This window comes from Nostoc linckia z4 (assembly GCF_002608075.1).
GTDB lineage: Bacteria > Cyanobacteriota > Cyanobacteriia > Cyanobacteriales > Nostocaceae > Nostoc > Nostoc linckia.
On record NZ_LAHA01000021.1, the window covers coordinates 57,672 to 115,342 of the forward strand.

Annotated in this window: 58 protein-coding genes (2 of these 58 cut by a window edge); 36 read left to right on the plus strand and 22 right to left on the minus strand. The window is 41.6% G+C overall.

The features are described from left to right. The 3 genes from VF06_RS17630 to VF06_RS17640 all read right to left on the minus strand — a co-directional run. A protein-coding gene (locus VF06_RS17630; RefSeq protein WP_099072917.1) for a DHA2 family efflux MFS transporter permease subunit crosses the window boundary here: on the minus strand, nt 1-1,204 show its 5' portion. 392 nt of this gene lie to the left of the window's left edge; 1,204 of the gene's 1,596 nt are visible here — the first part of the coding sequence; it begins with the start codon at nt 1,202-1,204; its stop codon lies beyond the left edge, outside the window. A 238-nt stretch (nt 1,205-1,442) separates the two neighbouring features. Further along, nucleotides 1,443-2,900 carry an HlyD family secretion protein gene (locus VF06_RS17635; RefSeq protein ID WP_099072918.1) on the minus strand — a complete coding sequence of 486 codons (1,458 nt, stop codon included), beginning with the start codon at nt 2,898-2,900 and terminating at the stop codon, nt 1,443-1,445. Between the two features lie 163 nt (nt 2,901-3,063). Further along, complete coding sequence (locus VF06_RS17640; protein ID WP_099072919.1) at nt 3,064-3,531, minus strand: MarR family winged helix-turn-helix transcriptional regulator; 468 nt, start codon at nt 3,529-3,531, stop codon at nt 3,064-3,066. A gap of 103 nt (nt 3,532-3,634) precedes the next feature. On the opposite strand from VF06_RS17640, the gene VF06_RS40920 reads away from it, so the two are divergent. Next, nucleotides 3,635-3,820 carry a hypothetical protein gene (locus tag VF06_RS40920; RefSeq protein ID WP_180267724.1) on the plus strand — a complete coding sequence of 62 codons (186 nt, stop codon included), beginning with the start codon at nt 3,635-3,637 and terminating at the stop codon, nt 3,818-3,820. Here the strand turns inward: VF06_RS40920 and VF06_RS17645 are convergent. Beyond that, the gene (locus VF06_RS17645; protein WP_099068426.1) at nt 3,801-5,462 is read right to left on the minus strand and encodes an ArnT family glycosyltransferase; all 1,662 of its coding nucleotides are present in this window, start codon (nt 5,460-5,462) and stop codon (nt 3,801-3,803) included. The two genes, VF06_RS40920 and VF06_RS17645, sit on opposite strands and share 20 nt — an antisense overlap. 60 nt (nt 5,463-5,522) lie before the next feature. On the opposite strand from VF06_RS17645, the gene VF06_RS17650 reads away from it, so the two are divergent. From VF06_RS17650 to VF06_RS17660, 3 genes are all read left to right on the plus strand, one after another. Beyond that, nucleotides 5,523-6,176 (plus strand): class I SAM-dependent methyltransferase, encoded by a 654-nt coding sequence (locus VF06_RS17650; RefSeq protein ID WP_099068427.1) that lies wholly within the window; start codon nt 5,523-5,525, stop codon nt 6,174-6,176. 273 nt (nt 6,177-6,449) lie between these two features. After that, a complete protein-coding gene (locus VF06_RS17655; protein ID WP_099068428.1) occupies nt 6,450-6,959 on the plus strand; it encodes a hypothetical protein in 510 nt (169 codons plus the stop codon). Between the two features lie 48 nt (nt 6,960-7,007). Beyond that, nucleotides 7,008-7,895, plus strand: a complete 888-nt coding sequence (locus VF06_RS17660; RefSeq protein WP_099068429.1) for a hypothetical protein — start codon at nt 7,008-7,010, stop codon at nt 7,893-7,895. Nucleotides 7,896-8,047: 152 nt separating this feature from the next. Here the strand turns inward: VF06_RS17660 and VF06_RS17665 are convergent, their stop codons facing one another. Together VF06_RS17665 and VF06_RS17670 are read right to left on the minus strand one after the other, a co-directional pair. Continuing rightward, entirely contained in the window at nt 8,048-8,767 is a 720-nt protein-coding gene (locus tag VF06_RS17665; protein WP_099068430.1) for a hypothetical protein, read from the minus strand. A gap of 373 nt (nt 8,768-9,140) precedes the next feature. After that, nucleotides 9,141-11,189 carry a PAS domain-containing hybrid sensor histidine kinase/response regulator gene (locus VF06_RS17670; RefSeq protein ID WP_099068431.1) on the minus strand — a complete coding sequence of 683 codons (2,049 nt, stop codon included), beginning with the start codon at nt 11,187-11,189 and terminating at the stop codon, nt 9,141-9,143. Between the two features lie 1,499 nt (nt 11,190-12,688). Here VF06_RS17670 and VF06_RS17675 point away from each other — a divergent pair. Continuing rightward, nucleotides 12,689-13,420 carry an iron-containing redox enzyme family protein gene (locus VF06_RS17675; protein WP_099068432.1) on the plus strand — a complete coding sequence of 244 codons (732 nt, stop codon included), beginning with the start codon at nt 12,689-12,691 and terminating at the stop codon, nt 13,418-13,420. Nucleotides 13,421-13,477: 57 nt separating this feature from the next. On the opposite strand, the gene VF06_RS40925 is transcribed toward VF06_RS17675, so the two are convergent. Next, entirely contained in the window at nt 13,478-13,639 is a 162-nt protein-coding gene (locus VF06_RS40925; protein ID WP_180267461.1) for a hypothetical protein, read from the minus strand. A gap of 153 nt (nt 13,640-13,792) precedes the next feature. Between VF06_RS40925 and lpxD the strand changes: the two genes are divergently transcribed. Beyond that, on the plus strand, nt 13,793-14,839 hold the full coding sequence (gene lpxD / locus VF06_RS17685) for a UDP-3-O-(3-hydroxymyristoyl)glucosamine N-acyltransferase (RefSeq protein WP_099068434.1): 1,047 nt from the start codon (nt 13,793-13,795) through the stop codon (nt 14,837-14,839). A gap of 282 nt (nt 14,840-15,121) precedes the next feature. On the opposite strand, the gene VF06_RS17690 is transcribed toward lpxD, so the two are convergent. Then, nucleotides 15,122-16,030, minus strand: coding sequence for a CoB--CoM heterodisulfide reductase iron-sulfur subunit B family protein (locus tag VF06_RS17690; protein ID WP_099068435.1), 909 nt, complete (start codon nt 16,028-16,030; stop codon nt 15,122-15,124). 256 nt (nt 16,031-16,286) lie between these two features. Here VF06_RS17690 and acpP point away from each other — a divergent pair, with 256 nt between their 5' ends. The 9 genes from acpP (at nt 16,287) to VF06_RS17730 (ending at nt 23,364) form a co-directional block, all read left to right on the plus strand. Further along, nucleotides 16,287-16,541 carry an acyl carrier protein gene (gene acpP / locus VF06_RS17695; protein WP_099068436.1) on the plus strand — a complete coding sequence of 85 codons (255 nt, stop codon included), beginning with the start codon at nt 16,287-16,289 and terminating at the stop codon, nt 16,539-16,541. A gap of 14 nt (nt 16,542-16,555) precedes the next feature. Continuing rightward, nucleotides 16,556-16,759 carry a hypothetical protein gene (locus VF06_RS39260; RefSeq protein ID WP_143861718.1) on the plus strand — a complete coding sequence of 68 codons (204 nt, stop codon included), beginning with the start codon at nt 16,556-16,558 and terminating at the stop codon, nt 16,757-16,759. Nucleotides 16,760-16,766: 7 nt separating this feature from the next. Beyond that, nucleotides 16,767-18,017, plus strand: coding sequence for a beta-ketoacyl-ACP synthase II (fabF, locus tag VF06_RS17700; RefSeq protein ID WP_099068437.1), 1,251 nt, complete (start codon nt 16,767-16,769; stop codon nt 18,015-18,017). Nucleotides 18,018-18,440: 423 nt separating this feature from the next. After that, nucleotides 18,441-20,453: a transketolase gene (tkt, locus tag VF06_RS17705; RefSeq protein WP_099068438.1), complete on the plus strand. Its 2,013-nt coding sequence runs from the start codon at nt 18,441-18,443 to the stop codon at nt 20,451-20,453. 156 nt (nt 20,454-20,609) lie between these two features. Next, a complete protein-coding gene (locus tag VF06_RS17710) occupies nt 20,610-20,903 on the plus strand; it encodes a hypothetical protein (protein WP_096536298.1) in 294 nt (97 codons plus the stop codon). A gap of 5 nt (nt 20,904-20,908) precedes the next feature. After that, complete coding sequence (locus tag VF06_RS17715; protein WP_099068439.1) at nt 20,909-21,319, plus strand: type II toxin-antitoxin system VapC family toxin; 411 nt, start codon at nt 20,909-20,911, stop codon at nt 21,317-21,319. A gap of 12 nt (nt 21,320-21,331) precedes the next feature. Continuing rightward, on the plus strand, nt 21,332-21,868 hold the full coding sequence (locus tag VF06_RS17720) for a hypothetical protein (protein ID WP_099068440.1): 537 nt from the start codon (nt 21,332-21,334) through the stop codon (nt 21,866-21,868). Nucleotides 21,869-21,932: 64 nt separating this feature from the next. Further along, entirely contained in the window at nt 21,933-22,640 is a 708-nt protein-coding gene (locus VF06_RS17725; protein ID WP_099068441.1) for a Uma2 family endonuclease, read from the plus strand. A gap of 331 nt (nt 22,641-22,971) precedes the next feature. Further along, nucleotides 22,972-23,364, plus strand: coding sequence for a hypothetical protein (locus tag VF06_RS17730; RefSeq protein ID WP_099068442.1), 393 nt, complete (start codon nt 22,972-22,974; stop codon nt 23,362-23,364). Between the two features lie 165 nt (nt 23,365-23,529). On the opposite strand, the gene VF06_RS17735 is transcribed toward VF06_RS17730, so the two are convergent. The 3 genes from VF06_RS17735 to VF06_RS17745 form a co-directional block, all read right to left on the minus strand. Next, nucleotides 23,530-23,718 (minus strand): hypothetical protein, encoded by a 189-nt coding sequence (locus VF06_RS17735; protein ID WP_099068443.1) that lies wholly within the window; start codon nt 23,716-23,718, stop codon nt 23,530-23,532. Between the two features lie 417 nt (nt 23,719-24,135). Then, a complete protein-coding gene (locus VF06_RS17740; protein ID WP_099068444.1) occupies nt 24,136-25,680 on the minus strand; it encodes a hypothetical protein in 1,545 nt (514 codons plus the stop codon). Between the two features lie 247 nt (nt 25,681-25,927). Then, nucleotides 25,928-26,530 (minus strand): DUF3318 domain-containing protein, encoded by a 603-nt coding sequence (locus tag VF06_RS17745; protein WP_099073174.1) that lies wholly within the window; start codon nt 26,528-26,530, stop codon nt 25,928-25,930. A 480-nt stretch (nt 26,531-27,010) separates the two neighbouring features. On the opposite strand from VF06_RS17745, the gene VF06_RS17750 reads away from it, so the two are divergent. Then, a complete protein-coding gene (locus tag VF06_RS17750) occupies nt 27,011-27,271 on the plus strand; it encodes a hypothetical protein (RefSeq protein ID WP_099068446.1) in 261 nt (86 codons plus the stop codon). A gap of 259 nt (nt 27,272-27,530) precedes the next feature. Here VF06_RS17750 and VF06_RS17755 read toward each other — a convergent pair whose 3' ends face one another. From VF06_RS17755 to VF06_RS17775, 5 genes are all read right to left on the minus strand, one after another. Further along, nucleotides 27,531-29,162, minus strand: coding sequence for an iron uptake porin (locus tag VF06_RS17755; protein WP_099068447.1), 1,632 nt, complete (start codon nt 29,160-29,162; stop codon nt 27,531-27,533). Between the two features lie 153 nt (nt 29,163-29,315). Then, nucleotides 29,316-29,918: a Crp/Fnr family transcriptional regulator gene (locus VF06_RS17760; RefSeq protein WP_371411464.1), complete on the minus strand. Its 603-nt coding sequence runs from the start codon at nt 29,916-29,918 to the stop codon at nt 29,316-29,318. A 1,002-nt stretch (nt 29,919-30,920) separates the two neighbouring features. After that, complete coding sequence (gene phoU, locus VF06_RS17765) at nt 30,921-31,589, minus strand: phosphate signaling complex protein PhoU (RefSeq protein WP_099068449.1); 669 nt, start codon at nt 31,587-31,589, stop codon at nt 30,921-30,923. A gap of 28 nt (nt 31,590-31,617) precedes the next feature. Beyond that, nucleotides 31,618-32,943 carry a PAS domain-containing sensor histidine kinase gene (locus VF06_RS17770; protein ID WP_099068450.1) on the minus strand — a complete coding sequence of 442 codons (1,326 nt, stop codon included), beginning with the start codon at nt 32,941-32,943 and terminating at the stop codon, nt 31,618-31,620. 53 nt (nt 32,944-32,996) lie between these two features. After that, nucleotides 32,997-33,749 (minus strand): winged helix-turn-helix domain-containing protein, encoded by a 753-nt coding sequence (locus tag VF06_RS17775; protein ID WP_099068451.1) that lies wholly within the window; start codon nt 33,747-33,749, stop codon nt 32,997-32,999. A 473-nt stretch (nt 33,750-34,222) separates the two neighbouring features. Between VF06_RS17775 and VF06_RS17780 the strand changes: the two genes are divergently transcribed. Both VF06_RS17780 and VF06_RS17785 read left to right on the plus strand, forming a co-directional pair. Further along, nucleotides 34,223-35,206 (plus strand): coiled-coil domain-containing protein, encoded by a 984-nt coding sequence (locus tag VF06_RS17780; RefSeq protein WP_099068452.1) that lies wholly within the window; start codon nt 34,223-34,225, stop codon nt 35,204-35,206. A 54-nt stretch (nt 35,207-35,260) separates the two neighbouring features. Further along, nucleotides 35,261-36,340, plus strand: coding sequence for a coiled-coil domain-containing protein (locus tag VF06_RS17785; RefSeq protein WP_099068453.1), 1,080 nt, complete (start codon nt 35,261-35,263; stop codon nt 36,338-36,340). A 762-nt stretch (nt 36,341-37,102) separates the two neighbouring features. Here the strand turns inward: VF06_RS17785 and hisA are convergent. The 3 genes from hisA to VF06_RS17805 all read right to left on the minus strand — a co-directional run bounded on the left by hisA (nt 37,103) and on the right by VF06_RS17805 (nt 38,692). Beyond that, entirely contained in the window at nt 37,103-37,876 is a 774-nt protein-coding gene (gene hisA / locus VF06_RS17790) for a 1-(5-phosphoribosyl)-5-[(5-phosphoribosylamino)methylideneamino]imidazole-4-carboxamide isomerase (protein WP_099068454.1), read from the minus strand. Between the two features lie 190 nt (nt 37,877-38,066). Further along, nucleotides 38,067-38,360: a DUF3593 domain-containing protein gene (locus tag VF06_RS17800; RefSeq protein ID WP_099068456.1), complete on the minus strand. Its 294-nt coding sequence runs from the start codon at nt 38,358-38,360 to the stop codon at nt 38,067-38,069. Next, the gene (locus VF06_RS17805) at nt 38,357-38,692 is read right to left on the minus strand and encodes a DUF2499 domain-containing protein (RefSeq protein WP_099068457.1); all 336 of its coding nucleotides are present in this window, start codon (nt 38,690-38,692) and stop codon (nt 38,357-38,359) included. Before VF06_RS17805 ends, VF06_RS17800 begins: the two co-directional genes overlap by 4 nt. A 165-nt stretch (nt 38,693-38,857) precedes the next feature. On the opposite strand from VF06_RS17805, the gene csaB reads away from it, so the two are divergent. Continuing rightward, nucleotides 38,858-39,895: a polysaccharide pyruvyl transferase CsaB gene (gene csaB, locus VF06_RS17810; protein ID WP_099068528.1), complete on the plus strand. Its 1,038-nt coding sequence runs from the start codon at nt 38,858-38,860 to the stop codon at nt 39,893-39,895. Nucleotides 39,896-40,051: 156 nt separating this feature from the next. On the opposite strand, the gene VF06_RS17815 is transcribed toward csaB, so the two are convergent. After that, a complete protein-coding gene (locus VF06_RS17815; protein ID WP_099068458.1) occupies nt 40,052-40,879 on the minus strand; it encodes a carbohydrate ABC transporter permease in 828 nt (275 codons plus the stop codon). A 180-nt stretch (nt 40,880-41,059) separates the two neighbouring features. Between VF06_RS17815 and VF06_RS17820 the strand changes: the two genes are divergently transcribed. The 6 genes from VF06_RS17820 to folE all read left to right on the plus strand — a co-directional run bounded on the left by VF06_RS17820 (nt 41,060) and on the right by folE (nt 46,280). Continuing rightward, entirely contained in the window at nt 41,060-41,758 is a 699-nt protein-coding gene (locus tag VF06_RS17820; protein WP_099068459.1) for an aldehyde oxygenase (deformylating), read from the plus strand. A 337-nt stretch (nt 41,759-42,095) separates the two neighbouring features. Next, on the plus strand, nt 42,096-43,115 hold the full coding sequence (locus VF06_RS17825; protein WP_099068460.1) for a long-chain acyl-[acyl-carrier-protein] reductase: 1,020 nt from the start codon (nt 42,096-42,098) through the stop codon (nt 43,113-43,115). Between the two features lie 26 nt (nt 43,116-43,141). Beyond that, entirely contained in the window at nt 43,142-43,288 is a 147-nt protein-coding gene (locus VF06_RS39270; protein ID WP_143861719.1) for a histidine kinase, read from the plus strand. 27 nt (nt 43,289-43,315) lie between these two features. Further along, nucleotides 43,316-44,296: an acetyl-CoA carboxylase carboxyltransferase subunit alpha gene (locus VF06_RS17830; RefSeq protein ID WP_099068461.1), complete on the plus strand. Its 981-nt coding sequence runs from the start codon at nt 43,316-43,318 to the stop codon at nt 44,294-44,296. A gap of 360 nt (nt 44,297-44,656) precedes the next feature. Then, nucleotides 44,657-45,382, plus strand: coding sequence for an SDR family oxidoreductase (locus VF06_RS17835; RefSeq protein WP_099068462.1), 726 nt, complete (start codon nt 44,657-44,659; stop codon nt 45,380-45,382). A gap of 190 nt (nt 45,383-45,572) precedes the next feature. Then, entirely contained in the window at nt 45,573-46,280 is a 708-nt protein-coding gene (folE, locus tag VF06_RS17840; RefSeq protein WP_099068463.1) for a GTP cyclohydrolase I FolE, read from the plus strand. A 98-nt stretch (nt 46,281-46,378) separates the two neighbouring features. Here folE and VF06_RS17845 read toward each other — a convergent pair whose 3' ends face one another. After that, nucleotides 46,379-47,044, minus strand: coding sequence for a phosphoribosylanthranilate isomerase (locus tag VF06_RS17845; protein ID WP_099068464.1), 666 nt, complete (start codon nt 47,042-47,044; stop codon nt 46,379-46,381). Between the two features lie 120 nt (nt 47,045-47,164). Between VF06_RS17845 and psaK the strand changes: the two genes are divergently transcribed. The 6 genes from psaK to VF06_RS17870 all read left to right on the plus strand — a co-directional run bounded on the left by psaK (nt 47,165) and on the right by VF06_RS17870 (nt 53,625). Further along, complete coding sequence (gene psaK, locus VF06_RS17850) at nt 47,165-47,419, plus strand: photosystem I reaction center subunit PsaK (protein ID WP_099068465.1); 255 nt, start codon at nt 47,165-47,167, stop codon at nt 47,417-47,419. Nucleotides 47,420-47,513: 94 nt separating this feature from the next. After that, a complete protein-coding gene (locus tag VF06_RS39275) occupies nt 47,514-47,792 on the plus strand; it encodes a hypothetical protein (RefSeq protein WP_143861720.1) in 279 nt (92 codons plus the stop codon). A 135-nt stretch (nt 47,793-47,927) separates the two neighbouring features. Next, nucleotides 47,928-49,124, plus strand: coding sequence for a site-2 protease family protein (locus VF06_RS17855; protein WP_099068466.1), 1,197 nt, complete (start codon nt 47,928-47,930; stop codon nt 49,122-49,124). A 430-nt stretch (nt 49,125-49,554) separates the two neighbouring features. After that, on the plus strand, nt 49,555-50,916 hold the full coding sequence (der, locus tag VF06_RS17860; RefSeq protein ID WP_099068467.1) for a ribosome biogenesis GTPase Der: 1,362 nt from the start codon (nt 49,555-49,557) through the stop codon (nt 50,914-50,916). Between the two features lie 121 nt (nt 50,917-51,037). Next, nucleotides 51,038-51,958 carry an energy-coupling factor transporter transmembrane component T family protein gene (locus VF06_RS17865; protein WP_099068468.1) on the plus strand — a complete coding sequence of 307 codons (921 nt, stop codon included), beginning with the start codon at nt 51,038-51,040 and terminating at the stop codon, nt 51,956-51,958. A gap of 38 nt (nt 51,959-51,996) precedes the next feature. Next, entirely contained in the window at nt 51,997-53,625 is a 1,629-nt protein-coding gene (locus tag VF06_RS17870) for an anthranilate synthase component I (RefSeq protein WP_099068469.1), read from the plus strand. On the opposite strand, the gene VF06_RS39280 is transcribed toward VF06_RS17870, so the two are convergent. Further along, entirely contained in the window at nt 53,619-53,891 is a 273-nt protein-coding gene (locus tag VF06_RS39280) for a hypothetical protein (protein ID WP_143874523.1), read from the minus strand. The genes VF06_RS17870 and VF06_RS39280 overlap by 7 nt on opposite strands. A gap of 272 nt (nt 53,892-54,163) precedes the next feature. Between VF06_RS39280 and pipX the strand changes: the two genes are divergently transcribed. The 5 genes from pipX to VF06_RS17900 all read left to right on the plus strand — a co-directional run. Further along, a complete protein-coding gene (pipX, locus tag VF06_RS17880; RefSeq protein ID WP_096536564.1) occupies nt 54,164-54,442 on the plus strand; it encodes a transcriptional coactivator PipX in 279 nt (92 codons plus the stop codon). Beyond that, entirely contained in the window at nt 54,439-55,107 is a 669-nt protein-coding gene (locus VF06_RS17885; RefSeq protein WP_099068470.1) for a YggS family pyridoxal phosphate-dependent enzyme, read from the plus strand. The genes pipX and VF06_RS17885 overlap by 4 nt, the downstream gene beginning before the upstream one ends. Before the next feature lie 383 nt (nt 55,108-55,490). Further along, nucleotides 55,491-56,099, plus strand: coding sequence for a cell division protein SepF (locus VF06_RS17890; protein WP_099068471.1), 609 nt, complete (start codon nt 55,491-55,493; stop codon nt 56,097-56,099). A gap of 191 nt (nt 56,100-56,290) precedes the next feature. Further along, nucleotides 56,291-57,109 carry a pyrroline-5-carboxylate reductase gene (gene proC / locus VF06_RS17895; protein ID WP_099068472.1) on the plus strand — a complete coding sequence of 273 codons (819 nt, stop codon included), beginning with the start codon at nt 56,291-56,293 and terminating at the stop codon, nt 57,107-57,109. A 197-nt stretch (nt 57,110-57,306) separates the two neighbouring features. Continuing rightward, on the plus strand, nt 57,307-57,671 hold the beginning of the coding sequence (locus VF06_RS17900; protein ID WP_099068473.1) for a DEAD/DEAH box helicase. It continues 2,308 nt past the right edge of the window; only the first 365 of its 2,673 coding nucleotides appear in the window; it begins with the start codon at nt 57,307-57,309; its stop codon lies off the right edge, out of view.

The window sequence follows — 57,671 nt, forward strand, 5'->3', positions numbered from 1 at the left end:
CACCAGTGGCAATAGAGCTAAGTGGTACCATAATTAAAGGTTGTCCCATTGCCCGCACAAATTGTGACCACCGTAATTGATCTAATCCTGTTTGATTAGTCATACCAGAATTCATAAATGCACTGACAGCAAATAAAGTTACGCCAACAGCCACCATGAAGCGCACATCAAAACGTTGCATTAATTTGGGTATAAAAGGAATAATAAATAATTGGGGAATCCCAGCCCACATCAATACTTCACCAATTTGCAACGCATTGTATTTTTGAATTTGGGCAAGATATAAAGGTAAAATATAAATTGAACCATACAAGCCAACACCCAAAGATACATTTACAATACTCGCTAAACCAAAGTTACGTCTAAACAACAGCCGCAAATTAATAAATGGTTGTTTACGAGTTAATTCTATAAAGAAAAATATTGCTAGAAAAATTACTGCAATTACAGTTAAGCGTACAATTAACGCCGAACCAAACCAATCTTTACGGCTACCTTCTTCTAAAACAACTTGCAGGGAACCCAATCCGATGGCCATTGCAATAATTCCCCACCAATCGCCTTGTTTTAATAAACTAATTTGGGGTGCTTCTTGCTTAATTCCATACCAAACGCCAGCCAGCATTAATATACCTGGAATTAAGTTGATATAAAAGTTATATTCCCAACCAAAGTTTTCCGTTAACCAACCTCCTAATGTCGGGCCGATTGATGGGGCGAAAACTGCACTAAAACCAAAAGCTGCTAATCCTATTGATTGCTTGGATGGTGGTAAGGTAGTTAAAACAATTGTCATAGCGGTAGGAATTAAAACTCCTCCACTAAAACCTTGCAAAGCCCGGAACAGAATCATAGAATTCAAATCCCACGCCCAAGCACAACATATAGAAAATAAAATAAATAATGCAGTATTTACTAATAGATAACGTCTTAAAGAAAAGACCCTTGATAACCATCCTGTTAGAGGAATTACTACAATTTCCGCAACGAGATAAGCAGTAGAAATCCAAGAACCTTCTTCTAAAGTTGCTCCTAAACTTGCTTGAATATCTTGCAGGGAAGCATTAGTAATTTGAATATCTAATACCGCCATGAACGCACCAAGCATACTTGCCAATACACCAATCCAAGTTCTGAACGGCACCCGTTCTGGCGGGACAGCAGGATTGTGCCCTGGCTGACGAATTATACCTGTATTAGCCATAGTGTTGTTTCATTTTTTGATTAAATTCTATACTCATCTCATTGGGCATTGGGCATTGGGCATTGGGCATGGGACATTAAAAAATCACGCATTTAAAAGTTCTTTAATGTTGAATTTTGAATTGATTTGTCCCCCTCATTCCCCATCCTTCGGGTTCGCGCTAGCGTCTATGAAAGAGAAGCTAAAGCTACATCTCCCATGCCCCATGCCCCATGCCCCATGCCCCATAGCCCATACTCTATTTAACTTCCACTGCAACTTCCGCAGACATCCCCGGTGTGATTCGCGATTCGTATCCTTGAATGCTGTTTTGGTCGAAAACTATTTTGACTGGGATGCGCTGTACAATTTTGGTAAAGTTACCTGTGGCGTTATCTGGGGGTAATAAGGCAAATTGAGCGCCGGAAGCTGGGGAAATACTATCAACGTGACCAGTAAAAGTGTGATGAGGGAAACTGTCCAGCTTGATTTCTACTGGTTCTCCTGGGCGCATTTTTTCTAGTTGGGTTTCTTTGAAGTTGGCAACTACCCAATTTTGATTATCCACGATCGCCATTAACGGTGTACCCGCTGCAACTCGGTTACCAATTTCCACGTTTTTCCTGCCTATTCTTCCAGCACTAGGAGCAGTAATATTAACATAGGATAGTTGCAATTGAGCGTCTTTGAGCGATGCTTCTGATTGTGCGATCGCTGCTTTTGCTGCTTCGTATTGACTGCGTTTGACTGCTGTATCTTGTCCGCCAGCTGTGGCTTGTTGCAATCCTCCCTTGGATGCAGCCAATTTTGCTTGGGCGCTAACTACACTTTCTTGGGCTTGTGCTAATTGAGATTGGGCTTTAGCAACGCCAACTTTCGCCGAGGCTAATCTGGCTTGGGCTTGTTCTACTCCCTGGACGGCAGCATTTTTCTGGGCTACAGCCACATCATAGGCCGCCTTGGCTGTGTCTAATTGCTGGCGAGCGATGGCACCCGATTTATACAATTCGTTGTAACGGTTATAATCTGCTTGGGCTTTTTCCAAGTTGGCATTGGCTTGGGCTACCTGGGCTTGGGCGGCAGGAATTCCCGCTTGGGCTAACTTCACTTCGGCTTGTGCTGCTGGTATCCCCGCTTGCGCTTCTTGGACTGCTGCTTGGGCTGTGGAAATTGCCGCTACAGCGTTGCTAACATCTCCTTGCGCCTGAGTTGTTTTACCAGTGGTGGTTTGTGAAGCTAAGGCGATATTTGCTTGGGCGGCTTGGGCCTGACCCCGCGCATTTTCTAATGCTGCTTGTGCTTGTTGGACTTTACTTTCATAGTCCCGCGCATCTAACTTGACTAATAATTGTCCCGGTTGCACCAGTTGATTATCATCCACCAAAACTTGAGTTACAGTTCCGGGAATGCGGCTACTAATTTGGTGAATGTTTCCCACAACGGTGGCGTTATCTGTTTCCTGGTGAGTAGAGGAATATTGCCAGTAGTTATAGCCAAAAGTACCTGCGGCGATCGCACCTACACCCAATCCTGCCAAAATTAAACCAATGGGTTTTTTACGCTTCGGTGGAACTTCTTTTTCTGTCTGGGGAGTTACAACAGGCCCTTGAGTTGTCTCTGTGGTGGTGGCTTCTAAAGTCTCTGAATCTGTAATCAATTCTGGTTCTAAAATTGGGGTTTTGTTATCCTTGCGTCCGTTTAAAGTATTGACACCCATAAGTTTCAACTCCTTGCAGATTGATTTAGTTAACTCTCGTTTATTTAAAGTACGTAATATTGATTTACGAGCCTTTGCGTGGCTTTTATTTAGTATGCGTAATATCTTCTCAAAATAAATCTTAATGTAGCTTCCCCCGCTTGGGTGATTGTGGAAGTATCTTTTAAGAGAGATTAGCGATGCCTTTATTCAAAATCTGGGAAAAAAATTCTCGGTCAGCAAGGGAAATACCGTCCATTGCTTCATCACACACTTGTGCAGCGATGGGAGGTAGGATAGTTTGTAGTTCCCGTCCTGCATCCGTTAACCAGATTCGCCAGATGCGGCGGTCTTGAGTATCGCGTTCTCGACGAACCAAACCGCGTTCTTCCATCCGGTCTAACACCCCAGTTAAAGTACCGCCTACTTGTTTGAGTTTGTCCCCAATACTAGAAGTAGGTAAACCATCTTCTTGCCAAAGACAGCACAACACCAACCAATGAAATGGCGTCAATCCAAAAGGTTCGAGTCTATCAGTAAACCTACGACTTAGTAGTTGCGAAAGTAATTTGATTCTGTACCCCAAATTGTATGGTGCGAGATTTTGCTGCCAGGACTCTAAAGTTGGGGATTGATTGGATGTAGAAATCATTTTTTAAAATACTTAGCATACTTAATATTCATATACTATCTAATTTTGATGATTTTGGCAACAGCTCTTTTTTTGGAACTAGGGAAGTGGGGGAGATGGGGAGATGGGGAGATGGGGAGATAGGGGAGAAAAATTGCTACCTTGTCCCCCTTGTCCCCCTTGTCCCCCTTGTCCCCCTTGTCCCCCTTGTCCCCCTTGTCCCCCTTGTCCCCCTTGTCCCCCTTGTCTCCATGCCCAATGCCCCATGCCCCATGCCCCATGCCCAATAACTAACGAAGTACTTGAATAAACTGATATTCTTTCACAGTACCGAGAATACGGTGAGGTCTGGATAATTTAGGGGATTGATTTTGAGAAGTCCAAGCGTAGCTAAAAGCTGGTACTTCAGAAAATGAGGCTACTCGTTTGTCGTCAATAGCAATATAGAAATCGAGGAGTACTTGGACTTTATCATCTATTTCCACAAAGTATATCGGATTAGTTTTCAAAATAGAAGCGATCGCGCTTTGTTGGAGAAAAACTCTTAAGTCCGGGTTATAGTCACTTAACAAACCTATACTACCCATAGCTGCTAAAGCTAACCAACAGGGAATTAACCAATCTGCTATCCAGTAACGAGTGGTGAGAAACTTTTTACCAAAGCGATAACGACCAATCCACACAACAGGTAAAATTAACCAACCTAATCCCATAGCGAAGCCAATAATTGCATACTTACGGATATCAGAATTAACCCAAGCAAAAATCACAATGCTGGCGATAATGAGTAAAACACCGAATCCACCAAATCCATAACTGAGGTTTCGGGGAAGATTTTCTTTGACAAAAAAATTGAAGATATTTTTTTTCTTTTGTTGAAGAATAGATGGCGAGGAAATTCCTAGCTGATAAATTTTACCTAGCCAGTCTAAACCCACAGCAGCAAACAACGCCACGAAGGGATAAAGGCAAAGACTATAGTGAGAGAAACGAGTTGTAAAAATACTAATTTCAATAAAAAAGACAACAGGAAATCCAACTAATAATAATTGGTAGCGGAAGGGATGACGGATGGCCAAAATTAGTCCGAAAATTGCGAAAAAAGCCCAAGGAAATGCTTTGAGACCAATATTCCAAACATAGAAGAGAAAATTCGTGTGATAATTATCATTTCCCTTACTACTTTGATAGATCACAAATTTGTATAATTCTTCAAAACTTTGGTTTCCATAATGTAACCAACAAAGCCAGAGCCAAACAAAAGTAGGAATCAAACCGACGAAAATCCCTAAATATAAAAAGAGGTTATTCAGATGACGATGACGCTTAGCATCCCAAATTAAATAAGGTAATAAAGCTATGATTGGTACAAAAATCATAAAGCTTCTGATTAAAAAGCCTAAACCTAAACTTAAACCAGCACTAAAACTCCAGAAGTAGCGTTTTGCCGGATTTAATTCTGCTTTGATAAAAGACCAAATCGTTAAAAGTACTAACAAAACTAAAGGTACATCTGGGGTACTTAAACGACAAGATTGCAGCCAGAGAAATTCCACACTTAAAATTGCACCAGCAAGCAAAGCTAGTTTTTTACCCAAGATGATTTTGCCGATTTCATATACCAGCCAGACGCATAAAATTCCTGCAAGCATACTAGGAAGACGCGCACTCGTATCATTAATACCAAACAGCTGATAGAAACTGGCAATTAACCAATAAGGCCCAGGAGTTTTGTGATGCGGCTTTTCCCAAGGTGCAATCCAATTCCCAGAATCAAACATCAAACGTGCCCGTGAAGCATAAAGCGCTTCGTCATGTGCTATGAGGCTATTTTCACCAGAAGTAAATAATAATAAAGGTAGTATCCAAACTAACAAAATAAAATAAGGTGATGCTCCTAAAAGCAAGATTTTGCGCCCAATATACTGCAAAGAACGTAATTTGTATAACATGTAAACTTATATCAAATAGATGCCACAATTTTGGAAAAAAGTTATCTACACGAGAGATTTATGCAGCTAAGACCGAATCAACGCCTAAAATTAGACGACACAGACGATCGCTTATTTTATGCTTATCCGCGCTTCGTCACCCATGTTGATGAGGGATTTATTCAACAGCTAACAGATTTATACCGCGATCGCCTCAAACCCAACACCCGCATCTTTGATATGATGAGCAGCTGGGTTTCCCATCTACCAGAAGAGATTCAATTTTCCCACATCGAGGGACACGGACTCAACACCGAAGAACTAGCACGCAATCCCCGCTTCAATCATTATTTTGTGCAAAATCTCAACGAAAATCCCCAGATTCCTTTGCCAAATGAAGATTTTGACGCAGTTCTCAATTGCGTATCTGTGCAATATATCCAATATCCAGAAGCAATATTTTCTGAAATTCACCGCATCCTCAAACCCGGTGGTATCGCCATTATCAGCTTTTCCAACCGGATGTTCTTTCAAAAAGCAATTCAAGCTTGGCGGGAAGCTTCAAAACCACAACGAGTGGAATTAGTCAAGAATTACTTCGCCTCTGTACCAGGATTTACCACCCCAGAAGTTATCGTTCATAAATCAACATTACCGAATTTTCTACAATGGCTAGGGGCACCTGGAGGAGATCCATTTTATGCCGTCATCGCTTACCGCACTTCTGGCAGTTGAAGCAATTTTTACAATATAAAGACAAGGGAGACAAGGGAGACAAGGGAGACAAGGGAGACAAGGGAGACAAGGGAGACAAGGGAGACAAGGGAGACAAGGGAGACTCTTGAGGCAGAGAGAGAGAGGATAACTAACTCCCAACTCCTAACTCCTAACTCCCAACTCCCAACTCCCAATCCCCCACAATAATTATCAAAAAGTAAATTTTCTGGGTCAAAATCACTAGCACCGCAGATAATTGCCTCAAAGCTTAAGTATCAGGAGAATCAAAACATGAGTTTACACCGTGGGCGTAAAGTTTTAGCTGCGTTGTTGCTTTCAGTAATACTACTGACAACATCTTGTACTGCAAAAACACCGGGACGTTTTGACCAGGCCCAGCAAGAGAGTAGTAAGCAAAAAAGCGGTCAAGCTGTAGCTAAAACGGCAACTCAAGGTAGCGAATTTAACAAATTTTTTCCTAAAGCTAGTGATGGCTACCAAGGCGTTTATACCCAAGAGAAAAAAGGTTTTGCCAATTTGAAGTTAAAAAAAGGTGGTAAAGAAGTTGCATTGTTGTCTATTTCCGATACCAGCAGCACACCAGCAACAGCAGCAAAGTTCTCGAAAAGCACCAAAAAAATTGGTGGATATCCGGCAGTAGAACTAGGTAACACGCAAACAGCAATTTTAGTAGGTAAATACCAAGTAAAAGTACTTTCTCGCGATCCGTCATTTACAGCTAGCGATCGCGCAGATTGGATAGAAAAATTTAATCTCAGCGGTTTAGCGAAACTGAATTGAGCCGCATTGCCAAAATCAACATAATAAATCTGAAATCAGGAGATTTTTGTGAGCAAATCGATTTTTCAGTTGGTTGATGAATTACCAACCAGTGGCTTAACTGTTTCTCTGTTAAATTCCTTAGATTTTGTTGCTCCTGGCCAGTGGCAAAATACCGTCGGCTTTGTGAACACTATTAAAACAGTGACTCTGGAAACCGACGAAGATTTAATTCAACAAATTGGCGAACGAGCAATTTATCTATTCAACGATAAATCTCAAGGTTATCAAACTGCTTTATGGCTATATCAAACCGTTGATAATACAGATAAAGCCCTTGGTGCAGCAGCTTTGGCTAACAAAGTTGGCGAGAAAATTCCTTTGTTGGGTTTTTTAAACTCCATTACTCCAAAACCTGACAAAGCCCAAACCATCGATTTGACACTGAAATTAGTTGCAGAATTAATAGCTTTCTGCCAAATTAACGGCATTCCTGGAGACAGTATTGGAGACTTTGTTGCGTCTTTGGGAGAGTATAGTGGTGAGTCACTGATCCGCATGGTGGCATTGGTTTGTGTTGATGGCTTGATACCTCTAGGCCCAGATTTCATCAGTAAAGCAATATCCGGGCTGAATCAAACAAATCCGCAAGAGTTAGAGCAAAACTCAACTTTCCAAAACATCAAAGATGTAATTCCAGGCAGCAATGCTGGCAGTAAACTCAATTTTATCGGCGAAAGTTTTGACTCAGTTAAAGGTTGGATGAGTGGGTTAGTTAACGCTAATAATTTAACGCCACAAAAAGTTGTCCACAACTTGAAAACTTTTGCTGATATTGCCGATGACAAGTTAGACTACCTGGCGGCCTTCCTAGATGTGGCAACGAATTATTACGAACACACAGGTACGCAAACTTTGGCACGTCGCTTAATTGAACGGGCGGTGGCTGAGATCTAAGGTGATGGGGGAGTGGGGAGATAAGGAGGTAAGGGAGTAGGGGAGGTTCTTGAGGTAGGGGAAAAGGTTAAAGGGAAAAGGGAAAAGGAATAAATTTCATCTTTCCCCTTTTCCCCTCTGCCCCATGCCCCATGCCCCATGCCCCATGCCCATTAGGGCAAACGCAAATCTGCGGCGATCGCGTCTAAATAAGGTTGAAAAATAGCCAAATTTTCTAATTTTTCAAACTTACCTGTTTGCGTACCGGAATCAAAGGCTGTGGTAATTACGTAAAGTCTAGCCCCGTCAAAGACAACATAACCGATATGTTGCTCTTGTACTCCACCTTGTTGGTTAAGTCCAGCAAACCCATAGCGGATTCCCTGAAGCTTACCCACTGGTGCTGGTTGCGTTGGGTAGTCTGAAAAAATAATGTCTCTTCCATATTGAACTTGACGATCTTTGGTAAAAGCAGCATATTTGTCTGCTACCCAACCCTTGAGTGCTGTCAATACTTGAGTTTGATATTGAGAACTTTGGTAGTCAACTTGAGAATTCGTTGGAACACCCGCAGCTACAAGTTTCTTTTGAAAATCTGGAATCTTTTCTAGTGGGTAAACGTTAATCTCAACTGTACCTAAAACTTTTCCCTTAGAGGAAATACATAACAAGGGCGCATTTCCATTACAAGTAGCAACTTGCCAGTTAGTTGGAGCAGCAGTATTTCCAAGAATTTTCTGCCAGATATTTCCCTCACCAAGGTTGGCAAGTTTTGATACAGCAGGAGAATGTGGCGCTTTGGTTCCAGAAAATTGTGGCAGAACAAATTTTACTCCTACCGGGATTAATAACACCAAAATAAAACCTACTAATAAATGATAAAGTCTTAGCATTTTCTGAAAATCCAGAGTCAAGGATGCCTGCTGCAATATCGTGTATTATACAAATTGGCACATAGCAATCCCAAATAATTTGTGAGAAGTTTTTCTTAAAGTGAAAATAAGATTAATGTAGGGTGTGACCGGGCTAAAATAGTGCATTAGTAAACTCTTGTGGGGTGGGCATCCTGCCTCCCCGGACGGGTGAGGACACCCATCCTACAATAAAATTTATTGCAACATTTTAGCTTTGACACGCCACTACTTAAGATTTACTTTATAAATTGTCTCTGAAATATTACATGTTAGGAATGTTGACTGTTAAGCGTTTACAGTCAACACCGATATTTTTCACAACTGAAATAGAATTTAAATTCTAATTTCCAAACTATGGCTTGCTTAAGACATTGTTAATAGCGTGTAATAATTCATGGAAAGTGTAGGGCTTACGCAAGAATACATTCACGCCAACCTCAGTAACTTCTGCAAGCTCACTGTTTGAAGTCATACCACTGATGGCAACAACCTTAACTTGTTTATTCATCTGTTGCAAGATGCGGATAGTAGTTAACCCATCCATTGATGGCATCATCATATCCATCAACACTACGCTAATCGTATTTTTGTGTTCTGCGTACAATGAAATCGCTTCAATGCCATTACTAGCCGTGAAAGTTTTGTAGTTATGGTCTTCTAGAGAAGTTTTTGTGATTTCCAGAATGGCAGTTTCATCATCTACAATCAGAATCAACTCTCCTTTACCATTAAGCAATTCTGATTTATCTACTTCCTGCGTTGTTCTTTCTTTGATAGCTGGCAAATAAACCTGAAATTGAGTACCTTTGCCTACCTCACTCTGGACATTTACAAAACCACCATGTTTTTCAACAATGCCAATCACAGTAGGCAAACCTAATCCTGTACCTTTGCCTAATTCTTTAGTTGTAAAAAAAGGTTCAAAAATTCGATCTAAAATCAGCGACGGAATCCCAATTCCTGTATCTTTGATGGTTATAACTACATATGGGCCGACGCGAGCATCTAAATTCATTCTGACAAAGTTTTCATCGACAAAAAGATTTTCTGCACCAATATATAGTGTGCCCCCCTTGGGCATTGCATCGCGAGCATTGACGCACAGGTTCATTAATACCTGGTGTATTTGAGTCGGATCTGCCAAAATTGTCCAAAGGTTTTCTTTGGGTAAATTCTTGCTAATTTTGATGGATTTGGGAAAGGTGCTATTAATTATTTGTTCAATTTCTAACAGCAGATATTCAATTTGTAAACAAACACCTCTGCCTTCAAATCCTCCGCGTGCAAATGTCAGAATTTGCTTGACTAAATCAGCTGCACGTTTAGAGTTATCTTCCAAAAGCTTCAGCAATTGCTGATTGCGTGGATCGAGATTGGGAAGTCTCAGCGCCAACATTTGAGAAGAGGACATAATTGGCGTCAATATATTGTTGAGGTCATGGGCAATACCACTAGCCAAGGTGCCAAGACTCTCTAAGCGCTGGGCGCGGAGAAATTGAGCTTGGAGTTGTTTTTTCTCAGTAATATCGGTGTCAACAGTGAGGATGGATTTGGGTTGCCCCATTTCATCACGCATCAGTGTCCAGCGGCTTTCTGTGATAATTTCTTTACCAGATTTTGTAACTTTATGTAACTCACCATGCCATGAGCCAAACTCAATCACATTTTTGAGAGCTACTTTTAGCTGTGGTGAAGTTTTTTTATATAAAAGTTTTTCAGGATTTTTACCGATAACTTCACAAGCTTGCCAGCCGTAGAGACGCTCTGCGCCTTGATTCCAAAATAAAATTTGAAATAGGAAATCTTGAACTAAGATTGCGTCAGTAGCAATATCTAGTAAAGCTGCTTGTTCAGAGATTTTCTGTTCCGCCTGCTTGCGTTCAGTGACATCTCTGGCTACTCCTTGAGTTTCAGTCACCTGCTGGCGATCGTCTGTAATTGCAGTCACATTCCATTGAAACCAACGAATACCTTTAACTGTTAATGCACGTTGCTCATAAACCCTCAAGCAATATGGTGGAGATGCTAAACTTGCCATGTTTTCCAGGGATTGAGCTAAATCATCTGGATGGAAAAAATTGTATAACGACTGACCAAGTAACTCATCCAACTTGAAGCCAAATGTTTGACAAGCAACTGCGTTAGCAAAAGTTAGTTTTCCTTGTAAATCTGTCCGCACAATCACGTCAGTTTGACTCTCAACTAACTGACGATAAAGCTTTTCGCTTTGCTGCAATGCTTCTTCAGCACGTTGTCGTTCCCTTAGCGCAGCTTGTCGTTCAAGGATTTCCTGTTGCAAAAGAGCATTAGCACGGGAAAGCTCAGCGGTGCGCTCCTCAACTCGTATTTCTAAATCTTCGTGAGCTTGACGTAGCAACTTATCTATCTGCTGACGTTGCATAACATCATGTTGTAATTCTTGGTTTTGCTTTATTGGACGGTTTGCTTTTCTACATTATTGCTGTAATTACGCCAGACAATTACAAGTCTTGATACAGGAGTAGAAAAGTTGTCTAAATCTACATTAGAGCAGTTCCTTTTTCTGCCTTGCTATAATCAATCCTTGCTGTTTCAATTTTAATACCTAAAAACATTGTTTACCTAGATTATGGAAATACCAAAATCTTCAAAGGTAACCGATTATCGTTTGAAATTATACAGTTGCTCGTGTTGTTAAGCAGGAAAAGGTTGTGGGTAGCAGGGTGTAGCGTATAGAGGGAAAGAAGAATCGTCTGTTTGATACATGTACCTCCGAAACGTAAAAATTAAAAATTAAAAATTAATCACTGAAACAGATTTAATTTTTCATTTGACATTTTTAATTCCCAATTTTTTCCTGCATTCAAGCTTCTACTGATTTTTACTACACCCTATACCCTTTTTCTTTGCTATTGAGGGTTAACTTTCAACGATCAACAAGAGCCAGTAGGTTGAATGGATTCCCTGGTTTAGCTAACGTGTAACCCACTCTCTTCGCAACTGGCTCTCTACAGCCAACACCAAAATATCTATTGCTTTAGATATGCGAAAAGTTATGTTCATTAAATATGTGTTTCACTTATTGCAGCATAAACTATCTTGAGTTACAAGTTGATAAAACTAGAAAAAAATCAAGCTATCTTTATTAAATACTCGGAAATATGCCTAATATAAAATTATTTCGCCTCTTTTATTCTTTAAAAGCCAAAATATTAGTATTTTGTCAATAAAATGACTACACCTCTGAGATTGCACTCATAAATTAACCACCAATGTGAATTATTGAGACAAGTTATGTCCAGGCAATAGAAAAATAGAAAATCACGTATATTTAACTAAGGATAAATCTTATATTCTACATCTTATATCCTTGTATCGTCGGTCTTTCAGACTATCCAAACTTTCTTCAATATATTGACTTTTATGGCAAATTTCAGAGTATTTTGAGACTTAGTAATCCGTTGTAATACAGAAATTAAATTATAATTTTATACAAAATTAATAAATAATTTGAAAAAATAAAGATTTTGTCAATATAAATTTTTATTTTTGCGTATAAAAAAAATACATATTAATATTTTATTCAGGAATAAAACCGAGCTTATACTGAAATTGTCTTACTTAAAGGCGTAGCCAATTGCTCGGTAAAACTAACACTACGGTTTAGTTAGCCAAAAATTTGGATTTTTGGAAAGTATCAAGTTGGAGATTTACGCTCAATTACGATGCAGTGATGTCAATATTAATACTTACCAAAAGTCTCAAGACTCTAGTTTTTTGTGATTATTTGCAAATAAAAGTCTGAAGCATAGTTATAAATATATGCATTTTTTTGCTATGCAAACTGCGTGATTAATTCTTCCTAATTGGCAACAAATTAGACAATTCAGCATCAACAACAACCCACAGTTAAACAAAAAAATGGCCACAATTCTTTCTTCAGATCCTCAAATATCCAAGCAACTCCACCAGATTTTATTAGAAGTAACAACTGCACAGGATTTATCTTTGCATCCCTTTGTACAACGTTTTGGTAAAGGAGAGTTTTCACAAGACGCAATCCGCCAGTTTGCGATGAAAATGCTACCTGGCTCAAATAGATTCAATATGGCTTTTTTGAAAGTTGCGTCAAAAATGGATAGTTACTATGCTAGAACCATTATGCTAGAAAATGCATTTACAGAGCATGGACAGCTGAAGCCAGACCTAGCTCACGTAGCGCTTTTTATGCGCTTTATGAAAGGTATTGATTGTCCTAAAATTGATGTGAATGCAAATGATGGAGCATTTCTCATTCCAGCATTACGCTTTAAGAAATTTGAGTTTTGCGATGATGAACCTGTAGTGCGTTCTTTAGGAAGATTTGCTGCAATAGAGCAAGTTCTACCTGCTATATTCAGCAAATATATCGAAGGACTTCGCAAAATCTTTAAGGGGATTGATGACCATACAATTGAATATTTTCATATCCATTGTCACTTAGATCCAGAACATACCGATGAATTGATTCAAGTTACCCAACTTTACATCAAGTCAGAGAAAGATATTGAACTCTTTCGTGATGGAGTTCAAGATATGGTTAAATCAATTGCTGATATGTTTTCTTGGATGGATGAGAACCTAGAAAAAGAAGCGTTAACTTTGCGAAGCTAAAAAAGAATTGGGGACTGTTGACTGTTGACTGGGGAGTGGGGAGTGAGGAGTGAGGAGTTAAGAATTATTCTGCTTGTCTCCCTTGTCTCCCTTGTCTTCCTCATCTCCCTCATCTCCCATCCTGCGGGTTCGCGCTAGCGTCTCCCAAAGAGAAGCTAAAGCTACATCTCCCGGTTGGTGAGCGTTCGCGTAGCGTCTCGTAGGGAAGTCGAACCACATCTCCCCCATCCCCCCACCTCTCACACCCTAATTCTCATCACAGTGTGTGGTTTTTTGAGATTTTTCCAGTACAATTGCTGATTGACAAACGCAATGGTATCTTAGCGTGTTACTCATGTAATAACCCTAGAACTAGATTTGCGTTTTTTACTAATGAAATTCAGCGAAATCCTACACCAGTTTGGCGATGCAGCTACGGGTCATAGCTTAAGTGTCAATCCAAAGCACGATCCAGAAATTACCGGAGTAGCGGCTATTGATGAGGCTAATAACGGTAATCTCAGCTACGTGGAGGGAGCAAAATTTGGATCTTCCATTGCCAAGACCAATGCTAGCGCTTTAATTTTGCCCCAGGATGAAAAGTTACAGGCCGTGGCCCAAGAGCGTGGTATTGTTTGGCTCAGCACTCCAGAACCACGATTATTGTTTGCTAAAGCGATCGCAATTTTTTACCAGCCATATCGCCCACTCCCAGAAATTCATCAAAGCGCTGTGATTCACTCCACTGCCAAAATTGGTAACGATGTTTATATTGGCCCTCACGTTGTGATTGAACAAGGGGTGGAAGTTGGTAATGGCGCAATTATCCATCCGAATGTGGTGGTTTATCCAGATGTGAAAATAGGCGATCGCACTATCTTACACGCCAATTGCACTATTCACGAACGCACACAAATAGGTGCAGATTGCGTAATTCATAGTGGCGCTGTCATCGGTGCAGAAGGCTTTGGTTTCGTTCCCACCCGCACTGGTTGGTTCAAAATGGAACAATCCGGCTACACAATCTTAGAAGATGGTGTAGTGGTTGGCTGCAACAGCGGCATTGACCGCCCAGCGGTGGGAGAAACACGGGTAGGCCGCAACACAGTAATCGACAACTTAGTGCAAATCGGTCATGGTAGCCAGATTGGTGCTGGTTGTGCCATCGCAGGTCAAGCCGGCATGGCCGGGGGTGTCAAACTGGGGAATCGCGTTATTTTAGCTGGACAAGTGGGAATTGCCAATCAAGTGAAGATCGGAGATGGGGCAATTGCATCCGCTCAAACTGGAATTCACAGCGATGTTCCACCAGGGGAAATCATCTCTGGAACTCCCGCAGTTCCCCATAAGTTATATCTCAAGGTATCTGCTATTTATAGTCGTTTGCCAGATATTTATCAATCATTGAAAGAATTGCAACGTAAATTTAACAATAGCTAGTAGAAGTCATTGGGCATTGGGCATTGGGCATAGGGCATGGGGCATTGGGAGTTAGGAGTTAGGAGTTAAGAGTTATTCTTCCCCTACCTCAAAAGCCTCCCTCATCTCCCACCCTGTGGGTTCGCGCTAGCGTCTCTCAAAGAGAAGCTAAAGCTACATCTCCCCATCTCCCCATCTCCCTAGTCCCCTAGTCTCCCCATCTCCCCATCTCCCCATCTCCCTAGTCCCCAGTCCCCATTTTTAAAGCAGGTCTATTACCAAAGGACTAATGACTATTGACCATCAAAAAAAGCCCAATTTCTCTAACACTGGCTTTGTAGAAACAACGTGACGCTCTAAACCCAGTTCTTTGGGACTGACTCCAACAGCCAAAGCTATTAACTGGGGTAAATGTAACACTGGTAAACCTAGCCGTTGTTCAATTACCTTTTCTACCTCTGGCTGGCGGGAATCTAAATTTAAATGGCACAGAGGACAAGGTGTCACTATACAGTCAGCACCAGCAGCTAAGGCTTCTTGAATATGCATCCCTGCCATTTTGAAAGATTGGGTAGTGGCATAACTAGAAAGCGGCCAACCACAACATTGTGTCCGACCTTGGTAATAAATTGGTGTTGCACCCACCGCCCGAAAAACATTTTCCATTGCTTCTGGTTGGAAAGGGTCATCATAGGGCATGGACTTTTGAGCGCGGAGAAGATAACAGCCATAAAAAGCCGCGCATTTTAAATTAGTTAATTTCCGAGTCACGCGTTTGGTAATTTCCTCTAAACCGTAATCTGTTACCAAGGCGTAGAGGAGATGTTTGACATCAGTGCTACCGCGATAAGGCGAACAGCCTTCTTGGTGCAGCAAGCCATTAACTCGTTCGATGTAGCTAGGATTGCTAGTTTGGCATTCCTTGAGATGTTCGTTGACGTGGCCGATAACACCTTGACAAGTGCTGCAATGGGTAAGTAACGGCAGATTTAATTCTTCTGCTAGGGCAATATTTCTGGCGTTGACTGTATCTTCCAGGAGTTGGGAATCTTCTTTAAAAGTGCCAGAACCACAGCAAGCGGCTTTTTTGAGTTCAACTAGTTGAATGCCCAGTGCTTGAGTCAGGGCTTGAGTTGACTGATAAAGTTCTCGACATGCTCCTTGAGCAACACAGCCAGGAAAGTAAGCGTATTTCAGTGTCTGAGATAGCATATAACTATAGTTTGGATTAGAGCGATCGCTCTAGACAATAATCAATCAGTAAACAAAAGCATTTACATGGTGTTGGTGATGGCGGATCGCACCCTACTGTTGAGCTGTTCAAAGAAAACCGAGGGGGCAGCAGTTTTCTAACAGAAAAACCGTTGGCAGTGTACGGGCGATCGCGCTTGACGATAAGATGTATATGCTCAAAAAAATGTCTCCTATAATGAGCAGATTCTAGCAATTAGTTAAGGACTTGATATCCATGAGCCAAACGGAACTTTTTGAAAAAGTTAAAACAATCGTTGCCGAACAACTTAGCCTTGACGAGAATACCGAAATCAAACCAGAATCCACATTTATGGAAGATTTAGGTGCGGATTCCTTAGATACGGTTGAATTAGTAATGGCTTTGGAAGAAGAATTTGATATTGAAATTCCCGACGAAGCTGCCGAGGGAATTTTAACAGTCCAAGACGCTGTAAATTACATTAGCAACAAAGTTACCACATCAGCTTAACTGACAGTTGGGGATTGGGGATTGGGGATTGGGAAGATTTTTCTCTTGCACCTAGTCACCAGTACCTAGTTGCTAATCTCAAATTATTTGCCTGCTTCGTATTCAAAGTTCTGTTCGCCCTTGGCGTTGCCGCAGACAGACCCTCACAAGCACGGCGAATCGCTACTTCATACGCTGGACGCCGGCGCACCGACTTTTCGCTTTTTCGCCACCTTTAACTGAATCATGACAGATATTACACGTAAACGCGTTGTTGTAACTGGTGTTGGCGCGATTACACCTATTGGTAACACAGCAACAGAATATTGGGATGGATTACTGAGTGGACGCAATGGCATTGACTACATCACATTTTTTGATGCATCTCGCCATGACTGCCGCATCGCTGGTGAAGTGAAAAACTTCGATCCACATGATTACTTGGAGCGCAAAGAGGCCAAGCGCATGGATCGATTTGCCCAATTTGCGGTTGCGGGAGCAAAACAAGCTATATCTGACGCGCAGTTAGTTATCAATGACTTAAACGCGGAACAGGTGGGTGTCATGATCGGTTCTGGCATTGGTGGCATCAAAGTATTAGAAGACCAGCAAACTATCTACCTCAATCGCGGCCCCGATCGCTGTAGTCCATTTATGATACCGATGATGATTGCCAATATGGCAGCAGGACTCACAGCAATTCACACAGGGGCTAAAGGGCCAAATTCCTGTGCTGTTACAGCCTGCGCCGCAGGCTCCAACGCCATCGGAGATGCTTTTCGCTTAATTCAAGGGGGATATGCCCAAGCAATGATTTGTGGCGGTACAGAGGCGGCTGTCACACCATTGTCTGTGGCTGGATTTGCTGCCTGTAAGGCACTTTCTTTCCGCAATGATGACCCAGCACATGCTTGCCGCCCCTTTGACCGCCATCGCGACGGATTTGTTTTGGGTGAAGGTGCAGGGATTTTAATTTTAGAAGAACTGCAACACGCCATCGCTCGTGGCGCTCACATTTATGCCGAAATGATTGGCTATGGTATGACCTGTGACGCTTACCATATAACTTCCCCCGTACCCGGTGGACTAGGTGCAGCAAGAGCCATAGAACTCGCTCTCAAGGATGCAGGAATAACTCCCGAACAAATCAGCTACATCAATGCCCACGGCACTAGCACCCCAGCTAACGATTCAACTGAAACCTCAGCCATTAAAAAAGCTTTGGGAGAACATGCTTATCAAGTGGCAATCAGTTCCACCAAATCAATGACAGGTCATCTATTGGGCGGTTCTGGAGGTATTGAAGCAGTGGCAACGGTACTAGCCATCGCTAACGACCGAATTCCTCCAACAATCAACCTCGAAAATCCCGATCCAGAATGTGACCTAGATTACGTACCAAACTCTAGCCGCACTCAAAAAGTTGAAGTGGCACTATCCAATTCCTTTGGGTTTGGCGGTCATAATGTCACATTAGCCTTTAAGAAATACCTTTAAAACAAGTTAGAAGTTAGGAGTTGGGAGTTAGGAGTTAGGAGTTAGGAGTTAGGAGTTATTCTCTTTCTCATCTCTCCATGCCCTATGCCCCATGCCCCATACCCAGTACCAAAAGTACCATAGATATCATTCTGATGTGGGGCAAGGGTTCAAGATGACCCAATTATCAGCTTGATTTATCACCAGAAACTCAGGACATCCCGCTTGTCCATCGACGATCGAGAATGGGATGATGATGATACTGTGGGAATTTTGATCGGTGTCAGTTATCAATGAACAGTTACCACGTTTATATGGGAAACTCAAATCCTAATTAATAAAACTGTTAACTGTTAACTGTTAACTGTTAGCTAGTGAAAAATCAACCCAACATAGAGTGAGAAGCTCAAAGAGTGCTAACCCGTCGTTAAAAACAATCATATTATGGCTGTTGCAACCCAATCCCTCGAAGAACTTTGTATTAACTCGATCCGCTTCTTGGCTATTGACGCCGTAGAAAAGGCAAAATCGGGACACCCAGGGCTGCCGATGGGCGCGGCTCCCATGGCCTTTGTACTATGGGATCGCTTTTTGCGGTTTAATCCCAAAAATCCCAAATGGTTTAACCGCGATCGCTTTGTCTTGTCCGCCGGCCATGGCTCGATGTTGCAGTATGCCCTGCTATATCTAGCAGGCTTCGACAGCGTAACGATTGAAGATATCAAGCAATTCCGTCAATGGGAATCAAAAACTCCCGGACACCCGGAAAACTTTGTCACTGAGGGCGTGGAAGTCACCACTGGCCCGCTAGGTCAAGGAATTGCCAACGGAGTCGGTTTGGCGATCGCAGAAGCACACCTCGCCGCTAAATACAATAAACCCGATGCCAAAATTGTTGACCATTACACCTACGTAATCTTAGGTGATGGTTGCAACATGGAAGGAATTTCCGGTGAAGCTTGTTCTTTCGCAGGACACTTGGGATTAGGCAAACTCATCGCTCTGTACGACGACAACCACATTTCCATCGACGGTTCCACAGATGTGGCATTTACTGAAGATGTTTCCAAGCGGTTTGAAGCTTACGGTTGGCATATCCAACACGTCAAAGAAGGTAACACTGACCTAGAAGCGATCGCCAAAGCAATTGAAGCAGCCAAAGCTGTCACCGATAAACCTTCTTTTATTAAGGTCACAACCACCATCGGTTACGGTTCCCCCAATAAAGCAAACACCGCCGGCGTTCACGGTGCTGCTTTGGGTGGAGACGAAATAGCACTGACTCGTAAAAACTTGGGTTGGGAATACGAGCCATTTGTAATTCCCCAAGACGTTCTTGACCATACACGCAAAGCAGTGGAACGTGGCGCAGGCTATGAAGACGAGTGGAACAAAGTATTTGCTGACTACAAAGCGAAGTATCCCCAAGAAGCAGCCGAATTTGAACGCTATGTAACCAGTAAACTGCCTGATGGTTGGGATAAAGTCCTACCCACCTACACAGCAGAAGACAAAGCAGCGCCTACCCGCAAACACTCGGAAACCTGCCTCAACAAGCTAGCAGCAGTTTTACCTGAGTTAATCGGTGGTTCTGCTGACTTGACTCACTCCAACCTGACCGAAATCAAGGGTAAAGGTGACTTCCAAAAAGGGCAATACCAAAACCCCAATATCCACTTTGGTGTCCGGGAACACGGTATGGGTGCCATCTGTAATGGTATCGCGTTGCATGGTTCGGGATTAATTCCCTACGGTGCGACCTTCTTGATCTTCACAGACTACATGCGTGCTGCCATCCGCTTATCCGCCCTATCTCAAGCCGGGGTGATTTGGGTGATGACTCACGACTCCATCGGACAAGGTGAAGATGGCCCCACCCACCAACCCATCGAAACCCTAGCTTCTCTACGGGCTATTCCTAACCTGACGGTACTTCGTCCCGCAGACGGAACAGAAACCTCTGGTGCTTATAAAGTAGCAGTTGAAAGAGCAAAGGAAAATGCTCCTACTTTGTTGGCATTCACCCGTCAAAACGTCCCCAATTTGGCAGGTACTTCCATTGAAGGTGTTGCCAAGGGTGGTTACACAGTAGTGGATTCCGACGGTACACCAGAGTTGATTATAATTGCCACTGGTTCAGAATTGAGCCTCGCCGTCACCGCAGCTGAGAAACTCACAGCCGAAGGCAAGAAAGTGCGTGTTGTTTCCCTACCTGCGTGGGATTTGTTTGAAGCACAAGACGCAGCTTACAAAGAGTCTGTATTGCCAAAAGCCGTTACCAAGCGCTTGGCTGTGGAAGCTGGCTCTAGTTTCGGTTGGCATAAGTATGTAGGTACTGAAGGCGATACCGTCACTATTGATCGCTTTGGTGCTTCTGCTCCTGGCGGTGTTTGTTTAGAGAAGTTTGGTTTTAGCGTTGATAATGTGTTAGCTAAAGCTAAGCAATTATTGGGTTAATAGCAACAGAATATTCTTTTAATCTTTTGTGGGGTGGGCCGAAAAGCCCGCCTTTTTTTGTTTTTTAACGCAGAGGAGCGCCAAGGTAAGCGCAGAGGTTCACTGAGGGCAATTGTTTATAATTGGAGTAATTTAGTAAATCATTGGGAGGAAGTTATGCAGGAAATTTCAAGCCAAAGAAATGTCTTAATTGCTCGAATATTACCAATTGTAGAAAAATTGTTTCAAGATAATAATTTATATCAATTGAAATTAGACAAACAAGAAATGGTAGAAATGTTAGTAAATATGTTTGGGCAGTTTACACCAGAAGAAATGAAAGCTATTACTGAACATGAACTGACACGTAGAATTGATAAGATTCTTGTCGTAGAAGCTGTTTCTGGTACGTTAAATGATTTGACGCCGGAGCAAATCAAAATGTACGATGAAGCGGTAAAACGAAAATAGAGCCAGTGACTTATTTATTAGATACAAATATTGTTAGTTACATTTTAAGGAGAAATGTAACTGTTGGTAGTAAACTACGAGATGCTAATCGTTCAGGACAAGAAGTCTTTATCAGCTGCATAACTTATTATGAAGTTAAAAGAGGACTTTTGTATGCAAATGCCACGAAGCAGCTAGCGGATTTTAATGCATTTTCTAGAAAATATGAAATTTTATTTTTGGATGATATAGAAATTATTGAAAAAGCTTGCGAGATTCATGTGGATTTACAACGCAGGGGTTTGACGATACAAGAACAAGATATATTGATTGCGGCTACTGCGATCGCACGCGGTTTAATTCTGGTTTCTAATGATTATGATTTACAGAGAGTACAGGGGATTAATTTAGAAAACTGGTCGCAAACTGATTCTTAAAAAATTTGTATTATGGATAATGCTTCTTTGCCTCAAAAAGATTTACGATTAAACATTACTTTTTTCGGAGGAATTGTAATTGGGGTAATCAATGCAACTCTAGCGATTCATTTAATGAAGGAAATTAGTAATCTAAATTTAGCTATCACAGGAATAAAATTAGGAGCCATACTTGTAATTTTGACTGTACTTATTATTTGGAATATACAGTGGATTTTTAAAAATAATTTTTATATTAATATATTTTCTTGGTTGGTATTAGCCTTGACTAAAGGAACAATAGTAGCGCTAATTCTTGAAGATAGAATTGGAACTATACTTGCAGCAGGCTTAACATTTGGTATTGTGCTAATGACTGTTGCTTTAACTTTAATTGGTTATGTTTCTCTTGGTATTTTATCTATTGGTTTTTTTCCTAGATGTGTGATTTGGGTCAATTCGTTTGACGCTATTAGAGTATTTTTGATTACTCTGGCAGTAAAGCTGGTAGTAATTATTTGTTTTCACGGGATTGATATACAGAGAATAAACTCTTATTTGTTTTGGTAAGCGCCGCAGCCAACTACAAAAAATGCCATATTACTTATTAACCCCCCACATCTAGGAGGTTCCCATGACCTCAGCACAAACACCACTCGGCATTGAATCAACGCTACCAGACCATACTCAGCTACCAGAATCTGACGGCAAATTTGTGAAAAACCTGCAAGAACATCCTCAAAGCATATTGCTGACAGATTCTATTGAACCAATCTTGCAGAAATTACATCCCGATGCACAATATTGCATTGGACAAGATAGTGGTATCTATTGGCGAATTACTGAACCGACAGAAAAAGACGCCGAAGCACCAGACTGGTTTTATGTGCCAAATGTCCCGCCGACTTTAAATGGTGAAGTACGCCGTTCTTATGTATTGTGGCAAGAATACGTTGCACCTTTAATTGTCTTAGAATTTGTCTGTGGTAATGGTGACGAAGAACGAGATAAAACACCAATTACAGGTAAGCTTTGGGTTTATGAGCAAGCAATTAGAGTTCCCTTTTATGGCATTTATGAAGTGAAGAAAGCTAATGTCCAGGTGTATCAATTGCTCAGAGGCGAATATCAACTAGTACCTGCCAACGATCGCGGACATTATCCCATTGAACCAATGGCTGTAGAATTGGGAATCTGGCAAGGTCGCTATCAAAATCTCGAATTACCTTGGTTGCGCTGGTGGGATAATGAAGGTAATTTGCTACAAACAGGGTGGGAGCGTTCAGAACGCTTGGCTGCTAAGCTCAGAGAATTAAACATTAACCCTGATGAGTTAGTTTAAATATTTTGGCATACCTTGAGATAGATACGGTAAACACTACCCGATTTAGCATTACAAATCAAACTTGCATCTCCGAAAACTTTATTACATATTTAGTTGATTTTGTCAATGGGTAGTCCCCAGAATTACCTACTAAATAGCCAAAGCTTTCTCTAGACTGAGGAGAATTTCATGCTTTAAGTAGAAGTAATTATGACTTTGTAAATGTCATGATGTATGTGTTCTCAAACAAGAAATAGTTGCTGTTGTGCAAACGAAAAAATCAGATTTTGTCTGACTCCAGTAACTTTGAACTTTATTCAATTGTTTGATGTTTTGAGAAGGTAACACAATGAACATAATCCTAAAACGCACACTTCTACCCAGCCTCATGGCTGCAAGTTTAGCCGGTGTTACTTTAGTACCTGCTGAACAAGCTGCTGCCGACGATCGAGTACTACGCGATATCGGTATCGGGGCTGCTACCAATGTGGTAACCGGAGCGATTAGAGGAAATGGTGATTTCTTAGGTAATGCTGTTAAGGGTGGTGCCACTGGTGCAGCTGTAAATGGTGCAAACGGCCTCAGAAGGGATCGAAATAACCGCAACGCCGCTCAAGATATCGGTGTTGGCGCAGGTGCTAGCGCATTGACCGGTGTAATTACTGGCGATCGCAAAGATACCCTGGGTAATGCTATTGACGGTGCTGCTGTAGGTGGAGCAATCCATCTCCTTACCAAATAAACATTAAGAACTTATTCCTTCCCTAATTTCTCTCCTTTTAGGATGAGTAGAACCTACCCCCCTTTCCTAGTAGGAAAGGGGGGTTGTAGGTTACATCTTTATTAAGAAATACACTAGATTTCCAAGAAAGTTAAGTAGGGTGTACTGAATTTTGTTTTGTAAAATCTAGCCCTTTAATGCCTTTCTAAAGTTGCGACGATAGGATGAATTAGTAATAAACAAAGCTGGCCACAGTAAAGATAAACCAATACGATTGCTCAAACTTGGATTAAAATTAGTCCGTGCAAACCCTGTCCAAAATTTCCAAACGCCGCCTACATAAACTACTGCTAAGACAAAAAGTATAAAGTTCATTCTCACCAACTCCGTTAGTAACTGACAGAATTTAAATTAAGTTTTACCACACAAGGTAAGTAGTTCATCACCAATACCGAGAAGGTATCACTAAACTCCTCAGTCTCTGAAATCCAGGTCAATTAACCACACACTCTATTATTCCAGTTTAAAGTAGGCTTACCCTTCACAGCTACTTATCAGCAGCAGTAAACTCATCAAAGGATACAAAAGCTTGAATTTTGGGTGTTTTGGGAATACATTTTGCTTGTGGAACAATAGACCTAGCTTGAAAATAGAGGCTGAAACAACGCAAAATCCTTCCAAGATCATTTTCATTGTTCCTTGTAAGCACAGCTCATGGAGTAAGAGTGCAAAAAGCACTTTTGCATTCTTGTGGTCAAAGGGATGCATCTTTATTGTGGAAAGTGAAAATCTCTATACTTTATCTACCCAATAAAGATAATAGCGCTCGCTATCGATCCAGTTCTTTTCAAAATCTTTAATCCAAGTAATTTTCAAATCATTGCGGTTGATATTGAGTTTTTTATTTAAAATTAACAAAATTTTATTTTGGTTTCCTTGATTTTGGAATAAAGAATTAATTTGGTTTAATATTTCAGTTTCTTCAACATCTTGACGATTTTTGTTAAATAAGGTGAAGCTTCCCATTTGTTTAAGCTCAGGATAGTAAAACTTACGATTGAGATAACCCGATAAAGCAGCCATATTGGCATCTCGACTAGCAACAATAAATTCCTTATCTAATCCAGATTTTTTAATATATTGAGCTGTTTGACGGCTTGCAGAAAATGGTACAACTAAATCTCTTGAAAAACTATAAATACCACCCAAAAAGTGGATGTAAAGAATTAACATCAAAACAATATGATGCCATTTATAAACAGATTTAATTAAATTTGGACGAAGAGAAAACTTATTGAATAAACCTAGAGATTCTTGATAATAATTTGCTAGCCATAAACTCGCTATCAGAATTAAATAGAAATGTCCAAAATGCCTTGGCATACCTGGAAATCTCAGGTATGTAAAGGCTAGTATGACAAAATTACCTGTTATGTACAAGAATAAAGAAACTGGCTTTTTAGATAATTTAATCAAGGTTAAAGTTGCAATCAATAAAACAATGATTGAACAAATAATTAAATCTATCCATCTTTTATGTTGAGGAATAATTAATAAGTAACTACCAAAAATTCTACCTATACTTCTCAAAAAATGCCGAAAATCTAATTGCATTATCCAACCATTGTTTAAGCCGCCATAAAGGTAACTATCTGTAGGTGGAGTAATAATATAAATACATAGAATAAAAGAAAATAAGATAATAAAAATACTTAAAAACAAATCATATTTTTGACTTTTGCTAAAATATTGCTTGCGATGTTCGCTATCAAAACACAATTCAGCTAGCAAAGTTAATGACAAAGAAAATGATACCAATAAACCATAGGCACTACTATTTGCTAGTAAGCCCAGTACAATAGCCAAATAAATGTAAGTTATTTTTCTCGATGTAAAAATTGTGCAAAAGACAAAAACAAATAACATACTAAAGGCATAGTTACGAGAAATTAAAAGATATTCGTAAAAAGTAAAATATCCAAAAGAAAACAAAAATTTTTGTTGATAATTAAAAGGGCTATATAACCAGAAAATAGTAACTGAGGCGACAGTAATTCCCCAATGAAAAATTTGCATAATCAAAGGATCATCAATTATTTTTCTCAAAAGCGCCAGAGAAAAATACCATAGAACAGGATGACCTTCATAACGAATATTTGCAATTAAATTTCCAAAAGATTCGCTATCTCTGACAATCAACCAGGGATTTAGTTCATCTCGCCACATGGAATGGTTAATAATACCTATTAAACCAAGTGCAGCAAAAATACTTATAATCAACCAGGGAGAAGAAAAAGTTAACCTGGAAGTATATTGGGTGATTTTGTTGTGGAACATTGTGATTGCAAAATTAAATTTTGTTTCTTTTCCAGTTATGGAAAGAGTTAATTTACATTGGTGAGTAAAGGTTTTTATATTAAATTGGATAAATTTATGGTGTTAAAAGCAATAGACTAGAAAAATTCTTATTATCTGGCTTTGGTGTTTAGCTAATGTTCTCAACTAGGCTGAAAATGTTAACTAGTGAAACTATATAAATGAGCAACTTTTATTTTTTGTCTGGTGACTTCTAAATTCTTTATTTCTACTGATAATTTTCTGGCATACCTACTGTTGATAAACCAGCGATCGCTCGTAAATTTTGGCAACGAATCAATTCGCTAAAATTTAAACTGGAACGTTTTTCAATTTTGGCTACCGCTTCAATTGCAGATAACAGGTGTTGTGCGGCTTCGACTTCTGAATAACCGCGCCGTTGTGCTACCCGAATGGCTGCTACATCAGCGTTTAACTCTGACTCTTGAGATTTATTAGTCCGCCAGATGCGAACAAAAGCGATCGCACTTAATCCTCCAGCCACAGCTACGCCCACCACATCTGATTGTGCAGCTTCCAATAATCCACCCAACAATCCCGCTAGCACTATACCTTGATAAATGTCCGGTTTAAACCACCTCACTCCGGTCAACCAGCTAACCACCTGCAACAGCAGCATGTCTCGTTGTGGCTTTGTTAGGCGACGCCACAAATCGAAATTAATGTATATTGGTCGCGCCTGATTCCAGGGTTGAGGAAAGGAGGCGTCAATCACTTTTGCTTGTTCTGGCTTGCTAACAATTTTTGTCGTCATCCGACCAGAAGCAGGCATCACATCTAATAAACGGCGAATCTCAGCATTTGGCTCCATAACTTTAATTATTAGTCATAATGTCCACACTGACTAGTTGTGAAAATGTCAAGTTTCTCTGATTTGAGAGTAATCTCAGGAACAAGATGCTAATTATCTAAATTTTTTGTACCGTGGGCGTCTCCCACGTCGGCTTTGCATCTCCTTGTCTGGTATGATGTGTTAGGGCAAAATCTTAAAAATACAAGCTCTTTGTGTTAGCCTTTAATTTGTAATATCTTAGGACTTACGCAAAAGTATGAATAAACTAACCGTAAAGGACGCATAGACACGAAGTTATAAGAGTTTGAGAGAGTTCTTGCGTCAGTCCTATATCTTTGAAAAATTGAATATTTGATTGCTACAAATTTCTCTAAATTAAGATTTATCAATAGAATAGACAAACTCTTAGGAAAATTGATTTGCTAATTATGACAGTGTTTTTCAATTAATTGAACTACACTATTTACCACTCTGTACTCCCTACTCACTGTCCTAATCATGGACGCTTTTGCTCCCCTCTCACCTGAATGGACAAATCAGGCGATACACGCTTACGAGTTTTGTTGTCCTAGCTGCTCCTCAAGTAGCCTCGAAGCTGAAAAAGTTTGGTTAAATCGCCGATCGCCTGTAATTACAGAAGACCGTCGTCGCAAATGGCAAGAATTCTATTCTTGTCATTGTGGTTGTGTTTGGTGGGCTTGGAGTAGCGATCGCCGCCCAAAAGATGTATCTAATCAGCCTGATTACAATCCGACATAACTATATTTTCTCACAAAACAAAACCCCACCTTCAGGTGGGATTTTGCTTGTATAAGGGAATTCAAAAAATAAATGTAGCAGTCGAAGCATTGTTTAGGACATCAATTTACCGTAAAACCCAGACACCAAGAGACTATTCTTTCCCTGTTGCCTATTGCTTCTTACCTGCTATAAATTATTTTGCTTCAGTTAGAAGACTGTTTTCTGTGAACCGTCAACAGTCAACACTTAACAGTCTTCTAGTCCCTAATTCTGGATCTTAGAAGCTGAAAGTAGTACGTAGTGTACCTACATAAATGGTATTGTTAGCATCGTTGTTTTCTGGATTGAAGATTACCAACAAACCAGGGGTGATTTGCAAATTATCGGAGACCTTGAACTTGTAAAGACCTTCTAAGTGATAGGAGGTATCGTCGTCTAGGTTCACGTTAGCGGCAACATCTTTGATGCTACCACCACTAATTCTGGGTGGTTGACCAAAAATAACACCTAAGACGTTACCTTCTCCACCAAAGTCTTTTAAAGCAAGGGAGCCAGCCCACCACCAAGAATCTGCATCTGTACCCGCATTCACACCAGTTTTGGCATCAGCTGTTGCATAACCACCCCAACCACTCAAAGCCAATTTAGGACTAAATTGGAAGGTAGCTTGTACGCCGTAGTTGTTAGATTCAACACGACTACCAGCTCCAAAGGGGTTGTTAGCAAAAGTGCTACCTGTACCTTGGAAAAGGTTGTTAGCAACAGTATCAGTTTGATAAGTACGGGCGTAGCTTAGACCAATATTAAACGCTTTGCTGGGTTGGAAAGATAACTGACCAAAGATAACGCTATCACCATTAAACAAACCATTATTAATGGTGGGGTCGTTAGCAGTTCTAGCTAGATAAGCACCACTCAAACTGATGGCACCTTTAGGATTTAAAGTAACAGTCACACCAGCGCCGCCTTGACCTTGGCGATAGATGGGGCTGAAACGTCCATAGCGAGAGAGCGCACCTTTACCAGAGCTAGCAAAGTCAGGGTTAAAGGTATTGACATTCTCGTATAATTCACCGCCAACTGCATCAACTTTCACCCGCACTGCATCACCGAAGTTGAATGCATAGTTAACTTTATCGATGCTAACGCTGTTTGTTGTATTACCGTCAAAGCCCAAGCGACTCATGTTAGTACCGGTTACACCAGCGTTAGAAATGATGTTGCCGGCATTCAAACGGATTTGCAACTGGTCTGTACCGTAGAAGCTGCTGTACAAATTCAAACGAACGCGATCGTCAAAAGTGGTGTTGGCATCTAAGTCTTGAACGGGATCGCCACTTGGAACGGCCCTTGTGTCACCAAAAGCTTGAGATACATTGAAAATTGCTTCCCCAACCAACTTGGTAGTAGTGGAGAATTGATTAGCTTCTAATTCAGCAGTGCGAGCTTCTAAAGCATCTACACGACCGCGCAGAGTTGCTAATTCCGCAGAAAATTCTTCTTGTAAACGCTGTAAGGTAGCCAAGTCTTGTTTGCTTACCAAATCAGCGGTTGCTGTAGCAATTAATTCGTTAACTCTGTCTAAACAAGCATTCAACCCTGCGGCAAATTCGTAACGGGTCAAAGCACGGTTACCGCGATAGGTGCTGTTAGGATAACCTGCAATACAGCCGTAGCGTTCAACTAAAGATTGTAAAGCTTGGAATGCCCAATCTGTAGGTTGGACATCGGAAAACTGAGAAACTGATGTTACCTGATCGATATTATTAGATTCTTGAGCTTCAGATAACTGAGCAACATTTGTTATTTGGCCGTTAACTTCATCAGCCAAAGCTGCATTTGCTGTGCAAAATGTAGCAGCGACAACAATTGGACTAAATTTAATCAGATTCCAGAATTGTTTTGTCATGTTTTTACTTTCACTCACACCTACTAATCCAATAATGGTAAAATGCTTAAAACATTTTACTTTTGAGTTATTTCACACAAAATCACAGCACCGATTATACCTTAAGTCCTCTGATTAATACAAGCAAATTAATATACTACTGAATTAAAACTACTAATTAATGTTTTTCGGTAACCGCAAAATAATGCGGCGTTTGTGACGTAAAATTGTTCCTTCTTCCTCGAATTGCTGTAGTAAACGTGTAATTGTTACTCGCGTAGTATTTAAAACTTCTGCAATATCCTGATGAGTAATATTTAGATCTATCAGTTTCCCTTTGTCTATGTCACGTCCAAATTTTTCGCTTAACCAGACTAAAAACTGCAATAAACGCAAGGAAATAGGTTTGCGATGGACTATGCTTAGTAAATCTTCCGTTTGCTGGATGTGAGACAATAAAGCATCAACGTCTTGATGCCACAGATGAGCGGGAACGACACTAACTTCTACACAAGTTAAACATTCGATTTGATAGGGCTTAATTCTAGACAAAGGATAGCCAATGAGATCTCCTAGTCCCCAATAACCGAGAGTGATGAATGTTCCGTCTTCACTCCAAGTTAGTGTACGAACTGCGCCGTGTTCAATGCGCCAAAGTACATCATTTTGTGGCGGAATTACTTCTCGACGACTAAATAAGTATTGCGATACCTGCCCTTCTACAGCAGAGTTTTTTGATAGCTCAACAGGGTTAGGACTGGAAATTGTGGAATACATCATGAACCGTAACCACACAAACTAGTGGGGAATATTGCTGCTCAATTTTTTAAAAAAATCTAATATTTTTGATATTGAGTATTTATTTATGCTAAAAGTTCAATGAATAGCAGCTAAATCAAGACTTTACCATCACAACAGCTTTTGGTTTGAGCGGTGTACATACTGAGATAGTGAAAAATTCAGGTAGTTGTTTAACTGTTCACCCGTTACTTTAATTGTGCAAGTTTAAGAAAAGGTAAGCTTTTTGTAAAATATTTAGTTAACTTGATTCTTTGGTAATTAATTCAAACTTATATGATTGCAAAAACTTTGTACCAGGGCTGAGTTGGAATTAATCCTAACTTGTTGGTAGGGAGTAGGGAAAAGACCAATTTCATATCTTTCATATAAGGCTTAGCAACTTGCCTGTCTTGAAAATCTATGAAGAAACCTACCCTCACACTTTTCACTGCGTTCTCTGTGGTTTGATTTCCTGTTATACCAGTCCCTATTCCCTATTCCCTGTTAAGAGTTCCCCGTTAATATTTTGGTGAATGATACTGAAGTATACCAATATTTTTGGTGTTGATTTAGGCTTGGGAATCTTGGTACGTTCCTGAAACGCCAGTTTGTATAACAAGGAATCATATCAGGTTCGCCTAAATACTTAGGATAAGAATGACGCAAAGAGGGGGAGACGGGGGGACGCGGAGAATTTTTAATCGTAAGTGATTTTCTGAACTTGATATCAGTGTGGTCTAGGGATTTTCTCTATGAGTAGGGAACCCCAGTAACACACTAGACCTCTTGCAAGAGGGGGGAAAGGGAAAAGGTTAATGGTTCGACAAGCTCACCAACCGGGAAAAGGGTTTTTATTTGCCCTTTCCCCTTTACCCCTTACCCTTTTTCCCACTTCTGTTAGAAGTCTACTGGCTGCTTAGCCTCAGCGTAAATTGCTCAAAGCGTTGATAAATAACAGTTTGAAGTTTTTTATTTAGTGAAAGTGATGAAAAAAGTTTATTAGGAGCGTTGACCAGTGACAATATATGCTACTCTCTGACCAATATTAGTGGCGTGATCTGCCATACGTTCCAGACAACGAATCGCCAGGGCTAACAGTACAATTGGCTCAACGACACCCGGTACATCGCGTTGTTGGGCTAAAGTCTGATAAACGCGATCGTAGGCATCATCTACGGTATCATCTAAGTTTTTTAAACCCCGCCCACCGGCTTCATCAAAATCTGCCAAAGCCACCAAGCTAGTTGCTAGCATCGCCTGAGCGTGACGGGACATAACTTCAATATCTGGTAAAGACGTATGAGGCGCATAAGGAAAGAGTTTAATGGCAATTTCAGCTAAATCCTTAGCATAATCGCCAATGCGCTCTAAGTCTCTCACAAGCTGCATAAAAGCACTCAAGCAACGCAAATCTTGTGCTGTCGGTGATTGCAGCGTCATAATCGCTGTACAATCTGATTCGATTTGTCTGTAAAAGCGATCGATTTTTTTATCTAATCGGGGAAGTTCCTCAGCTGCGGCTAGGTTACGAGCAAATAACGCTTGGTGGCTGAGGCGAAATGATTGTTCCACCAAAGCTCCCATGCGTAATACATCCCGTTCTAAACGCCTAATACCGCGTGCAAGTTGGGGTCTCTGAGGATTGGGACTGTAACGGACAGCTTTCACACTTGTAATCTCAAACGTGAAGATATTCTTAACTATAGTCTTGGCTTAGGGAGTTTGCCATCACTTCTGGGAATAGAATTTGCATCCACGCCCCACCAGTTTCTGGATGGTTCATCGCTTTGATGGAACCACCGTGAGCCAGAAGAATTTGTTGAACGATCGCTAAACCTAAGCCGTTGCCAACAATCGCCCCTATGGAATTATTATCCTGCGGTGAATGGGTTCTAGCTTTATCTCCCCGATAAAATCGCTCAAAAACGTGCGGTAAATCTGCTTGGGAAAAGCCTACACCAGAATCAATAAGATTTATTTCGAGGCACGAAGCATCAGCATTGTCCTGATTATTTTTCTTTGAAAGGATTTTCGCTTGCACGCGAATGGAAGTTGAGGGAAGACTATACTTAATGCTGTTGTCCAGCAAGTTGAGAAAAACTTGGTAAATACGAGCTGGATCTGCCTTAATCCAAAGATTTTCTGGGCCAGAGTAACTCAAAGACAGATGTTGTCGCTGTGCTAAAGGTTCTAAACTTTCCCAAACAGATGCAATTAGCGATCGCAATTCCACAACTTCGGTTTGCAATTGCATGTTGGGGTTTGTTTCCATTTGGGTGAGTTCTAACCAGCTTTGCACCAGGCTAATCAATCGGTCAACTTCTTGCATCAGGCGGTTAACCCAGCGATTTAAAGGTGGTTCCAAACGGTTTTGTAAAGTTTCCACAACCAAGCGAATGGAAGTCAAAGGTGTTCTGAGTTCGTGTGCTAAATCGGAAAAAGAGCGATCGCGTGCCTGATTTATATCTAATAGGGGTTGACGATTTTCTAAAAATACCCCTACTTGTCCCTCAGGTAAAGGCAAACTAGAGGCCCGCAAAGCTAAAGATTTGATTGTCGGCATTTCTGCGGCATTATCACAAGACGGGTGAAATACCCACTCCTTAGTCTGTGGTTTTTGCCAATCACGAGTTTGCTCAATTAAATGATCGAGTTCATAAGACCTGACTAATTCCAGTAACAACCTTACCTGACCTGGTTGCCACCTTTGCAGATATAAAATTTCCTGCGCCTGCTGATTGCACCATAACAGTTGATTTTCCTCGTCCACCTGCAAATATCCCACTGGTGCAAATTCCAGCACATCTTGATAACTTTGTAGCGACTGTTGCAAATCTTGTCGCTGCTGTCTCAAGAGTATAATTTCTTGCCGTAACCCAGGAATCAGTGGCAGTCCCACTTTGTAAGAATGAGGGGTTAACGGTTGGAGTACGCGCTTTAGGTAGCGGTTAAGTTGAACCTGTTGCCAAACCCAAAACCCAATGCCTACCGCTAAACCCAGAAAAAATCCCAATAAAAGCATTTGAGTCGTTAGTTTTTTGGTGATTACTCAAAACTAACAACTATCTAAACTAATTATCCAAATCTATAGCCAAAACCTCTTACAGTCACAATATATTCTGGATGGCTGGGGTCTTGCTCTAATTTTTCCCGCAACCAACGAATGTGAACGTCTACAGTTTTGCTATCCCCCACAAAATCCGGGCCCCAAACCTGGTCTAGTAATTGTTCCCGCGACCACACCCGACGGGCATAACTCATAAATAGCTCCAACAGGCGAAACTCTTTAGGAGAAAGACTCACCTCTTGACCCCGAACTAGCACCCGACATTCTTGAGGATTTAAGGTCACATCCTTGAATTTTAATACTGGTAGCTGTGGCAAAGTACTGAGGCGTTGACGCCGCAGTAAAGCCCGACAACGAGCCACCAATTCCCGCATACTAAAGGGTTTAGTGAGGTAGTCATCTGCCCCCACTTCCAAACCCAAAACTCGGTCAGTTTCGCTACCCTTAGCGCTGAGCATTAAAATCGGTACTGGATTTCCTTGATGACGTAGTAAACGGCAAATATCTAAACCATTGATCTGAGGCAGCATCAAATCAAGGATGATCAAATCAAAGGGAAGTTCCCCTGAATTGGTTTCAAAACTTTTGAGATACTCTACAGCAGACCGCCCATCAGGTGCCGTTATCACCCCGTAACCCTCTTCTTCCAGAGCTACAGCGAGCATTTCCTGGATTAATTCTTCATCTTCTACTACTAGAATTCGGCTGGTTTGCCCAATGTCTGTTCTTGCAGAATACTTGGTCGATTCACTGGTATACATTGATATCACAAAAGTCTAGGACTGTGCTTGTATCAATTAGGATGATTACATCTATTATCTAACCTGAGTGCAACCGCGCTTCCACTAGGGTTAATTCTTTTAGATTTACTTTACAAAAAGTTATATAGGCCACAGCATCTAAATAATAACTATAAAACGCTGAGGCTACAACCTGCCAATAGTCATTAATTAGTCAAATAGCTGCAATTTTTTGCTTGACAAGGGCAAATTGCATTAGGTATAGTTATTAGTACAAAAATACTATTAAGCTTCCAAAGGAAAAATCTACTTAGAAAAACACAAAGAGACTATTGTGGGTAATTCTAAGTATACTTAAGTGTCGAATAGTAATTATTTCAGTGTTTACACTGCGTTAAAAATACGATGTAAAGGCTACTCTGATGTCTGCATAGGGTAGTCATTGGTATGGCTTGCTACCCGATACATTATTGCCTATAGAACGGAGTTGGAATATGACTACAGTTGGAGTCAAGGACAGCAAACAACAACTAATGCAAGCATTTCAACAAATTCTGATCCAAAGGAAAAAGCTGGATTTTAAAATAGCAACTAAACAAGAGGAAGCGGAAAAAGCAAAAAGTCAAGAAATTCTGCAAGCAGCTTCTGGATATACAGTTGATAGTATTATCAAAGGCTTAGCTGATTTGCAATTAGAGTTTGGTACTATTCTCAATACATTATCTGAAAAATTAGCTAGAGAAAACTCCAAACTAGATGAACTCAACCAAGCAATAGAAATTGAAACTCAACGCCTACAAGAGCTTCAGCAAATTAGAGTTGTTGCTGATACTCTAGATATTTTAAGTCAAGAACACCAAGAAAAACTCAAAATCTTAGAACAAGATAGCATTAGTAAAAAGGAAATTCTGGAAAAAGAAATTGCTCTCAGACGGAAAGAATGGCAAAAAGAACAAGCAGAGTATGAAGAAAAACTGCAAGCATATAATGATTTATTAACCAAAGAACGCCAGCAAGAAGAAGAAGAATTTCAATATAAATTAGAAACAACTCGTAAACTAAATACAGACAGTTACGAAGCCATCAAGCGTCAACAAGAAAGAGAAATTCAAGAAAATTCTCAAAACAAAGAAAAAGACTGGAACCAACGACAAAAAATACTCACCCAACATCAGCCGCTATTTGCAGATTATCAACAAAAAGTAGCTACATTTCCGAACGAACTTGAAGAAGCAGTTAAAAAAGCTAGAGAGGAAGCAATTAAAGAAGCTAATCAAAAAGCTAAAATTGAAGCTGATTTATTTGAAAAAGAATGGGAATCTAGTAAACAGAGTTATGAATTAAAAATTCAATCTCTAGAAGAAACAATTAAGAAACAAACTGAGCAAATAGAAGGCATTTCTGCTCAATTACAAACAGCATTAAAACAAGCACAAGATTTAGCTATGAGGGCTTTTGGTAATTCTAGTGCTAAATAATTTTAGTTTATTGGAAGAATCTTTAATTTTCAATTCCTGAAGAGGAGGTTTGTTGTGGTGGTGAAAAAACCGACTGAGAAGAATACTAAAGTAGAAATTCTTCAGGCGTATGAGGAGTTAGCTAAAGAACAAGCAGCGCTAAAATCGCAACTCGAACAAGTTGTGAAAGAAAGTAAGTCTGTAACAAAAGAACAGCCTAAAATAGAGCAAAAAACACCTATGAATCAGCTTTCTAGCGTCCAACAAAAGATGAATACTACAATTGAAAGCTTAGCAAAAATTCAATTAGGTTTTGGTAGCGCTGCTAATGAATTATCGGAACAATTGACAACTAAAGCTTCTAAATTAGAAGAAATCAGACGAACTTTAGAGGATGAAATTCAACAATTAAAGCAGTTACATAATTTAGAAATTTCTGATGATATTTTGGATACTCTTATCCAAGCCTATGAAGATAATTCTAAAGCTTATCAAGAAGAATATAGCCAACGTGCTGAAGTATTATTGCAAGAAATAGCAGATGGAAGAAATACCTGGGGAAAAGAACAAGAAGAACATCAACGGACGATAAAAGAACGGAACGAAAACTTGAATAAAACTCGCCAACGGGATGCATCGGAGTATAAGTATAATCTAGAACTCCAACGGCAACTAGATAATGACGAATACGAACAACATCAAAAAGTATTATATAAGCAGCTAGAGGAATTACTCCAAGAAACAGAAAAACAGTGGACTGAACGAGAGAAAGCAATTTCTGAACGAGAAAAACAATTTGAAGAATTGAAAGCTAAAGTAGAGGGTTTTCCCAAAGAAAAAGAAGCAGCCATCAAAAAAGCTACAGAAGAAGGCAAAGGTATTGCCCATTATCAAGCTAAGGTGAAATCAGATTTATATTCCAAGGAAGTAGAAGGGCAAAAGCGCTTTTATGAACAAAGACTGCAATCTCTAGAACAGACTATTACTAATCAAGAGACACGCATTCAAAATCTTTCTAAACAACTTGAATCTGCACTGAAACAAGTTCAGGATTTGGCAGTTAAAGCTATTGAAGGTACTTCCAATGTGAATTCCTATCAGGTAATGAAAGAAATAGCTTTAGAACAGGCAAAGAGTCAAGTTAAAAATAAATAAGTCAGAATTCAGGAGTCAGAATTCAGGAGTCAGAATTCAGGAGTCAGAAGTCAGAAGTCAGAAGTCAGAAGTCAGAAGTCAGGAGTCAGAAGTCAGGAGTCAGAATTCAGGAGTCAGAAGTCAGGAGTCAGAAGTCAGGAGTATTTGAGACGCAAGCTGAATAATTTCAGGAAAATTAAGAGGCTATACGGCTTTTCAATTAAGTAAAATATCACTACTTTTTAGGGGCGCACAATAGCTGTGCGCCCCTACAACATGTTGAATACAAAGAAGAACAGTTATATAGTATTCTGGTTTTCTAATGTTTCTGAATTCTGAATTCTGAATTCTGAATTCTGTTTTTATTCTGTTTTCTTTGGTTTTTTGATATCTGGAGGAGGTTGTAGTTTCTTCTTCTTTGTTGCATTAGCCTGTGTTGGATTAAATGCTTGCTGGGAGTTTTTATCTTGACTAGTCATAATTAAATTTTTAAGTTTACTACAATGTTATCTACATCACGTATATTATCGATTACAGAAATATATCGGATAAAATTTAAGTTTAAATAAATAAGAGACACAGAAGTGTCTAAGTAAATGGCAACTTTAGCGTTGCTTAAGTATTGTAAGTGTTCCTGAATCTAGTCCCATATTGGGTATTCTGGTCTTGGGTGCAGCAGGAATTACTTTCCAAATTAAGCGGCAATTTAAGCACTAGTATCAAAAAGTGTCTAGATTAGACAAATATTTGTCTAATCTAGAGTCTTGCTGAAAGCAGAAAATATCAAGCAAAACTAGAAAAACCAAAATTAGGCGGTATATCCTGAATTCGTCCAGGGCCGATCGCTTGTAATGCTTCTTTGAGTAAAATATCTCCAGTATATAAGGCACGTCCGACAATTACACCATTCACGCCTTGTGGTTCTAACGCCAGCAAACTCAACAAATCGGTAACAGAACTAACTCCGCCAGAAGCGATTACTGGTATATTAATTGCATCAGCTAGTTCCCGCAAAGCTTCTATATTGGGGCCTGCAAGAGTACCATCACGATGTATATCAGTATAAATAATAGCTGCCGCACCAAATTCTTGCATTGTGACAGCAAGTTGGGTTGCTAAAACTTCCGAGGTTTCTAGCCAACCGCGAGTAGCTACCCGGCCATTGCGGGCGTCAATACCAATAATAATTTTTTGGGGAAACTCTTGGCAAAGTTCTTGCACTAGTTGGGGTTGTTCCACAGCAATCGTACCAAGAATTGCCCACTGTACGCCGAGATTGAACACTTGTTCTACACTAGTGCGATCGCGTAATCCTCCACCAATTTCAATGGGTATCGATACTGCTTGAGCGATCGCTTCAATTGCTGGAAGATTTACTACTTTACCTGCTTTTGCACCATCTAAATCAACTACGTGCAATCTCGTAGCACCTTGTTCCACCCACTGTTTAGCAACATCAGCCGGGTTTTCGCTAAAAACTTGCGAGCGATCGTAATCTCCCTGATACAGTCGCACACAACGACCTTCTAGTAAATCTATTGCTGGAATTACATCCATTTACTTTTCCTCTCAATCGAGTTTGAAAATGGGCATTGGGCATGGGGCATTGGGCATTGAGAAATAAGTTTCAACGTTGAGGTTTTGAACTCCAACTTTGAACCTCTGAACTCCAACTTTAAGCCTCTGAAGCTCACAACTTTCATTTTTAAATCTTCCTTATCATCTTCCATGCCCCATGCCCCATGCCCTATTCCCCATTTTTCAATTCCTTGACTGCTTGCCGAAAACCCAACACAATCAAGATATTTGTCAGGGTTAAAAATACTTCTGCACCGCCGTGTAACCAATCTACGTTGGCTAGAGACTTGCCATAGTGCAATTGGGCATAAATTCCTGCGGGAATGGTGATGAAGACAAATACAAGAGTACCGTAAAATCCATACAGCGCTAAACGCGGCATTTGCGGACTACGGCTGATAAACCACAAGAAACCCAAATAGGGAAATAATGAAAGCGCAAACAGGGTTTCTTTAGACATCATTGCTTTGATTTAATAGGTTGGGGTGCAACAGTGTTATTGGACTTTGTGGAACGCCAAATCAAAACCGCCGCCGCCCAAAGTGTAATGTTACCAACTAAGGTCATGGTAGCTTGAAGTATTACCAGCCATTCAAGAGATTCGGCGTTGTCGAAATAGTGCCAAGTACAAGCACACATGGCACTAACCAAAGCTGGTAACATGGCAAGGGACAATACCCACCAATTACGGTTACGAGTGAGTTCGCCGTAAGTCCAAACCAACCAAATGGCGATAATCCATTCAATAACGCTAGAAATATGAATAATCCAGGTGGGAATCGAAAGAACGTGCATAGAAGTGGGGAGTTAGGAGTTAGGAGTGGGGAGTTAGGAGTGGGGAGTTAGGAGTTAGGAGTTCTGAATTCTGAATTCTGAATTCTGAATTCTGAGTTCTCAATTCTGAATTCTCGATCGAGTTGATAATCTAAAATCCAAAATCCAAAATCTAAAATGGCAAAGATGCGGGCGTTATTATCTGGATATTACGGTAAAGGTAATGGTGGTGACGAAGCTTTGTTGGCAACGCTTTTGCAAATGTTACCACCTGATGTGACGCCTGTGGTGCTTTCGGGTAATCCAGAGGAAACGCGCGATCGCTACAATGTAGAAACCCACAATCGTATGGCTGTTTTACCTGTTCTCCAAGCTTTGCGCTCTTGCGATGCTTTGATTTGGGGCGGTGGGAGTCTGATTCAAGACGTTACCAGTATTATTAGCCCATTTTATTATGGCGGACTGATGTCATTGGCACAGAATTTGGGTTTGAAAACTGTTGCTTGGGCGCAAGGTATCGGCCCGTTGGTGCGTCCTCAAACTCGCTTTTTAGCAAGGCAAACTTTTAGAAATTGTACCAAAGTCAGTGTGCGCGATCGCGCTAGTGCTGCTTTATTAGCTGAGTGGCAAATTCCTTGTATCATAGCTCCTGACCCGGTTTGGGCGTTGGAATCTAAACCAGTACCAGGACTTTGGGATTTACCTGCGCCGAGAATTGCGGTAACGTTGCGATCGCATCCCCAACTGACAGCAGCACGTTTGGCTAACTTGACTCGTGCATTGGTAGATTTTCAAAAAGCCACCCAAGCATTTATCTTACTGCTGCCATTCCAAAAAAGTGAAGATTTAAGTATTGCTCAAGCTATTCAACCCCAACTTCCAGATGTCAGCCAGATTTTATGTCTTGAAGATCCACAACTTTTAAAAGGTGTGTTTCGCGGTGTCGAAATGGCAATTGGAATGCGTTTGCACAGCTTAATTATGGCGGCGGCTGAAGGCTGTCGCTGTTTTGCTCTGAGTTACGATCCTAAGGTAAATCGCCTCATGGAAGAATTGGCAATACCTGGCTGGGATTTAGCAACTTTACCAGATGACTCCAATTTGATTGGTAAAACCTGGATGGAACATTATGCTAATGGCGATCCTTTATCACCCGATCAAATACAATCTTTAGTTGATAGAGCATTAATGCACCGCGAGTTGTTAAGTGAAACTTTAAGTTAAAGAAAATCTCATTAGGACTTGCTGAAAAAGTCTTTTTGTGAAGGTAGGGAACAGGGAATAGGGTTAGGGGAATAGAGAAGAGTTTTAACCATAGGTTTTCTAATTTATCAGTCAACAGTTAACAGTCAACAGTCAACACTTAACACTCCCCATCCCCTAATTCTTAATTCCTGTGGTGGCAATACCCTCAATAAACTGACGCTGACCGATTAAAAATAATACCATCACTGGAACTGTGGCTATTGTTACTGCTGCCATCATTAAAGGCCAATTATTGGTAAATTGGTCTTGAAATTCAGCTAACGCTAACTGCACAGTCCTTAATTCTGGACGTGTGGTAAACACCAGAGGTTTAAACAAATCATTCCATTCACCGATGAAAGTGAACAAAAATAGTGTTACCAACGCTGGACGAGCCAAAGGTAACATTACTCGCCACAAAATTTGCAGTCGGTTGGCTCCATCTATGGCTGCGGCTTCTTCTAACTCTAAGGGAATTGTCTGGAAATATTGACGTAACAAGAAAATACCGAAGCCGTTGACCGCAGTGGGTAAAATTAGCGCTCCATAGGTATTTATCAGGTGTCCCCACTTCAGCACCAAAAAAATTGGAATTACCAACAATTGAAAGGGAATCACCAAAGTGGCTAAGACAACCAACAGCAAAGCTTGGCGTCCGCGAAACTTCAGCCGTGCGAGGGCGTAACCAGCTAAAGCGGAAGTGAGAATCTGAAACGCTGTCACAGCGATCGCTACCAAGGTAGAATTAGCAAACGCCAGTAAAAATTTACCTCGCTGCCATGCAGCCTGATAATTTGCTAAAGACCAGTTATTTTTGGACAAATCTTTTGCACTCACCATCCCTGGTGCAAAGGAGGTGAGAAAGACCACAAACAGCGGTAGGAGAACGATAAATGCTCCTAGCACTAAGACTACTAAGCTCACAAAGTCGCCAGATTTGAAATTCCAGTTTGGTTTGGACATGAGTTGCAAAGCATTGCATTTGTTTCTCTGGTACTAGAGCATCGACCCCAGCAACAGCTAATCTATAAACATAGTTACTTGTTAAGTTAAATTAAACCACAATGATTATTACCCTCTGTTCTTAGGGTAAATTGAATCCTGGTGTCAAATAATTCTTGGTTTTACAGGAGAAAACATACCATGCAGCAGCTTACAGACCAATTTCAGGAAATTGATTTCCACAGTGAAAAATACAAAGACGCCTATAGCCGGATTAACGCCATCGTGATTGAAGGGGAACAAGAAGCCCATGAAAATTACATCCAACTAGCTCAATTGCTGCCAGAATCCGAAAAAGAATTGGTTCGTCTTTCTAAGATGGAAAGTCGTCACAAGAAAGGATTTGAAGCTTGTGGACGCAATTTACAAGTGACCCCAGATTTGCAATTTGCTAAGGAATTTTTCTCTGGACTACACCAAAACTTCCAAACAGCGGCCGCCCAAGGCAAAGTTGTCACTTGTTTATTGATTCAGTCTTTGATTATTGAATGTTTTGCGATCGCAGCATACAACATCTATATTCCCGTTGCTGATGACTTTGCCCGTAAAATCACTGAGGGAGTCGTCAAAGATGAGTATAGCCATCTCAACTTTGGAGAAGTTTGGCTCAAAGAAAACTTTGCCGCATCCAAAGCCGAATTAGAAGAAGCAAATCGCCAAAACCTGCCACTTGTTTGGAAAATGCTCAACCAAGTAGCCGACGATGCCAAAACTTTAGCAATGGAAAAAGAAGCTTTAATAGAAGACTTTATGATTCAGTATGGTGAAGCATTAGGTAACATTGGTTTCAAAACTTTTGAGATTATGCGTTTGTCAGCCCACGGACTCGCAGCCGCTTAATAAAGTTAAGAGTGAGGAGTCAGAAGTCAGGAGTTAGGAGTTAGGAGTTAGGAGTTAAAAGTTGGGAGTTAAGCCTTAGAAAGCTTGAACTTGAAACTGCTAACTCACACATGATGTGAATTAAAAACTCACATTGTCCCATAAGGGTTTCCCAGCTGGAACAAAACCGTCATTTTTGAATCATCAACAAAATTGAAAGCTTTTCAACTCTTGATTCACATTCAACTTAACTCTTAACTCCTAACTCCCAACTCCTAACTTTCAACTCCTCGCTTTCAACTTTCAACTTCCAACTCATTTCACGCGCTCAAGACAGCACAAGGCTAATAATCATTACATGTTTGGTCTAATTGGACATCTGACTAGTTTAGAACACGCTCAAGCAGTAGCTCAAGAATTGGGATACCCAGAATATGCCGATCAAGGGCTAGACTTTTGGTGCAGCGCCCCGCCACAGATTGTTGATAATATCACTGTTACCAGTGTCACTGGACAGAAAATAGAAGGACGCTATGTAGAATCTTGCTTTTTGCCAGAAATGCTTGCTACCCGTCGCATCAAAGCAGCAACGCGGAAAGTGCTGAACGCTATGGCACACGCACAAAAACATGGCATTAATATTACAGCGTTAGGCGGATTTTCCTCGATTATTTTTGAAAATTTTAAGTTGGAACAGTTTAGCCAAGTCCGCAACATTAAACTAGAGTTTGAACGCTTCACTACTGGAAATACCCATACTGCTTATATTATTAGTCGGCAGGTAGAAGAAGCATCAAAACAGCTGGGAATTGAACTCTCAAAAGCCACAGTCGCTGTATGTGGCGCTACTGGTGATATTGGTAGTGCAGTTACACGTTGGCTAGATGCGAGAACAGATGTTCAAGAACTTCTGCTCATAGCCCGCGACCAAGAACGTCTCAAAGAATTGCAAGGCGAACTGGGACGAGGAAAAGTCATGAGTTTGCCGGAAGCACTACCCCAAGCTGATATTGTAGTTTGGGTTGCTAGTATGCCCAAAGGTGTGGAAATTGACCCTACCGTTTTAAAACAACCATGTTTGTTGATTGATGGTGGTTATCCTAAAAATTTAGCAACAAAAATTCAACATCCCGGTGTACGCGTGTTAAATGGTGGAATTGTAGAGCATTCGCTGGATATTGACTGGAAAATTATGAAAATCGTCAATATGGACGTACCAGCACGCCAGTTGTTTGCTTGTTTTGCCGAATCCATGTTGCTGGAATTTGAGAAGTTGTACACGAACTTTTCATGGGGACGCAATCAGATTACCGTAGACAAAATGGAGCAGATTGGTCGGGTGTCAGTGAAACATGGATTTAGACCGTTGTTGGTTTAATGGGCATGGGGCATGGGGCATGGGGCATGGGGCAGAGGGGCAAAGGGGCAGAGGGAGCAGACAAGGAAGTGTGGGAAGAGAAGGAAGAAAGATTTCTTGCCCATCCTCCGATGCCCATCCTCCGAAGCCCAATGCCCCATGCCCAATGCCCAATAAGTAATGACAAAAAATAGATAATTCGTAACTCATAACTCCTAACGATGGCAACTACTGAACGTAAACCGCTACTGTTGGATTTTGAAAAGCCCCTGGCTGAACTTGCAACCCGAATCGATCAAATTCGGCAACTTGCTGAAGAAAATGGCGTCGATGTTTCTGGTCAAATTCGTCAACTAGAAACACGCGCTATGCAACTGCGTGAGGAAATTTTTAGTAGTTTATCCCCATCCCAGCGATTACAAGTTGCTCGTCATCCGCGCCGTCCTAGTACTCTCGATTACATTCAGGCAATTAGTGATGAATGGATGGAGTTGCATGGCGATCGCTGTGGTGGTGACGATCCTGCTTTAGTTGGTGGTGTCGGGCGTCTTAGCGGACAACCCGTGGTGATGTTGGGTCATCAAAAGGGTCGCGATACCAAAGACAATATTGCCCGCAATTTTGGTATGCCTTATCCTGGCGGCTATCGCAAAGCATTGCGGTTAATGGAACACGCCAACAAGTTTGGGATGCCGATTTTAACTTTTATCGACACACCAGGGGCTTGGTCTGGGGTGGAAGCCGAACACCAAGGTCAAGGGGAAGCCATCGCTTACAACTTGCGGGAAATGTTTTGCTTAGATGTGCCAATTATTTGCACAGTCATCGGTGAAGGTGGTTCCGGTGGGGCACTAGGTATTGGTGTTGGCGATCGCCTACTGATGTTTGAACACTCAGTTTATACCGTCGCCACCCCCGAAGCCTGTGCTGCAATTTTATGGAAAGATGCAGGCAAGGCTCCCCAAGCCGCTGTCGCTCTCAAAATTATTTCCCACGACCTGAAAAATTTGGGAATTATCGACCAAATATTACCCGAACCCATCGGTGGTGCCCATTCCGACCCCTTGAAAGCCGCTACCACCCTCAAGCAAGTGCTGTTAGAAAATTTGGAAGAACTCAATCGTTTGACTGCTGTTGAACGCCGACAACTGCGCTATGAAAAATTCCGCAAAATTGGTGTTTTTACAGAGATTGCCCATTAACGGCAGCGCATTAATGATTAATTAGCCTATTAGCAGTGCTATAATTGCCTATGGTGCTTCAAGATTTTTAACAATCTAATGAGCCATAGGCATTTGCATGTTTGGCAAACTTACTCAATGATGTTGAGTAGCTCTTGTATTATTAAGTAATTTGCTTTGAGTCTCAGGGATAAATTCTCAGACGATGATTTGTAGTCCTTACTGAGAAAATCCGCAATACACAACCTATTGCACTGCATAATAGCAGTTGCCTTATGACAATCATCGAATTTTTAGATTCCTTTAATCTATCAAAACTCAAAGTTCAGAATAATTGGGTGATATTAGGCTTTGGGAATCGCCAAAAAATTGGGAGACACCATGAGTGCTGAGCAAAAACGACGTGCCTTAATTACTGGCGCAAGTAGTGGAATTGGGAAAGCAACGGCATTAGCCTTTGCAAAGGCCGGAATAGATGTGGCCTTAGTCAGCCGTTCTGTGGAGAAATTGGAGGCGGTCAAAGAAGCCTTAGAACATACTGGGGTGCAAGCGAAAGCTTACCCATTGGATTTAGGGCAAATCTCCCAAGTAAAAGAAAAGATTGAAGCGATCGCCCTTGACTTTGGTGATATAAATATTCTGGTAAACAATGCCGGTATAGGATACACAGGTAGTTTAAGTGAAACTCCTCTTGCAGATTGGCAGCAAGTAATCGATCTAAATCTCACCAGTGTGTTTCAGTGCATTGCGGCGTTATTGCCATCAATGCGGCATGGCGGCGGAGGCACAATTATCAATGTCGTCTCCATTGCGGCCAAACAAGCATTTCCCGATTGGGGGGCATACAACGTTAGCAAAGCGGGTTTGTTATCTCTTTCTCAAACCTTGGCAAAAGAAGAACGCACCCACGGCATTCGCGTCACAGCAATTTGTCCTGGGGCAGTCAATACCGAAATTTGGGATACACAAACAGTCAAAGCTGATTTAGACCGTTCCAAAATGTTAAACCCAGAAACTATAGCCGAGTTAATTCTCCACACAGTTTTGTTACCACAACAAGCAGTTATTGATGAATTAACCATAATGCCAAGTGCAGGCGCACTCTAAGGGACTTCCAAGTACAAAAATATTTCATTGCTATAGTTCACTGTTGACCGTTGACAGTTAACAGTTAACAGTCAATCACCATGTACTGTTGTTTATTTTTGGGAATTCCCTAATTTGTCGTTTGTTCTTTGTCTAAAGCAAATGACTAATGACCAATGACCAATGACCAAACCATATCACACACTCAATCATGACTATCGCTAGTTCCAACGGTTCTAACTACTCTCAATCGCCTTTAATTTCCGACTTGGCAGAAGCCATAACTCCAAGACCAGATCGTAACACCCACAATGGCAAACAAGCAGATCTGTTTTCACCCAAAGAAGAACAGATGGAGCAAATGATGGACGCCGTGCGGACACTAATATTAGGTGTTGGAGAAGACCCAGAACGCGAAGGACTCCTGAAAACGCCAAAACGAGCAGCCGAGGCAATGCGGTTTTTAACCAGCGGCTACAATCAATCCCTCGAAGAACTCGTTAACGGTGCCATCTTTGACGAAGGACATAACGAGATGGTACTAGTGCGAGATATTAACTTCTTTAGTCTGTGCGAACATCATATGCTGCCATTTATGGGTAGAGCGCACGTTGCTTATATTCCCAATCAAAAAGTTGTGGGACTGAGTAAGCTAGCACGGATAGTGGAAATGTATTCCCGTCGCTTGCAAGTTCAGGAAAGACTAACCCGCCAAATCGCCGAAGCAATTCAGACCATTCTCGAACCCCAAGGCGTCGCCGTTGTTATGGAAGCCACCCATATGTGCATGGTGATGCGAGGAGTCCAAAAACCCGGTTCTTGGACTGTGACTAGTGCAATGGTTGGTGTATTTCAAGAAGAACACAAAACCCGCGAAGAACTCTTTAACTTGATTCGCCACCAAGCAACGTTTATTTAGGGAATGGGGCATTGGGCATTGGGCACAAGAGGCTCCAGGGGCAAAGGGGCAGATGGGCAGAGGAGAAAAAAATTGTACAACAACTCTCCCCTGCACCCCTACTCCCCATCTCCCCATCTCCCCACCTCCCCATCTCCCCATCTCCCTAAGCGCTCAAATAAAAGTGCTACCTTAGCTAAATCCTTATCTCCAGGTGCGCGTTCTAGTCCACTAGATAAGTCAATGCCGCTGGGATTTACCTGACTCAAAGCTTGGATAATATTATCTGTAGTTAGTCCCCCAGCTAAAAACCAAGGGCGATTGGAACTATATTGCTGTAACATTTTCCAATCTAAGGTTTTGCCTGTACCACCTAGTTGTTGGGGATGGTAAGCATCGAATAATAAAGTGTCTACGTAATTTGTGTAATTAGCTGTTGTCTGAAGCTGTTCGGGAGTGCGAATTCTGAATGCTTTTAGGATTTCGATATTAGACAAAGCTTGGCGTAATTGGTCACAAAATTCTGGCGATTCATCACCATGTAACTGAACTCCAGTTAAGCCAGAATCTATAACTATTTGCTTGATTGCGTCAATGCTGGCGTTGGCAAAAACACCAATCTTATCTATATTTTCTGGTAATTGTGCCACTGCTGCTTGAATTTGGGACGTAGTAACATAGCGAGGCGAACTAGGCACACAAATAAATCCTAGTGCAGTTGCGCCAAGAGAGGCGATCGCTATGGACTGCTCCGGTTGAGTAATACCGCAAATCTTAACGCGCATCAAAATTTCACAAATTTCAAATAATCATCAGAAAAGTCTAAACTATCTCAAAAACTTTTGCGCCTGCTAACTTTATAATCTTGTAGGTCTACATTAACTTTCTATTTAGGAGACAAAAGCTTGATTTCGTCTACTTTATTAGCAGCCGCAGCATCTGTTCCTCCAACACCCGTCTGGACTCCCACAGTAGGAATCATCATCAGCGTTAGTAGCCTACTAGTTCTTTTGCTCAGTACTAGGATTGAAAAACCCTTAGTAGGCCCCAAGTTACCTATTTTGCCGGTTAGTATTCCAACATTCATTGGTGCAATGGCTTTTGGTCATGTAATCGGCATTGGCATTGTTTTAGGACTTACTAACATCGGCCGTCTGTAGGTTTGAAATTACACAAGCCTTGCTTGTAACTTTGCATTGACCAAGCTCCGTTGTGGTGGGAGTAGTGAGGTGAGGAGATGAGGGAGAGGGGGGAATGAGGAGACAAGGGAGAGGGGGTAGACAAGGAGAGAAGTCTGAGCGGAGGTTTCCGACCATCAGAACTTCAAAGAGAAAGATTGCTACCTTGTCTTTGTTAAGTTCTGTTCGTCGTTCGCTCTTGGCGTTTCTTAAAGAAGATAAGCCAACCCTCGCAAGCTTGCTAAAGCTGCGCTATCGCCGGAAGCTTGGGGTGGTGACTTCTCTCCTTGTCTTTCTTCCCTTGTCTCCCTCATCTTTCCACTACCCACTCCCCACTTTTGCTGACAGGCATTAATTGTCTATTCTAGAAATTAGAGCTTTTGATAACTGAGCATCAACGTGAATAATGCCCAGGAAGATATACTTACCAAAATTTACGAAAAATCGCGGTGTAGGAGCTATTGAAAATATCTAGTTTTAGGACAATGTAATGCAAACAAATTGGAAAATAGGGTCTTTATTTGGAATTCCTCTGTTTTTAGACCCGCTGTGGTTTGTAATTTTAGGGTTGGCAACTCTGAACTTTGGGGTGGCTTACCAAGAATTGGGGAATGTCATAGCTTGGAGTGCAGGAATCGTGATGGCACTGCTGCTATTTGCTTCGGTGTTGTTACATGAGTTGGGTCACAGCTTAGTAGCGCGATCGCAAGGGATTAAAGTTAACTCTATTACTCTGTTTTTGTTTGGTGGCATCGCTGCCATTGAAGAAGAATCTAAAACTCCAGCACAAGCCTTTCAAGTAGCGATCGCTGGCCCTGCGGTGAGTGTCATACTATTTTTTTTACTACGTTTAGTAGCTACTGTTTTACCTGATACCAGTGCAGCCAGCATGATGGTGGGAGATTTGGCAAGAATTAACCTAGTGCTGGCACTATTTAACATGATTCCCGGTTTACCTCTAGATGGAGGACAAGTGTTAAAAGCAGCACTATGGCAAATAACAGGTAATCGTTTCCAAGCCGTACACTGGGCTGCAAGAACCGGGCAAATTTTGGGTTACACTGCCATCGCCTTTGGATTTGTTATAGATTTCTTCACCAGAGAATTAGTACTTGGTTTATGGGTTGCGCTGTTGGGCTGGTTTGCTGTCCGCAACGCTAACAGTTATGACAACGTCACCACATTGCAAGAAAGCTTATTGAAGGTCGTGGCCGCCGATGCCATGACCCGCGACTATCGAGTAGTTGATGCTGACCAGACATTGCGTTCCTTTGCCGATTTATACCTATTGGAAACAGCTCCTTTACAAGTTTATTTTGCTGCTTCTGATGGACGTTATCGGGGTTTAGTTTCCATTGACGATTTGCGTTTAATTGAAAGAAGTCAATGGGAAACCCAAACTGTACACAACATCGCCCGTCCTTTGACAGAAATACCCCATGTTAGCGAGTCTACATCTTTAGTTGAAGTAATTAACAAACTAGAAAATCAGCAATTACCTTGGATTACCGTCCTTTCTCCCGCTGGTGCGGTAGCTGGAATCATTGACCGGGGAGATATTGTCAGGGCATTAGCACAAAAATTAAATTTGCGGATTGCAGATGCCGAAATTAAGCGTACCAAACAAGAAGGTACTTATCCGCCTGGGTTGCAACTTGGATTAATTGCAAAATCCACTGAAAATTAAGTGTCACATCTTCGTCATAGCATTGCAATGGATTTGTCAAAAAGCTGTGTGATATTTGATCTGGTATTTGGTTACAAAATGCTTTTTTTGGGTTCGAGGTAGGGTCACCTACCTTTTTTTATTTTTTAACTAGCTAAATAGGGCATGGGGCATGGGGCATGGGGTATAGGGCATGGGAAAAGGGAAAGGGGTAAGGGGAAAAGGGCAAAGAGTAAATTGATTCCTTTTCCCTTTAACCTTTAACCTTTTCCCCTGCCCAGCTAAATAGGGCATAGGGTATGGGAAAAGGGAAAGGGGTAAGGGGAAAAGGGGAAAGAGTAAATTGATTCCTTTTCCCTTTAACCTTTTCCCTTTTCCCTTTAACCTTGCCCCTCTAGCTCAATATAATGAAACTATGTGATATACTACATTTCTCACTTACCCTGGTTTTATGGGACTGCCAATTGTTGCTATTATCGGACGCCCAAATGTGGGCAAATCTACCCTGGTTAATCGTCTCGCTGGGGAACAAACGGCGATTGTCCATGATGAACCAGGGGTGACACGCGATCGCACTTACATGGATGCTTACTGGCGCGATCGTGAGTTTTTGGTGGTAGACACCGGCGGTTTAGTTTTTAATGATGATACGGAATTTTTACCCCTGATTCGCCAACAGGCAATGACAGCACTCAGAGAAGCCAGTGCTGCTATTTTTGTAGTCGATGGTCAAACAGGCCCCACATCCGCAGACCAAGAAATCGCTACTTGGTTGCGCCAACAACCCGTACCAGTGCTACTAGCTGTCAATAAATGCGAATCTCCAGAACAAGGCTTAATCCAAGCGGCTGAATTCTGGGAATTGGGATTGGGAGAACCTTATCCCATCTCAGCCATTCATGGAAGTGGCACTGGAGAGTTACTCGATGAGTTAATTAATCACATTCCTGTTGTGGGAGAAATCCCAGAAAATAACGAAATCAAAATTGCAATTGTCGGACGCCCAAACGTCGGTAAATCTAGTTTACTCAATGCTTTTGTTGGTGAAGAAAGAGCAATTGTCAGCCCCATTTCCGGTACAACCCGCGATGCCATTGATACTGTTGTGGAACGAAACGGGCAAACCTATCGCTTGATTGACACCGCCGGCATTCGCAAAAAGAAACAAATAGAATACGGCACAGAATTTTTTAGCATAAACCGTGCTTTTAAAGCAATTCGCCGCGCTGACGTGGTTTTATTAGTACTAGATGCTGTGGATGGAGTTACAGAGCAAGACCAAAAATTAGCTGGGCGGATTATTGACGAAGGTAGAGCTTGCATCATCGTAGTTAATAAGTGGGATGTTGTGGAAAAAGACTCTTACACAATCTACGACTACGAAAAAAGTCTGCAAGCACGGTTACATTTCACTGAATGGGCGGAAACAATCTTTGTTAGTGCTTTAACAGGACAACGGATAGAAAAGATTTTAGACATAGCGAACATAGCGGCGGAATCACACAAACGCCGCGTTAGCACATCAGTGATTAATGAAGTTTTAACAGATGCGGTGAGTTGGCATTCACCACCAGCATCGCGCAGTGGCCGTCAGGGCAAAATTTATTATGGTACACAAGTGAGTACCCAACCGCCAACCATCGCCTTATTTGTCAACGACGCCAAACGCTTTAACGACAACTATCGTCGTTACATTGAGCGACAATTCAGGCAACAGCTAGGATTTAAAGGTAGCCCCATTCGTTTACTCTGGCGGAGTAAAAAAGTTCGTGATGTTGAAAGTGGTAGTGTTAATCGAGCAACACGCGTCTAGAATTTTGGATTTTTGATTTTTGATTTTAGATTCGGGCAAATTAGGTTAAAGTCCAAAACATTAGAGAATCACAACCACCGTCATAATCCAAAATCCAAAATCTAAAATCTAAAATCAAAACATGGATTTACTGCGATCGCTACCACTTGGACTTTATTTAGAACAACCCCAAACTTGGTTGCATAAAATCGATCCGCGAGTCAAGTTTGCCTGGTTGATGAGTTTTTTAACCAGCTATGTCTTAGCCAACAACTTTTGGCGGGTGCTGTTGGTGGTAATGTTGATTATTACGACCTTATTTGCAAAAATTCCCCGACGAGTATGGCGGCAACAAATGGGTTGGCTGTTGATGCTATCATTTTTCGTTTTAGCGATCGCAGCCATCAGTCCAGATGCAATGGGTATAAATTATCAGCCACGCCTACCAGCAAATGAACAAATATTAACTCAGCCAGCAAATTCCAATAATGTAGCTCCAGAAGAAACAAGTAATGGGCAAAAATACAGCTACGTACTATTTCATAAAGGCCCAGTCAGAGTGACTCGCCGTTCTTTGGATTTGGGAATTAGTCTGAGTTCGATTATATTTACTGTGATTTACAGCACCAATCTGTATCTACTGACAACCGCACCAGAAGAAATCACATCTGGTATAGAAAGCTTAATGCAACCCCTACGGCGTTTGAAGTTGCCTGTTACAGAAATTACTTTAACTTTAACTTTATCTTTGCGCTTTATACCTTTAGTTTTAGAAGAAGTCCAAAACTTATTTCGTTCTGTAATGACAAGGGCAATCAACTGGAAAAAGCTGGGATTAAAAGGAGCATTTAAGGTTTGGATGACAGTGGCAGAGAGATTGTTAGATAATCTTCTCCTACGAGCCGAACAAATGGCCAATGCAATGATGGTGCGGGGTTTTACCAGTCCCAATGAGCATCGAGTCCAGTGGCACGACTTACGATTAAAAGCTCTTGACTGGGTTGCTATTGCAACTTTAATCTTATTCTGGGGAATACGGCTAGCTGTAGGAACTAAAGTCTAATTTGCCACCCTTGAAAATAGAAAGCTTCTAATTATAGTATGACCAAGGCTTGGTATTGGCGATCGCTACCCTTAGAAAAGCGCACAGGTTCCGAAGTTTTTGCTGCCTTGTTTCGCTCCAGCACCACCACAGGAATTGCTACCTTACTGGAAAGTCCTTACCCAACCCCCATCGAACATCCCCAACTCAGTCGATATTCTATCTGTGCAGGCGCTCCCCGTGTAATCGATGGTGTTCCCCAAATGTGGACGCCAGCACTAGGGGAAGTTTTCCCCCTCCTAGAAAAATTGTTGCAGCAAGGTGATGAGGGAGCAGGGGAGATGAATTTTTCCCCTCCCCCTCTTCTGCCCAATGCCCAATGCCCAATACTTCTCTGCGAGAGGCTGCGCCAACGACTACGCTCAGTACAAGTGCCCAATGCCCCATCCCACCTTCCTTTTAACGGTGGTTGGTTGGGTTGGCTAGGCTACGATGTCGCATGGGAAATTGAACAGCTACCGACTAATAAAATTGATCCCCTACCATTTCCCGTAGCTTTTTGGTATGAACCAGATTGTTTTGCAGTTTTAGACCACGCCCAACAAATTCTTTGGTTAGCCGCCAGCCATCCCAATGGACTCGATGAGTTACAGAAAAACTTGGACAAAGAGGTAAACGGGCAGGGGGTAGCGAACAAAGGAGAAAATCCTCCCCCCTGCTCCCTGCTTTCTGCTTTGCCGCCTCTTTTCTTGACATGCCAAGCAGATTATGAAACCTCTGTCAATCAGGCGAAAAAATATATTCAAGCTGGAGATATTTTTCAGACAAATCTTTCTTTACGGTTTCAAGCATCCACAGCCGCTTCTGGGTGGGAAATTTACCAAGCCTTACAAAAAATCAATCCTTCACCTTTTGCCAGCTATTGGCAAACGCCTTGGGGAGAAGTAATGAGTTGTTCCCCGGAACGGTTGGTATTGTTGCAAAATCGACAAGCACAAACCAGACCCATCGCCGGCACGCGATCGCGTGGTATAACTCCAGAACAAGATATGCAACTGGCACAAGATTTACTTAGCAACAGCAAAGAACGTGCAGAACACATCATGCTTGTGGACTTGGAACGCAACGATTTAGGGCGAGTCTGTGAATGGGGAAGTGTTGTTGTAGACGAATTGCTGACAATTGAGCGATATAGCCATGTAATGCACCTCGTGAGCAACATCCAAGGTACTTTAAAAAGCGATCGCACCACCATTGATTTAATTCGCGCTACCTTCCCAGGTGGCACAATTACAGGCTGTCCCAAAATCCGCTGCATGGAAATTATCGAAGAACTAGAACCAGTGCGGCGCAGCTTATTCTACGGTTCCTGTGGCTATTTAGATTGGCGTGGTAATTTAGACTTAAATATCTTAATCCGCACCCTGCTACTAGCACCCATGAATCAAGGTGGCGTGGTCAGGGGAGTACGCGAAGAAATTACTTCCTCATCTCCCACCCTGCGGGTTGGCGCTAGCGTCTCCCAAAGAGAAGCTAAAGCTACATCTCCCCATCCCCCACTCAACATTGTTTGGGGACAAGTAGGTGCCGGAATTGTTGCAGACAGCGATCCTGAAAAAGAATGGTATGAATCTCTGCACAAAGCTCAAGCACAACTAGCAGCACTGAAAATGCTGAATAATCAATAAAAAATGGGGCATTGGGCATTGGGCATTGGGCATTGGGCATTGGGCATTGGGCATTGGGCATTGGGCATTGGGCATTGGGCATTGGGCGTGGGGCATTGGGCATTGGGAATGGTGTCTCCCCGAAGTTCTGATGCCTGCGGTAACCCCTTCGGTGTACGCCCCAAGCCGACGCTGGTGACTTCTCTCCTTGTCTGCCTTGTCTTCCCATGCCCAATGCCCCATGCCCCATCCCCAATATTCCATTGAGATGAGTTATTTTGTTCCATTGGGCGACAGTTGTGGCAGTATGGAAAGAAGTTAGAAAGTTGGCTAAGGAACTGTCGGGAAGTTTATCGGGTGTTTTCCCTTACTAGGCCAAGCTTTTAACAACTTCCGCCTCACTACCGCTTGCTTAAAAAGCCGATTAAAAACTAGATCAAGGTCTTCAAAACCATATTTTCGCATTTTAGAAAATATTCTGACGAATGTTGGTATTATCGTCTGAATGTTTGGAATGAACTGCGAAAGCACTTAACATATTTCCCACCTTGACTATTCAATGAATCCAGAAAACGCAGAAACTTACATAAATCATCCAACTTGGGGTTTACTTTACAAGATCTGTATGGTTGATGAAAACCAAGATCTATTCACCACACTTTATGCCCAGCGTTTATTTTTTTTGGTGGCAAATGACATTAAAGGTGTTAAGTTCCAGCCTATCGGACGCACTGAAGCTAGAATGATGTTGGAAAATCGCTTACGCACCCTGCGTCGCACTGGGCAATCTCAGGAGTACGATCAGCTTCAGAGTGTTTTCCAACGCACCTTCCAATGAACAGTTCGATTTACGAACGTATTGTTTCTATTCGTTCCTCGCTACCAACTTCAGTCAGATTGATTGCTGTCAGCAAGCAAGTTTCTACTGAGGCGATTCGCTGTGCCTATGCGGCAGGAATTCGTGATTTTGGGGAAAGCCGCATCCAAGAAGCTTCCATTAAACAAGCCCAGTTGCAAGACTTATCGGATATTACTTGGCACTTTATTGGACATTTGCAAAGCAATAAAGCCAAAAAAGCCATTGAACAATTTCAATGGATTCACTCCGTAGATAATTTAAAGCTGGCAGTGCGCTTAGAACAATTGGCGCAACAACTAGGAGTGACTCCCCAAGTTTGCTTGCAAGTGAAAATTCTTCCCGATCCTTACAAGTCGGGTTGGAGTGTACCAGAACTTTTGTCTGATTTACCTGCTCTAAATCAATGTAAAACTTTACAAATTCAAGGTTTAATGACAATTCCACCCATAGGATTGGCTGATGCCGAAATTCTAAGTGTGTTTGAGCGATGTCGCCAATTGGCAAAAGAAATCCAAGAGCAAGACTGGTCGCATATTAAAATGCAGCAGTTGTCTATGGGTATGTCAGGCGACTACGAACTGGCAGTGCAAGCAGGGACAACGATGGTACGATTGGGAACCATCTTATTTGGCCATCGCCCATAGCATACTAGTGCCACGCTTGTGGTTAAGTATTAATTGAAGGTCGGGATTTGATGACAACAATTTTGTAACAGACTGGTGCAATTAGAAACAAAGGATATAGTATTGACAAGAGCAATCGCCAAGTAAAATTCGGGTAAAAGAACTTTCCTTTGGACAAACCTTAGGATATAATCTTGACTCATTATTATGTTTAGGCGATGTACAGGCCTTGCTAAAAGTGTCCGTTCATCGCCAAAGCCCGTAGTATAGGCTACAAATAGCAATATATTTGCTGAAGTATCCGACCATGTAGCGATGCCTACGGCGGGCTACGCCTACGCAGATGGCTGAATTAACCATTTAAGCCAAGTCAATACCGGCTATTCGCACCAGGAGAGTACACAATGAACAACATTTTTTCCAAACTCAGGGACTTTGTAGGCCTAAATGAGCAAGTGGAATACGAGTATTACGAAGAAGAACCAGATACAGAGAATAACTACCAAAATCTCTATCAACAAGAAAATCCCCAACCAGTACCACAAGAAACCCCAGCAACTCAAAATAGACGTTGGCGGGAACCAGTGCCTACAATGGGAGAAGAGATAGCAGCAGCAGGGTCAAAGCCAATGGGGAATGTGATTGGTATGCCAGGAGCAATTAACGGAATTTCGGAAGTTTTAGTACTCGAACCACGCACCTTTGAAGAAATGCCTCAGGCAATTCAAGCGCTGCGAGAACGCAAGTCAGTGGTGTTGAACCTGACAATTATGGATCCAGACCAAGCTCAGCGAGCAGTGGATTTTGTCGCAGGTGGCACTTACGCTTTAGATGGACATCAAGAACGCATCGGTGAGAGCATCTTTTTGTTTACACCAAGCTGCGTACAAGTTAGTACCCAAGGTGGCGTTCTTCATGAAGTACCACAACCACCAGTCCGTCCTTCTCGCCCCGCAGGTTCTTCACCTTCAAATCAAAGTTGGGGTAACGAACCTAACCGGATGGCACAATAAAATTAAATTAGTCTTTTGTCCTCTTATTGAAAGTGAAACTACTGCCTTGGACGGGTCTCCTGGCTAAAAGCAAGTAGCATTTGATGGTAGAAATTCTCCACCCAAACTTTGCGCTTTGTCCTTTGTTTGTTAGGAATAAACAATGACGAATGACAAATGACCGATGACAAATGACTAATGACCAATGACTAATGACTATTAAATTTGGCTTAATTGGTGGTGGGGTAATGGGAGAATCGCTGTTATCCCGCCTTATTGCCCTTGGAATTTATAAATCCTCAGAAGTCATAGTTAGCGAACCGCTACCCTCACGCCAGGAATTTTTAAAACAGCGCTACAATGTTGCCGTTGCAACTGATAGTAGCCAGGTTTTCACGGAAGCCAAAGAAGTAGTGTTTTTGGCAGTGAAACCCCAGGTTTTTAGTACCATTGCTCAAGAGTTAGCTGATATTGATATTCTGAAAATAGAACACCCACCATTGATTATTTCCATCTTAGCGGGTGTAACTTTAAGTCAGTTAGAAGCTGCATTTGTGCAACTACCAGTAATTAGAGCAATGCCCAACACTCCAGCAACAGTGGGAGCAGGAGTTACAGCAGTTTGTTTGGGTGCATATACCAACCAGAAGCATCACCAAATAGCACATCAAGTTTTTGGATCTGTGGGCGAAGTTGTAGAAGTTTCAGAAGTGCTGATGGACGCAGTTACAGGGTTATCTGGTAGCGGCCCGGCTTATGTGGCGCTATTGATAGAAGCACTTGCTGATGGTGGAGTAGCCGCAGGTTTACCCAGAATCATTGCCAATCAACTAGCCTTGCAAACAGTACTGGGAACAGCAAAACTGTTGCAGGAAACCAAAATGCACCCAGCAGAACTCAAAGATCGCGTTACTAGTCCTGGTGGTACAACAATCGCCGGGATTGCCCAATTAGAAAAGGCAGGATTTCGCTCTGCTTTAATTGAAGCAGTAAAAGCTGCCACAGAGCGATCGCAAGAGCTGGGAAAATGAAAAATGGGGCATGGGGCATGGGGGATAGGGCATAGGATGACAGAGAAGAGGTAGTGTGAGGAGATTATCAAAAAGCTTCTCAACCTCCCCACTGCCAATGCCCCATGCCCAATGCCCAATGCCCAATGCCCAATTCCTAACAAAGTTGACAAAAGACCCGTTAGTATAGTAAACAGTCTGGTTGCAAATGTGATTGAGTGAATTATCCCGCGCCTTCTCCTGAACTTGACCTGAGGTCGATATTTCCCTTTGAACTGGATCGGTTCCAAAAGGATGCCATCGCATCCCTCAACGCTGGACGTTCCGTAGTTGTATGTGCGCCTACAGGTTCGGGCAAAACATTAGTAGGGGAATATGCCATTTATCGCGCCCTGTCGCGAGGAAAACGTGTGTTCTACACTACTCCCCTGAAGGCGTTGTCGAATCAAAAATTACGTGATTTTCGAGAAAAATTCGGGTTGGATTTGGTGGGACTGTTAACAGGAGATGCTTCCATTAACAGGGATGCACCAATTTTGGTGATGACCACAGAAATTTTCCGCAATATGCTTTATGGTACACC

Excerpts from the sequence above, each read along its gene's own strand:
- VF06_RS17635 (WP_099072918.1), bottom strand. The coding sequence starts at position 2,900 with ATGGGTGTCAATACTTTAAACGGACGCAAGGATAACAAAACCCCAATT.
- VF06_RS17640 (WP_099072919.1), bottom strand. The coding sequence starts at position 3,531 with ATGATTTCTACATCCAATCAATCCCCAACTTTAGAGTCCTGGCAGCAA.
- VF06_RS40920 (WP_180267724.1), top strand. The coding sequence starts at position 3,635 with ATGGGGAGATGGGGAGATAGGGGAGAAAAATTGCTACCTTGTCCCCCT.
- VF06_RS17645 (WP_099068426.1), bottom strand. The coding sequence starts at position 5,462 with ATGTTATACAAATTACGTTCTTTGCAGTATATTGGGCGCAAAATCTTG.
- VF06_RS17650 (WP_099068427.1), top strand. The coding sequence starts at position 5,523 with ATGCAGCTAAGACCGAATCAACGCCTAAAATTAGACGACACAGACGAT.
- VF06_RS17655 (WP_099068428.1), top strand. The coding sequence starts at position 6,450 with ATGAGTTTACACCGTGGGCGTAAAGTTTTAGCTGCGTTGTTGCTTTCA.
- VF06_RS17665 (WP_099068430.1), bottom strand. The coding sequence starts at position 8,767 with ATGCTAAGACTTTATCATTTATTAGTAGGTTTTATTTTGGTGTTATTA.
- VF06_RS17670 (WP_099068431.1), bottom strand. The coding sequence starts at position 11,189 with ATGCAACGTCAGCAGATAGATAAGTTGCTACGTCAAGCTCACGAAGAT.
- VF06_RS17675 (WP_099068432.1), top strand. The coding sequence starts at position 12,689 with ATGGCCACAATTCTTTCTTCAGATCCTCAAATATCCAAGCAACTCCAC.
- VF06_RS40925 (WP_180267461.1), bottom strand. The coding sequence starts at position 13,639 with ATGTGGTTCGACTTCCCTACGAGACGCTACGCGAACGCTCACCAACCG.
- lpxD (WP_099068434.1), top strand. The coding sequence starts at position 13,793 with ATGAAATTCAGCGAAATCCTACACCAGTTTGGCGATGCAGCTACGGGT.
- VF06_RS17690 (WP_099068435.1), bottom strand. The coding sequence starts at position 16,030 with ATGCTATCTCAGACACTGAAATACGCTTACTTTCCTGGCTGTGTTGCT.
- acpP (WP_099068436.1), top strand. The coding sequence starts at position 16,287 with ATGAGCCAAACGGAACTTTTTGAAAAAGTTAAAACAATCGTTGCCGAA.
- fabF (WP_099068437.1), top strand. The coding sequence starts at position 16,767 with ATGACAGATATTACACGTAAACGCGTTGTTGTAACTGGTGTTGGCGCG.
- tkt (WP_099068438.1), top strand. The coding sequence starts at position 18,441 with ATGGCTGTTGCAACCCAATCCCTCGAAGAACTTTGTATTAACTCGATC.
- VF06_RS17710 (WP_096536298.1), top strand. The coding sequence starts at position 20,610 with ATGCAGGAAATTTCAAGCCAAAGAAATGTCTTAATTGCTCGAATATTA.
- VF06_RS17720 (WP_099068440.1), top strand. The coding sequence starts at position 21,332 with ATGGATAATGCTTCTTTGCCTCAAAAAGATTTACGATTAAACATTACT.
- VF06_RS17725 (WP_099068441.1), top strand. The coding sequence starts at position 21,933 with ATGACCTCAGCACAAACACCACTCGGCATTGAATCAACGCTACCAGAC.
- VF06_RS17730 (WP_099068442.1), top strand. The coding sequence starts at position 22,972 with ATGAACATAATCCTAAAACGCACACTTCTACCCAGCCTCATGGCTGCA.
- VF06_RS17735 (WP_099068443.1), bottom strand. The coding sequence starts at position 23,718 with ATGAACTTTATACTTTTTGTCTTAGCAGTAGTTTATGTAGGCGGCGTT.
- VF06_RS17740 (WP_099068444.1), bottom strand. The coding sequence starts at position 25,680 with ATGTTCCACAACAAAATCACCCAATATACTTCCAGGTTAACTTTTTCT.
- VF06_RS17745 (WP_099073174.1), bottom strand. The coding sequence starts at position 26,530 with ATGGAGCCAAATGCTGAGATTCGCCGTTTATTAGATGTGATGCCTGCT.
- VF06_RS17750 (WP_099068446.1), top strand. The coding sequence starts at position 27,011 with ATGGACGCTTTTGCTCCCCTCTCACCTGAATGGACAAATCAGGCGATA.
- VF06_RS17755 (WP_099068447.1), bottom strand. The coding sequence starts at position 29,162 with ATGACAAAACAATTCTGGAATCTGATTAAATTTAGTCCAATTGTTGTC.
- VF06_RS17760 (WP_371411464.1), bottom strand. The coding sequence starts at position 29,918 with ATGTATTCCACAATTTCCAGTCCTAACCCTGTTGAGCTATCAAAAAAC.
- VF06_RS17770 (WP_099068450.1), bottom strand. The coding sequence starts at position 32,943 with ATGCTTTTATTGGGATTTTTTCTGGGTTTAGCGGTAGGCATTGGGTTT.
- VF06_RS17775 (WP_099068451.1), bottom strand. The coding sequence starts at position 33,749 with ATGTATACCAGTGAATCGACCAAGTATTCTGCAAGAACAGACATTGGG.
- VF06_RS17780 (WP_099068452.1), top strand. The coding sequence starts at position 34,223 with ATGACTACAGTTGGAGTCAAGGACAGCAAACAACAACTAATGCAAGCA.
- hisA (WP_099068454.1), bottom strand. The coding sequence starts at position 37,876 with ATGGATGTAATTCCAGCAATAGATTTACTAGAAGGTCGTTGTGTGCGA.
- VF06_RS17800 (WP_099068456.1), bottom strand. The coding sequence starts at position 38,360 with ATGATGTCTAAAGAAACCCTGTTTGCGCTTTCATTATTTCCCTATTTG.
- VF06_RS17805 (WP_099068457.1), bottom strand. The coding sequence starts at position 38,692 with ATGCACGTTCTTTCGATTCCCACCTGGATTATTCATATTTCTAGCGTT.
- csaB (WP_099068528.1), top strand. The coding sequence starts at position 38,858 with ATGCGGGCGTTATTATCTGGATATTACGGTAAAGGTAATGGTGGTGAC.
- VF06_RS17815 (WP_099068458.1), bottom strand. The coding sequence starts at position 40,879 with ATGTCCAAACCAAACTGGAATTTCAAATCTGGCGACTTTGTGAGCTTA.
- VF06_RS17820 (WP_099068459.1), top strand. The coding sequence starts at position 41,060 with ATGCAGCAGCTTACAGACCAATTTCAGGAAATTGATTTCCACAGTGAA.
- VF06_RS17825 (WP_099068460.1), top strand. The coding sequence starts at position 42,096 with ATGTTTGGTCTAATTGGACATCTGACTAGTTTAGAACACGCTCAAGCA.
- VF06_RS39270 (WP_143861719.1), top strand. The coding sequence starts at position 43,142 with ATGGGGCAGAGGGGCAAAGGGGCAGAGGGAGCAGACAAGGAAGTGTGG.
- VF06_RS17830 (WP_099068461.1), top strand. The coding sequence starts at position 43,316 with ATGGCAACTACTGAACGTAAACCGCTACTGTTGGATTTTGAAAAGCCC.
- VF06_RS17835 (WP_099068462.1), top strand. The coding sequence starts at position 44,657 with ATGAGTGCTGAGCAAAAACGACGTGCCTTAATTACTGGCGCAAGTAGT.
- folE (WP_099068463.1), top strand. The coding sequence starts at position 45,573 with ATGACTATCGCTAGTTCCAACGGTTCTAACTACTCTCAATCGCCTTTA.
- VF06_RS17845 (WP_099068464.1), bottom strand. The coding sequence starts at position 47,044 with ATGCGCGTTAAGATTTGCGGTATTACTCAACCGGAGCAGTCCATAGCG.
- VF06_RS39275 (WP_143861720.1), top strand. The coding sequence starts at position 47,514 with ATGAGGAGACAAGGGAGAGGGGGTAGACAAGGAGAGAAGTCTGAGCGG.
- VF06_RS17855 (WP_099068466.1), top strand. The coding sequence starts at position 47,928 with ATGCAAACAAATTGGAAAATAGGGTCTTTATTTGGAATTCCTCTGTTT.
- der (WP_099068467.1), top strand. The coding sequence starts at position 49,555 with ATGGGACTGCCAATTGTTGCTATTATCGGACGCCCAAATGTGGGCAAA.
- VF06_RS17865 (WP_099068468.1), top strand. The coding sequence starts at position 51,038 with ATGGATTTACTGCGATCGCTACCACTTGGACTTTATTTAGAACAACCC.
- VF06_RS17870 (WP_099068469.1), top strand. The coding sequence starts at position 51,997 with ATGACCAAGGCTTGGTATTGGCGATCGCTACCCTTAGAAAAGCGCACA.
- VF06_RS39280 (WP_143874523.1), bottom strand. The coding sequence starts at position 53,891 with ATGGAACAAAATAACTCATCTCAATGGAATATTGGGGATGGGGCATGG.
- pipX (WP_096536564.1), top strand. The coding sequence starts at position 54,164 with ATGAATCCAGAAAACGCAGAAACTTACATAAATCATCCAACTTGGGGT.
- VF06_RS17885 (WP_099068470.1), top strand. The coding sequence starts at position 54,439 with ATGAACAGTTCGATTTACGAACGTATTGTTTCTATTCGTTCCTCGCTA.
- VF06_RS17890 (WP_099068471.1), top strand. The coding sequence starts at position 55,491 with ATGAACAACATTTTTTCCAAACTCAGGGACTTTGTAGGCCTAAATGAG.
- proC (WP_099068472.1), top strand. The coding sequence starts at position 56,291 with ATGACTATTAAATTTGGCTTAATTGGTGGTGGGGTAATGGGAGAATCG.